45 protein-coding genes and 2 pseudogenes are annotated in these 57,671 nt (G+C 47.7%); 36 read left to right on the top strand and 11 right to left on the bottom strand.

Annotation, left to right across the window (positions count from 1 at the left end):
• The first annotated feature begins 318 nt into the window (after positions 1–318).
• The 5 genes from J2Z66_RS35595 to J2Z66_RS35575 all read left to right on the top strand — a co-directional run bounded on the left by J2Z66_RS35595 (position 319) and on the right by J2Z66_RS35575 (position 7,819).
• On the top strand, positions 319–1,977 hold the full coding sequence (locus J2Z66_RS35595) for an extracellular solute-binding protein (protein ID WP_245376095.1): 1,659 nt from the start codon (positions 319–321) through the stop codon (positions 1,975–1,977).
• 83 nt (positions 1,978–2,060) lie between these two features.
• On the top strand, positions 2,061–3,023 hold the full coding sequence (locus J2Z66_RS35590) for an ABC transporter permease (protein ID WP_209977608.1): 963 nt from the start codon (positions 2,061–2,063) through the stop codon (positions 3,021–3,023).
• Positions 3,017–3,889 carry a carbohydrate ABC transporter permease gene (locus tag J2Z66_RS35585; RefSeq protein WP_209977571.1) on the top strand — a complete coding sequence of 291 codons (873 nt, stop codon included), beginning with the start codon at positions 3,017–3,019 and terminating at the stop codon, positions 3,887–3,889. Before J2Z66_RS35590 ends, J2Z66_RS35585 begins: the two co-directional genes overlap by 7 nt.
• A gap of 27 nt (positions 3,890–3,916) precedes the next feature.
• Positions 3,917–6,166, top strand: a complete 2,250-nt coding sequence (locus J2Z66_RS43920; RefSeq protein WP_209977570.1) for a helix-turn-helix transcriptional regulator — start codon at positions 3,917–3,919, stop codon at positions 6,164–6,166.
• Positions 6,167–6,217: 51 nt separating this feature from the next.
• Entirely contained in the window at positions 6,218–7,819 is a 1,602-nt protein-coding gene (locus J2Z66_RS35575) for an amidohydrolase family protein (RefSeq protein ID WP_209977568.1), read from the top strand.
• A gap of 63 nt (positions 7,820–7,882) precedes the next feature.
• Here J2Z66_RS35575 and J2Z66_RS35570 read toward each other — a convergent pair whose 3' ends face one another.
• The gene (locus J2Z66_RS35570; RefSeq protein WP_209977566.1) at positions 7,883–8,257 is read right to left on the bottom strand and encodes an MmcQ/YjbR family DNA-binding protein; all 375 of its coding nucleotides are present in this window, start codon (positions 8,255–8,257) and stop codon (positions 7,883–7,885) included.
• A gap of 201 nt (positions 8,258–8,458) precedes the next feature.
• A complete protein-coding gene (locus J2Z66_RS35565) occupies positions 8,459–10,369 on the bottom strand; it encodes an FAD-dependent oxidoreductase (RefSeq protein ID WP_245376094.1) in 1,911 nt (636 codons plus the stop codon).
• Positions 10,370–10,733: 364 nt separating this feature from the next.
• Here J2Z66_RS35565 and J2Z66_RS35560 point away from each other — a divergent pair, with 364 nt between their 5' ends.
• From J2Z66_RS35560 to J2Z66_RS35510, 11 genes are all read left to right on the top strand, one after another.
• Positions 10,734–11,786: an ABC transporter substrate-binding protein gene (locus tag J2Z66_RS35560; RefSeq protein WP_209977563.1), complete on the top strand. Its 1,053-nt coding sequence runs from the start codon at positions 10,734–10,736 to the stop codon at positions 11,784–11,786.
• A 1,125-nt stretch (positions 11,787–12,911) separates the two neighbouring features.
• Positions 12,912–14,540, top strand: a complete 1,629-nt coding sequence (locus J2Z66_RS35555) for a helix-turn-helix domain-containing protein (RefSeq protein WP_245376096.1) — start codon at positions 12,912–12,914, stop codon at positions 14,538–14,540.
• Between the two features lie 299 nt (positions 14,541–14,839).
• Positions 14,840–16,744 (top strand): glycoside hydrolase family protein, encoded by a 1,905-nt coding sequence (locus tag J2Z66_RS35550; RefSeq protein WP_209977559.1) that lies wholly within the window; start codon positions 14,840–14,842, stop codon positions 16,742–16,744.
• A gap of 298 nt (positions 16,745–17,042) precedes the next feature.
• On the top strand, positions 17,043–17,567 hold the full coding sequence (locus J2Z66_RS35545; protein ID WP_209977557.1) for an RNA polymerase sigma factor: 525 nt from the start codon (positions 17,043–17,045) through the stop codon (positions 17,565–17,567).
• Complete coding sequence (locus tag J2Z66_RS35540; RefSeq protein WP_209977555.1) at positions 17,564–18,724, top strand: hypothetical protein; 1,161 nt, start codon at positions 17,564–17,566, stop codon at positions 18,722–18,724. The genes J2Z66_RS35545 and J2Z66_RS35540 overlap by 4 nt, the downstream gene beginning before the upstream one ends.
• Before the next feature lie 214 nt (positions 18,725–18,938).
• Positions 18,939–19,310 carry a GntR family transcriptional regulator gene (locus J2Z66_RS35535; protein ID WP_209977553.1) on the top strand — a complete coding sequence of 124 codons (372 nt, stop codon included), beginning with the start codon at positions 18,939–18,941 and terminating at the stop codon, positions 19,308–19,310.
• Positions 19,311–19,362: 52 nt separating this feature from the next.
• Positions 19,363–20,139, top strand: coding sequence for an ABC transporter permease (locus tag J2Z66_RS35530; RefSeq protein ID WP_209977551.1), 777 nt, complete (start codon positions 19,363–19,365; stop codon positions 20,137–20,139).
• Positions 20,140–20,165: 26 nt separating this feature from the next.
• A complete protein-coding gene (locus tag J2Z66_RS35525; protein ID WP_209977549.1) occupies positions 20,166–21,473 on the top strand; it encodes a hypothetical protein in 1,308 nt (435 codons plus the stop codon).
• A gap of 157 nt (positions 21,474–21,630) precedes the next feature.
• A complete protein-coding gene (locus J2Z66_RS35520) occupies positions 21,631–22,323 on the top strand; it encodes an ATP-binding cassette domain-containing protein (protein WP_209977547.1) in 693 nt (230 codons plus the stop codon).
• A gap of 128 nt (positions 22,324–22,451) precedes the next feature.
• Positions 22,452–22,856: an iron chaperone gene (locus J2Z66_RS35515; protein WP_209977545.1), complete on the top strand. Its 405-nt coding sequence runs from the start codon at positions 22,452–22,454 to the stop codon at positions 22,854–22,856.
• Between the two features lie 548 nt (positions 22,857–23,404).
• Positions 23,405–23,623: a hypothetical protein gene (locus tag J2Z66_RS35510; RefSeq protein WP_209977543.1), complete on the top strand. Its 219-nt coding sequence runs from the start codon at positions 23,405–23,407 to the stop codon at positions 23,621–23,623.
• A gap of 161 nt (positions 23,624–23,784) precedes the next feature.
• On the opposite strand, the gene J2Z66_RS35505 is transcribed toward J2Z66_RS35510, so the two are convergent.
• Positions 23,785–25,539, bottom strand: coding sequence for a sensor histidine kinase (locus J2Z66_RS35505; RefSeq protein ID WP_209977541.1), 1,755 nt, complete (start codon positions 25,537–25,539; stop codon positions 23,785–23,787).
• Complete coding sequence (locus tag J2Z66_RS35500; RefSeq protein ID WP_209977539.1) at positions 25,536–27,134, bottom strand: response regulator transcription factor; 1,599 nt, start codon at positions 27,132–27,134, stop codon at positions 25,536–25,538. Before J2Z66_RS35500 ends, J2Z66_RS35505 begins: the two co-directional genes overlap by 4 nt.
• Before the next feature lie 187 nt (positions 27,135–27,321).
• On the opposite strand from J2Z66_RS35500, the gene J2Z66_RS35495 reads away from it, so the two are divergent.
• The 7 genes and pseudogenes from J2Z66_RS35495 (at position 27,322) to J2Z66_RS35465 (ending at position 34,067) form a co-directional block, all read left to right on the top strand.
• Positions 27,322–28,221, top strand: coding sequence for an ABC transporter permease (locus tag J2Z66_RS35495; protein ID WP_245376093.1), 900 nt, complete (start codon positions 27,322–27,324; stop codon positions 28,219–28,221).
• Between the two features lie 11 nt (positions 28,222–28,232).
• On the top strand, positions 28,233–29,111 hold the full coding sequence (locus J2Z66_RS35490) for a carbohydrate ABC transporter permease (protein WP_209977535.1): 879 nt from the start codon (positions 28,233–28,235) through the stop codon (positions 29,109–29,111).
• A gap of 199 nt (positions 29,112–29,310) precedes the next feature.
• Positions 29,311–30,912 carry an extracellular solute-binding protein gene (locus J2Z66_RS35485; protein ID WP_209977533.1) on the top strand — a complete coding sequence of 534 codons (1,602 nt, stop codon included), beginning with the start codon at positions 29,311–29,313 and terminating at the stop codon, positions 30,910–30,912.
• A gap of 24 nt (positions 30,913–30,936) precedes the next feature.
• Positions 30,937–31,674, top strand: coding sequence for a phytanoyl-CoA dioxygenase family protein (locus J2Z66_RS35480; protein WP_209977530.1), 738 nt, complete (start codon positions 30,937–30,939; stop codon positions 31,672–31,674).
• A gap of 697 nt (positions 31,675–32,371) precedes the next feature.
• Positions 32,372–33,291: pseudogene (locus J2Z66_RS35475) on the top strand (DUF7638 domain-containing protein).
• A gap of 169 nt (positions 33,292–33,460) precedes the next feature.
• Positions 33,461–33,616, top strand: a pseudogene (locus J2Z66_RS43150) (DUF3934 family protein); the annotation flags it as partial.
• Between the two features lie 181 nt (positions 33,617–33,797).
• On the top strand, positions 33,798–34,067 hold the full coding sequence (locus J2Z66_RS35465; protein WP_209977528.1) for a NifU N-terminal domain-containing protein: 270 nt from the start codon (positions 33,798–33,800) through the stop codon (positions 34,065–34,067).
• Positions 34,068–34,728: 661 nt separating this feature from the next.
• Here J2Z66_RS35465 and J2Z66_RS35460 read toward each other — a convergent pair.
• Positions 34,729–37,734 carry an efflux RND transporter permease subunit gene (locus tag J2Z66_RS35460; protein WP_209977526.1) on the bottom strand — a complete coding sequence of 1,002 codons (3,006 nt, stop codon included), beginning with the start codon at positions 37,732–37,734 and terminating at the stop codon, positions 34,729–34,731.
• Positions 37,731–37,907, bottom strand: coding sequence for a hypothetical protein (locus J2Z66_RS35455; RefSeq protein WP_209977524.1), 177 nt, complete (start codon positions 37,905–37,907; stop codon positions 37,731–37,733). Before J2Z66_RS35455 ends, J2Z66_RS35460 begins: the two co-directional genes overlap by 4 nt.
• A gap of 160 nt (positions 37,908–38,067) precedes the next feature.
• On the opposite strand from J2Z66_RS35455, the gene J2Z66_RS35450 reads away from it, so the two are divergent.
• The gene (locus tag J2Z66_RS35450; RefSeq protein ID WP_209977522.1) at positions 38,068–38,802 is read left to right on the top strand and encodes a response regulator transcription factor; all 735 of its coding nucleotides are present in this window, start codon (positions 38,068–38,070) and stop codon (positions 38,800–38,802) included.
• A complete protein-coding gene (locus tag J2Z66_RS35445) occupies positions 38,799–40,538 on the top strand; it encodes a HAMP domain-containing sensor histidine kinase (RefSeq protein ID WP_209977520.1) in 1,740 nt (579 codons plus the stop codon). The genes J2Z66_RS35450 and J2Z66_RS35445 overlap by 4 nt, the downstream gene beginning before the upstream one ends.
• A 194-nt stretch (positions 40,539–40,732) precedes the next feature.
• On the opposite strand, the gene J2Z66_RS35440 is transcribed toward J2Z66_RS35445, so the two are convergent.
• From J2Z66_RS35440 to J2Z66_RS35420, 5 genes are all read right to left on the bottom strand, one after another.
• Positions 40,733–41,293, bottom strand: a complete 561-nt coding sequence (locus J2Z66_RS35440) for an RNA polymerase sigma factor (protein ID WP_209977517.1) — start codon at positions 41,291–41,293, stop codon at positions 40,733–40,735.
• Positions 41,286–42,626, bottom strand: coding sequence for an ABC transporter substrate-binding protein (locus tag J2Z66_RS35435; RefSeq protein WP_209977515.1), 1,341 nt, complete (start codon positions 42,624–42,626; stop codon positions 41,286–41,288). Before J2Z66_RS35435 ends, J2Z66_RS35440 begins: the two co-directional genes overlap by 8 nt.
• A 13-nt stretch (positions 42,627–42,639) precedes the next feature.
• Positions 42,640–43,782, bottom strand: coding sequence for an efflux RND transporter periplasmic adaptor subunit (locus J2Z66_RS35430; RefSeq protein ID WP_209977514.1), 1,143 nt, complete (start codon positions 43,780–43,782; stop codon positions 42,640–42,642).
• Between the two features lie 19 nt (positions 43,783–43,801).
• Positions 43,802–44,659: a carbohydrate ABC transporter permease gene (locus J2Z66_RS35425; protein ID WP_209977513.1), complete on the bottom strand. Its 858-nt coding sequence runs from the start codon at positions 44,657–44,659 to the stop codon at positions 43,802–43,804.
• Between the two features lie 88 nt (positions 44,660–44,747).
• Positions 44,748–45,614, bottom strand: a complete 867-nt coding sequence (locus J2Z66_RS35420) for a carbohydrate ABC transporter permease (protein WP_209977512.1) — start codon at positions 45,612–45,614, stop codon at positions 44,748–44,750.
• Between the two features lie 176 nt (positions 45,615–45,790).
• Between J2Z66_RS35420 and J2Z66_RS35415 the strand changes: the two genes are divergently transcribed.
• The 11 genes from J2Z66_RS35415 to J2Z66_RS35370 all read left to right on the top strand — a co-directional run bounded on the left by J2Z66_RS35415 (position 45,791) and on the right by J2Z66_RS35370 (position 57,126).
• On the top strand, positions 45,791–46,504 hold the full coding sequence (locus J2Z66_RS35415; protein ID WP_209977511.1) for a response regulator transcription factor: 714 nt from the start codon (positions 45,791–45,793) through the stop codon (positions 46,502–46,504).
• Between the two features lies 1 nt (position 46,505).
• The gene (locus J2Z66_RS35410; RefSeq protein WP_209977510.1) at positions 46,506–47,873 is read left to right on the top strand and encodes a sensor histidine kinase; all 1,368 of its coding nucleotides are present in this window, start codon (positions 46,506–46,508) and stop codon (positions 47,871–47,873) included.
• Positions 47,803–48,000 carry a DUF7986 domain-containing protein gene (locus J2Z66_RS44370; RefSeq protein ID WP_512699959.1) on the top strand — a complete coding sequence of 66 codons (198 nt, stop codon included), beginning with the start codon at positions 47,803–47,805 and terminating at the stop codon, positions 47,998–48,000. Before J2Z66_RS35410 ends, J2Z66_RS44370 begins: the two co-directional genes overlap by 71 nt.
• Positions 48,001–48,431: 431 nt before the next feature.
• On the top strand, positions 48,432–49,106 hold the full coding sequence (locus J2Z66_RS35405; RefSeq protein ID WP_209977509.1) for a GntR family transcriptional regulator: 675 nt from the start codon (positions 48,432–48,434) through the stop codon (positions 49,104–49,106).
• Between the two features lie 91 nt (positions 49,107–49,197).
• The gene (locus J2Z66_RS35400) at positions 49,198–50,220 is read left to right on the top strand and encodes a C-terminal binding protein (RefSeq protein WP_209977508.1); all 1,023 of its coding nucleotides are present in this window, start codon (positions 49,198–49,200) and stop codon (positions 50,218–50,220) included.
• Entirely contained in the window at positions 50,217–51,170 is a 954-nt protein-coding gene (locus J2Z66_RS35395) for a DUF5107 domain-containing protein (RefSeq protein WP_209977507.1), read from the top strand. Before J2Z66_RS35400 ends, J2Z66_RS35395 begins: the two co-directional genes overlap by 4 nt.
• A 421-nt stretch (positions 51,171–51,591) precedes the next feature.
• Positions 51,592–52,971 (top strand): MATE family efflux transporter, encoded by a 1,380-nt coding sequence (locus J2Z66_RS35390; RefSeq protein ID WP_245376092.1) that lies wholly within the window; start codon positions 51,592–51,594, stop codon positions 52,969–52,971.
• A gap of 46 nt (positions 52,972–53,017) precedes the next feature.
• Complete coding sequence (locus J2Z66_RS35385; protein WP_209977505.1) at positions 53,018–53,938, top strand: DUF6933 domain-containing protein; 921 nt, start codon at positions 53,018–53,020, stop codon at positions 53,936–53,938.
• A gap of 895 nt (positions 53,939–54,833) precedes the next feature.
• The gene (ybiA, locus tag J2Z66_RS35380; protein ID WP_209977504.1) at positions 54,834–55,502 is read left to right on the top strand and encodes a riboflavin biosynthesis intermediates N-glycosidase; all 669 of its coding nucleotides are present in this window, start codon (positions 54,834–54,836) and stop codon (positions 55,500–55,502) included.
• 47 nt (positions 55,503–55,549) lie between these two features.
• Complete coding sequence (locus tag J2Z66_RS35375; protein ID WP_209977503.1) at positions 55,550–56,275, top strand: NAD-dependent protein deacylase; 726 nt, start codon at positions 55,550–55,552, stop codon at positions 56,273–56,275.
• 107 nt (positions 56,276–56,382) lie between these two features.
• On the top strand, positions 56,383–57,126 hold the full coding sequence (locus J2Z66_RS35370) for a hypothetical protein (RefSeq protein ID WP_209977502.1): 744 nt from the start codon (positions 56,383–56,385) through the stop codon (positions 57,124–57,126).
• Positions 57,127–57,671 lie beyond the last annotated feature (545 nt).

The following is a 57,671-nucleotide window of genomic DNA, read 5'->3' as shown; positions in this document are numbered from 1 at the left end:
ATCCTTTCCGTTCAAGGGAACAAATCTTTAACAGCGGCTGGAGCCCACAGCCATTCCCTCCGTCATGCACCAACGCCATGAACACACATCAAAGGACGCCGCAAGGCGAATTTCTTATCTCCCCGGATTTAGCGATTTCCACCTGTTCAGCATTTTCCACATCGAAAAAAGTCGTGCCAGATCAAGGTTTTTAGCAGTTTCTGGGCGGATCTTAGGGATAATCACGAATCAAATGAAAACGTTTTATATACAGGGTAAAAGGCGCTGTGTAGTATGATATCCGTAAGACAACAATCCTATTGGGGAGGAAGAACGAACATGTTGAAAAGAAAGACGAGATGGAAAGGGCTGTGGTTGTGCTTGCTGGCCATCATGCTCTTGGCCGGTTGTTCTTCGAACAAAAACAGTGGTGATCAGGGGGAGGGAGCAGGAAATACGAATAGCCCGGCAGTAACGGACGGAAGCACAGGTAAAGCAGCAGACGGGCAGCAGGGCGATGCTGCACAATACGGGGATACCGGCGGATTGAAGCTGCCTCTGGTTGACAAGCCGACTACGATCACCTGGATGGTATCGAGTGAAGATGCCAATGTGAATGACAGAATGATCGTAAAAGAAATTGAAAAGCGCACAGGCATCAAGCTGGTCTTGCAAGGCTACCCGTTCTCTACTTATCAGGATAAGCTGAAGGTTATACTGGCTTCAGGCAAGCTGCCGGATATTATCAGTTCTCTGACGCTATCAGAAGCGAATAAGTTAGGCAGACAGAAAGCATTGGCAGCCATCAATGAGTATGCAGATCAATTGCCTAATTTCAGCAAGAAGTATATAGAAGAAAACAGCTGGGTTATGAAATCGTTTACAGATGACAGCAATAACTTGTACTCCTGGCCTGTTTATGGCGTTAATCGCGATGTGAACCACGGGTTTATGTACAGAAAGGATTTATTCGATCAGCATAATATCAAGCCATGGGAAAATACGGAGGAGTTTTACCAGGCGCTTAAGAAGTTAAAAGCAGCTTACCCTGATTCTTATCCGTATGCATCCAAAACCAAAGAAGTTATTTTCTCTGACTGGGCTTATGGTTGGGGGATAGGAGGAACGGGAGAGCCTTATTATCCAGCCGTTTACGATGAGGCGAATCAGAAATGGAAATTGGCCACGACTCAGCCGGAGTATAAAGAAATGCTTGATTTTATGAAAAAACTGTACCAGGAAGGATTATTGGATCCCGAGTTCCTCACGGATACGCCGGAGTCCTGGACAGCCAAGATGACAACCAATGACCGGTCATTTGTTACATTTGACTGGATTGGCAGACTGGATATGTTCTACAACCAGGTCAGCTCAGCCAATCCTTCGTATGATTTGCGTTATGGCAACCCGATTGGCCCCACTGGCCATATCCGCACTTTGCCTGACATTACGATTGGTGGTGTTAATGTGGCCAATAATGGAAACAAGGAAGCAGCCCTGAAATTGCTGGATTACTTGATTAGCCCTTCAGGTTCTGAACTGATCACGATTGGTGTGGAAGGAGAAACCTTCACATGGGGTGAGGACGGCAAGCCTGTATATCCGGGGTTGACGGATGTGCCTTTGGTGGATATTGATGTGCTCACGGAACGCTATGGCCTGTGGATTCCCAATATGTATTTGAATGTGGATAAGCGCAGCGTGTACTTCAATTACACGGAAAAGGAACAGGAAGCGCAGGACTTGATTAACAAAGGCAACAAATATGAAGCATCTGATCCCATCTTGAAAATTACGGATGCGGAATCCGCGACGATCTCTGAGCTTTACTCTTCACTGGATAAGTCAGCCAAAGAGTTCAGTGCCAAATATGTGCTGACAGATTCATATAGCGAGAAAGAATGGCAGGATTGGTTGAAAAATGCGGAAAGAATAGGGGCTTCAAAATATATCGATGTATATAACGCGGCTCAGCAAAGATTTAATGCTAGCAACTGATAGAAGATAAGAAGGGCTGCATCTGTGTGTCTTCACAGGTGCCGCTTCCGGATAGGTGGGGACAAATCGTGCATCATGCAAAAATGGAAGTGCAAAGCAATCAATCGGCGGGCAATCAATCTGGCGGTCTGAAAAAGCGGCTGACTTCAGTGTGGCATCATTTCAAGCGAGACCGGCAGCTTTTGCTGATTTTTATTCCATGTCTGGTTTTCTATGCAATATTCAGATACGGTCCCATATACGGAATGATTATTGCCTTTAAGGATTACCAGGTTTTTGTAGGTATTTTAAACAGTGAATGGGTGGGGCTTAAGCATTTTCGGACTTTTTTCTCCAGCCCAGATTTTTGGCTGTTGTTTAAAAATACATTTTTGCTCGGATTTTATACGCTGGTTTTCAGCTTTCCGATTCCGATTATTTTTGCCATTTTGCTGAATGAAGTCCGATTGCGATTGTTTAAGAAGTGGGTGCAGACGCTCAGTTACTTCCCCTCCTTTCTTTCTATAGTGATTGTCAGCAGCATGGTGATTGATATGTTGTCTCCGGGCAATGGAACGGTCAATCAGCTTATACAATATTTTGGATTTGGGAAAATTTATTTTCTTATTGATCCCGCCTGGTTTCGTACGATTTACGTCGTTTCTGATATTTGGAATCATATGGGGTATGAAGCGATTATATATTTAGCTGCGATTTCAGGCATCAATCCTACTTTATATGAAGCTGCCAAAGTGGACGGCTGCAAAAGGCATCATATGATAGGTTACATTACTTTACCAGGGATGCTTCCTACTATTTTGGTTCTCCTAATCCTGAAAGCCGGGTCCATGTTTCGCATTGGCTATGAGAAGGTGCTGCTGCTTTATAATCCGATGACCTACGATGTGGCGGATATTTTCTCTACATTTGTTTACAGAAAAGGATTGCTGGAGAGCAACTACAGCTTTGCAGCAGCCGTTGGCTTGTTCGAGGCCGTGATTGCTTTGGTAATGCTGCTGGCTGCCAATTTCATGAGTAAAAAGGCCGGGGGTAAGGGATTATGGTAGGATCAAGGGCAAGCCGGATATCGCTATTTTCGATCTTTAATTATATACTAATGGTAGTCATTGCCATGGTTACCGTTTATCCGATTGTGCATATTGTGGCGGTTTCGTTTAGCGATACTGTCTATATTGTGCAGAGCAAGATAACTATTTTCCCTCGGGGCTTCAATATTGAAGCTTATAAAGAGATTTTTTCCAGCGAAAAAGTGCCAAGAGCTTATTTAAATACGATTCTATATACAGGTACCGGAACCACGATCAATTTGCTGATGACGGCGATAGCGGCTTATCCGCTCTCCAGATCCGGTTTTTTCGGCAGAAAGTATTTTATGATTCTGATCGTGCTGACCATGTTTCTGAATGGCGGCATTATTCCGAACTACCTGATTGTTCAAAAGCTCGGCATGGTGGATTCGATCTGGGCCTTGATTATCCCTAATGCCATCTGGACGTTCGAATTGCTGATTTTGAAAAGCTTCTATGAGAATATGTCCGAATCCTTGCGGGAATCGGCTATCATGGATGGAGCGTCAGAGCTTCGTGTATTATTTAGTATTGTGATACCGCTTTCCAAACCGGCATTAGCCTCGATTGGCCTGTTTTATTTCATGGGTCATTGGAACAGCTTCTTCCTGCCGCTTATTTATTTGAATGATGTCAAGCTGTTCCCCCTGCAGCTGGTGCTGCGTGATATGCTGATATTCGATACGGCGAGAGAAGCCAACAATATGGGGGGAAGCAGTCGTCTGACGGCAGAAGCGATCAAGAATGCCACCATCTTTATTACGATGCTTCCTATTTGTATGCTGTATCCGCTGGCTCAAAGATATTTTGCCAAGGGGGTAATGCTTGGCTCAGAAAAAGGCTGATTGAGATAAAAAGGGGTGTAGTTATTGGTGCGAATAATCAGAATGCTGGCCAACCTGGGGGCTTGGAAGATTTTTTTTGCCCTGCTTCTTGTGATAGCCGTGATGTTTGCATCGAACTATATCGTATTTAGAAACTCAGTCGAAGAGATTTATGATCAAGTCAGCGATAATAATAATCTGGTTGTGGAGAGCGCGATCCAAAGATTCGATGACAGCTTCAGGGACCTGAATAATCTGATTTATTCCATCCATATGCTGCCCTATGAAACCTTGGATGCATTTGATGGGCAGAGGACGGATATGGTCAGTGCCTATATGATGCAGAAGCAGATCAACATGCTGGTTTCATCAGCATCCTTGGAGTATCTGGAAGAGGTGGTGGTTTTCTTTCAAGGTCATGATCTGGCTGTCACTTCAAGCGGTACGATTAGTTTGCAGGAGCTGTTCAAACAAAATTACAAGCATGATTTATATACAGTTGACTACTGGCGGGCTTATGCGGCAACCAGGCATTCACTCCAGGTTTTTCCAGAGGGGGTGTATGTCAAACAGACAAATCCCTACAGGCAGGAACTCAAAAAGCTGCTGGTCATACTAGGCAATAACAATATGTCCAATAAAAACGTCATGTTCTTTGTGAATTCAGAGCTGCTGCTGCAGCATGTATTGAAGACAATGGCTCAGGATGCTTCATTGATTATTTTGGATCAGAATCGAAAAGTTGTGATGAGTACGGAAGCGGAGTGGGATCTTGTCCAAACCTTGAAGGGATTCGGGCTGAATCAGGGAGAACAAACCACGCTGAAGAACAGAGGGGACGAATACAATTTGTATCAGTCTGAGTATAATGGTTTTTATTATATCAGCAAATTTCCCTTTCACTTCCAGAACATCGAATCGATTACCCGGATTAATCATTTAATTATGCTGCTGGCGATAGTCCTTGCTGTTATCTTGTCGATGGGGCTTAGCATTTATTTGTTCAGGCCTGTTCAAAAGCTGTACAGATTATTTGGCGGGAATCAGGATAAGGCTGCTGGCTATGGTTCCATTCATAGCGGTATTCGAATGATTCAAGCGGAGAACGAGACGTACAGAAGCAGTATAAGGGATATCCAGTTGGACATGCGCAAGAGGGTATGGATTGATGCGTTGGATCATCATTCAGATGCTGAAGCAGCCGAGCGTATGCTAGAACAATACCGGTATGAATTCTGGCATGGCCCGTTATTTGTAATGGTGTGTATTCGCATGCTTCCTCGTAACAAGAGTCAATCCCATACTTCGCTGCGAATAGAAGGACTTCTGCAGTTTCTACAGCGGGATTTAAACCAGAAGCTCGATAACATCGCGGTCCTGCATGCCAAGAATCTGGATTTTCTGGTGATGGTTCCAGTTTCCACAAAAGCTGAAAAACGAAAAATTGAGCAGGACATCGAAAGTTTTATCAAGGGGGCTGAGCAGGATGTGCTGCAGCAATATACCATGCTAGCTGCGATTAGCCAGCTGTATGTGCCAAGCATCCCGAATTACCGGTTAGCTTATCAGAATGTGATGGATAGCTTGCTGTACAGAAATGTTAATCAAGAGCAGCCTGTCATTGATTTTGAACATATTCGTTTTTCGGGCAAGGTGTTCTTCCCGCTTGATGACATTGACAGGATGTCCAACTGCCTGATCAGCGGCAATGTGGAAGAGACGATTCGCATTATCGATGATATCATGCTGGAGAATGTACGCCTGGGTATCAATTTCCTTCAATTGATTCATATTGCCAAATGTATATTTTATCAATTGATTCAGCATGTGGATGGAGATGGGAACAAAAAGCCGGACTTAGGATCACTGGAGCTGGCATTTAGCCGGGAGATTGAAGAAGCGCTTCATCATCAGGAGATTCGGCAGGCTCTTGTGCATGTAGTGGATGCTGTGGCAGAAGCGGCGGTCAAAGCCTCCAAGAGTAAACTGAATCCGGGCTTTATTTCGCAATATATAGAAGCCCATTATATGGATAATTTATATCAGGATCATATGGCTGACATTTTTCATACAACGCCCAAGTATTTTTCTAATTACTTTAAAAAGACGTTTCAGGTGAATTATGTGGACTATCTGAATAAGGTCAGAATTTCCCATGCCAAAAAGATCTTGAAAAATTCTAATATGCCTATCGCAGAAGTTGGGGAAAAGGTTGGTTATATGAACAACACTACCTTTGTAAGCACTTTCAAGAAATATTGCGGGATCTCACCCGGTGAGTTTCGCAAAAATGGGTGATTCAGGCCTGAAGATGGAAAGCAAAATCAATGTGGGAGGATAGGAAGAGAAATGACAAATATTCAATTACCGCTGCAGTTTTTCGATTGCAACGCCAGTGTGGGGAAGATCGCCTACAAGCACCGTTTGCAGCCCTGGAAGACGGAACAGATCTTATCGGTTATGGATCAGTGTGGAATCGCCGGAGCTTTGGTATATCACGGAATGGCGAAGGCACATTCCCCCATGTACGGAAATAGCGTGCTGGCTGATGAACTGGCCAAAAGTCCAAGGCTGTATGGATGCTGGGGGGCGATGCCGGATCACTTGGGAGACTTTATTTCGCCAGAGCAGCTTGCTGCCAATATGAGAGCTGAAGGCATTCATGCTGTGAAGCTGTTTCCCAAAGCCCATTACTATGATCCGGGCCAGCGAACAATCGGGCCATTGCTCGCCGAGCTGGAGCGCCAGCGGATTCCGCTTCTTGTGGATGCGTCGGAAATTTCCTTCGATCAGCTTGCAGATATACTGACTCATCATCCGGCTCTGACCTTGCTTTTGCAAGGTGCAAGCTGGAGTCAGGAAAGGCGTTTATTTCCAATAATGGATGCATATGATACATTGTGCGTGGAGTTCTCGGCTTTACAGAGTAATGCCATAATTGAGATGATGTATGAACGTTACGGGGCGGAGCGCTTGTTGTTTGGCAGCGGCATGCCGTTCAAAAGCCCGGGCGCAGCCAGATCGCTGATCGATTATGCCCAGATTCCAAATGAAGCGAAGCAGCTTATTGCCGGCGGCAACTTGTGCAGACTGCTTGGCGTGACACCTCCCGAAGCCGAACTGCCTGAGCAGGATGCGGTGGTGCTGGAAGCATCCCGAGGGCTTCCCTTATCTATCCCTGTGTATGATTCGCATACTCATCTTATTGAAGAGGGAGGCGGGACAGGAAGCGGGTTTCCTATGCTGCAGGGCACTATAGATCCGATGATAGCCATGTACCGCAAGCTTGGGATCCGCAAAATGTCGATTGCGCCGTGGGTAGGCATTAATGGCGGTGATTCGGAGGCCGGCAATGCAGTGGCCGAGCAGGCGGTCTTGAAGTATCCGGATGAAGTGGAGGCCTATGTGGTCATTGACCCCAATTATGTTGCCGATGTCGAAAGAGAGGCCCGCAAATGGCATGTAGACAAAGGATTCAAGGGGATGAAGCCCTACTACTTTTTGTCGCATATTCCTTATACAGATCCGGTTTATACCCCGTGGTGGCGGCTCGGGAATGAGAGAAGGCTTTATGCTCTGGTCGATCCGGCCGGGCAAAGCGATGCTGCCTATACGGCACAAATTGAAGAGCTGGCGCAGCGATACCCGGAAGTTAACCTATTTATGGATCATGCGGCACGCACCTTTGAAATTGCCGAGTTATACGCCGCAGTTGCACGTAAGTATGACAACGTCACCTTGCAGCTGACCTACACCTCCGTTACCTTGGGATCCATTGAATACCTGGTGAAGGAAGTCGGCGCTCATAAAGTGCTGTTCGGCACCGATTCTCCCATGAGAGACCCGCGTCCCCAGTTCGGCTGGCTGGCCTACGCGGATTTAACCATGGAGGAGAAGGAAGCTGTATTTGGCGGAAATATGAAACGAATATGGGATCGCTGTTTGGTTTAAGCTTCGAATTCGGTGTATCCCGGCTTTGAGGAGCAAGAGGTGCAAGTATTCTCGCCTGCATGTTCAACGACTATCTGTGCTTTCTTGCTCCCTAATGGCATCTTTCTCCGACTTTTTTAATTTGTTAAAAACCAGTTCGTAAGAATGATCAATCATTCTGAATAGTTCAATCTCTGAAACAGAGCCATCGAGGATTATTGTATTCCAATGACTTTTGTTTAAGTGGTAACCGGGAGTAATGGACGCGTGCTGCTGTCTTAAGTTTTCGGCTATAAAAGGATCACATTTCAAGCTGATATTCGGCTGATTGTTTCGTTCGGAAAGTAGAGCAAACATTTTTGAGGCTACTTTGATGACTAAGACATCATCACCGAATGGATATTGATCCGAGGATCCTTTTTTTGATAAAAGGTAACTGGTTAACGTGTTGATGTCCATGAATGTATTCCCCCTGAGAAGCTTCATACAATCCTTTTTGATTCTTTTTCATATTCCTATTTTACAGCCTGGACCATTTATTTCAAGCTAATTTGGGAAAGTGTGCATGGAAACAAATAAATCCGTCCTATCGAAGTCCCCTGGTTCAGGAGCATCAAACAGAACGGATTTATCCGTGAAAAGAAGTCTGCATTCAGTGCGCTAACGGCTAATATACGGATCAGCCGCAGCTCCAAATGTTTGGGCAAGGTCTTTCAGCATCATATGTGTTTCGCCAATCTTCAGTGCAGTTGGATCATCAATCCCGTTCACTGTCGCCTCGCTCAGAAATCCACCGCTCACAAGTGCTGACTGCGCCTCCGCTGGTGACACCTTCATACCTAATGCGGTCGCTATAGTCAGGCTGGCTTGCTCCAGCGTCAGCTTTTGCTTAGACCGCTCAGCTTCAGGGATTGCGGCAACCGCTGCAGATGGATCACCTGGCATAGCGGCCGGTTGGCCAAGCGCTGTCTTGGCGCCGCCGATCAAGTAGACCATTGCCTGCGGATTGCTTTCGCCTTCCAGATTGAAATTCTTGTTCGTGTATCCGCCTTTGGCTAATCCCATCAATAGGGCTACCTTAAGCCCGGTGTAGTGCTTGTGCTTCGATATTGCTATCGGTTCGATGGTAAAGGGCTTAATATCCATTCCTTGCTCGTTCAGCATATTCTGCAGCTTGGCGACCGCTTCCTTGGAAGCAGAAAGCTGTCTGAACGTTATGCCTTCGGTCTGCGACAATTTGGCCGCGGCCCCAGCCGCTTCGGCTGTCGCCATGCCTACTGGCACGGTGCGTGCGCTGCCATGCGGCAGCGTATCGAAGCTCGCCGCACGGCCGACTACGAGCAGTCCGTCCACTTTGAGCGGCACAATACTGCGCAAAGGCACGGCATACTGAATCGGTCCTGTAATGATATCTCCCCATTCATCGGGTTTAGTGCGCTGAATGTCTACCGCATAGGAGCCGAAAGCAATGCGATCCCATTGGTCCCGATTTTCCAGCACATCAATCATGCTTAGCCTGTATTCGCCTTGGATATGGCGCGTTTCACGGATGTACAGCTCTGGAGCTGTACCATCAAGCTCAACGCCGGCAAGCTCGGGGAAGTTGGCTTTTATATAGTCAACAACATGCGGCAGCTCTTCCTTGCCGATGCGGATGCCTTCTTCCCGGGAGGCCGGATCGGAACCATCGATGCCGAAAATTTGCAGCGCGTTGATCAATACTGAGTCATCGTTCAGTCTGCCGATGTTGAGCCCCCGCATCTTCGTCCTTTTTTCGTTGACCGGTTGATACGTCTGCAACTTATTGTATCCCCAAGCGCTCTGTTCATTGGAGCCGTGCTCATTTTTCCCATTGTCCTCTATTTTAATCGCCTTCCGGATGTTCTTCCATACATCGTCTGTCACATTACTAAGACGAAAAACGAGCGTCACGGCCATACGTGAATCCTTATTTCCGATATCTTCGCGACCAAGCGTGTAAGGGACCCCCGCAGCAGCGGCAATATCAGCATCCTGCGTAGCGTCAATTATTGATTTGGCCTTCACTTCCTGAACAGTCCCATCCTCCAATACCAGCTTCAGCCCGGTTATCGTCTTGCTGCCCGCACTGTCGCCGCCTTCCTGGAGTATCGGTTCCATCGATTTTACTTTCAGCAGCAGGTCAATATTTTTCTCCCCATCCACAAGACGCTTGAATGCGTTCGCCGCTGTATGGATATCAAATGAGTCGCCTTCGACTTGAGCAAACCATTCGGTGAAAATACCCTTATTCAGTGGCTTGCCCTTATTTGATGATTTGTCATTTTTATCGAGGTTCATGTCGAGGCTATTCAACCAGCCTACAGTGAAAAGTCCGCCTAGAATTTCCCGATTATTACCGTCAACGAGCAGTGTTTTCAACCCGTTGCGGGCTGCAGATACCGCTGCTGCTATGCCCTCAGGGTCCGTTCCGGCTACGATGACATCGTATTCGCTATTGATTTTCGACACGGTTTCTACTGGCTCCAGAGGCTTGTTCTCATGTGGTGCATGAACTATACTGTCATTTGGCTTCGCTTTGTTTTCGTACAACCTCCATGTGAACATGCAATCAATACAATCAATACGGCTAAAACGATGATAACTTTTGTACTTGCCCCATTTTTCTTTTCTCCCATTATTGCCAAAACTACACTCTCCCTATGAAAATTCGATAGACTAGCTGGGATTATTATACTATTTATGGAAAATGACTTCAAATATCTCCAGTTTAACTATCATTCAGCAAAACAAATCCATAGATTTGTGCATGAAGCATGGGGGTGATTTTGGTATGAAACAACAATGTTTTGGCAGAAATGCGCTATTTTAATCGGAATCATCTATTGTTCATGGGGATCAACTCTCGTATAATTGGGTACAAATGATAATCATTATCAAAATGGAGGGTTTTAAGATGCAAGCTCAGAGAAAAAAATATGTATTTTTGGGGATCGCACTGCTGCTAATCCTGACTATGGCCAGCGCTTGCGGGGATCGATCAAAGGATGAGTCGGGCAATAATGGCACAACCGGTACACCAACCGTGACGAGCGCAGATAAAACGGACACGAACAGTGCAACAGATGCCCCCGCAGCTACAGATGATGGCACTAAGGCAGCGACCCGGGTCGTGAGTACGGTCAATGGGGATGTTGAAATTCCAGCCGAGCCTAAGCGGATCGTCGCTCTATATTATCATCATATTCTGCTCGCTTTTGATATAAAGCCTGTCGGAGCCAATTTAACCTGGTGGGGCGGAAGCCCGTTTTTGAAGGACATGGAGGCGGATGGGATCGTTGATGTTGGCGGCCCTCCGTCATTGGAAGCGGTGGCGAAGCTGGAGCCGGATTTGATTATTATGAACAGCAATAATGCTGAGGACTATGAGCAGTTTGCCAAAATCGCCCCATCGGTGCTGATCCCTTATGATGCGAACCGGAGCACCTATGATGATGCAAAGCTGGTCGGGGAATTGATAGGAAAGCCGCAAGCGGCGGAGCAATTAATGGCGAGCTTCGAGGAAAAGGCCGCCGCAGCCCACGCCAAAATTGCCGGCACCATCGATGAGAATGCCAAGGTGGCCATTATTCGAATTGAGGGAAAGGGAAGCGAGTTTTCGATATTCGGATATAATTATGGCCGAGGCGGATGGTCTGTTTATCGGGGGCTTAACCTCAAGATGCCAGAGAAAATCGAGAAGGAGCTTGAGAGCAGCGGAACCCAGATCGTCCAAAAATTATCGTTGGAGCTGCTTCCGGAATATGTAGCCGATGCCGACTACATTCTGGTCTCAAACGAAGGTGAAGGTACGGATCTTGTATCCGGCAGTGCGGTATGGAAGACGATTCCAGCGGTCAAAAATAAGAAGGTTATGGAGCTGGACGGAAAGCAATATTTTTATTTCGACCCGATCTCGATTGAAGCACAGCTTGATTTAATTACAGAAATGCTGCTATCCCACAAATAAGTGAGGGTGAGCAGTACTGGAATAATGTTGGAGTAATAACTCTGGAGTAACTCTGGAAACCGCCGATACTGGCGGTTTTTTTGATGCACATACTGGAACAAGTCTTGTTAGAAGCCGGAGGTTGGGGAGCAAAATGGTGGGAAAGTAATGTGAAGAGTAATGGAAAAGTAATGGAAGAGTGATAGAAGAGTAATGGAAGATAGTGGAAGAGTAATGGGAGAGTAAAGGAAAAGTGAGGGGCATAGGTGGGAAATTTAGTCGTTGCGGACATGAGAGCCGTTATTTGTGGCAAATCCCCCTATTTAAGGATGCTTACGGACATGAGATCCGTTATTTCGATCAGAAGAAGCACCAAACCCACCAGCTAAGGCGAATAAGGGATCTGATGTCCGTAGCGATCCCAAAAGGACCTTAATTGACACAAATAGCGCATCTCATGTCCGTAAGCTACTTGGGATTGGCTCCGCTATGATCTGAACAACCTTGCCCAGTCCCTTCGCAGGTTTGAGATGAGCGTGGCATGTTCGTCAATTTGAGGCTGAGAGGAAGGTATGTGGGCGGAAGAACGAGAGTAGCAGTCTAGTAGCAGTACGTCCTTCTCCGCAATGAGTGTGTGCTCCATTTAAGACGATGTTTTTCATCGTTAAAGCAAGTGTTCCAGGTCAATCAGGTGCGTTAATGATGTTTTTCATCGTTAAAGCAGAGCGGATGGCCTCTTTGGGTGGTAAAAAGGAATTTTAACGATGTTTTTCATCATTAAAGCATGGTTGAGGAGAGGAAATGGTGGTTTTAGCGATGAAAAACATCGTTAAAGCATCAGCTCCTCTCAGCTGAGCGGGCTCTTCGTCTCCGGCGCCTGTGCCTGCCTTTAAAGATTTATTCCAACCCCCTCATCCATTCCATGGAAGGGAACAAATCTTTAACAGCGGCTGGAGCCCATAGCCATTCCCTCCGCAACGCTCCTACATCAAGAACACGCACCTCAAAGGACGTCGCAAGGCGATTTACTAGTAGGAGCCATTTTCTAATAATAGTTGAAACTAGCCTCTTCTATGAGATAAAATGAAAACAACGATAATTTGATAACGATTCTCATTTATTTACAAGAAGGGGCTGATCTTGCAAATGACTGGTGTAAGCTTGCCGTTCCGAACGTGCTTGTTCACGCTTTTGGAAGTTGAATATAAGCGTTACCCGGCTGGTTCCAGAACGGAAAAGCTGCTTGTTCAAGACTATACGCTGATTGGCATCATGCAAGGAACAGGCACTGGCCTGATCGACGGGAAACGTTCCCGGCTGACAAAAGGGGGATGCTTCCTGATTCCACCAGCCACAATGCTTGAAACGGAAAACGCTGGAGCTGAAGAGCTTGGACTGTATCGCTTGACTTTTCGGATGAAACGGGTAGAAGTTAGTGAATGCGAATCTGCCCAAGAGCTTGCTCCGCCAGAGCTGTTCCCACTTGCAGGTAAATTAAATATTCAGCCATTCGGACAATGGTCCACGATGCTGGGGGAATTGCATAAATACGAGTCTCAAGGTGAAGGGCTGGAGTCATTCAAGCAGCATATTCGTCTGCAGGAGCTGTTGTATTATTTGTGTGAGAGAAATTTAATTCAAGCTGAAAGCGATCCCCGCAGTGCGGTAAGTCAAACAATTGACGAAATGCATGCTGATCTTTCAAAGACTGTGAATATTAAAAATCTGGCAGAGCGGGCGAAAATCGGGACAAGGCAATATACGTATTTGTTCAAGGAACTGACAGGTCAAAGCCCGCTGGATTATGTCACCCAGCTGCGCATCAATCAAGCGAAGAAGCAATTGCTCGTGTCTAACGATCATTTGAATACAATCGCCCGCAATGCCGGTTTTCAGGATGTGTACTATTTTAGCCGCCGGTTTAAGCAAGTGGTTGGTCTTTCCCCTAAGCATTTCGTAAGCAAGCGCCGACGCGAGCTTCGGGTCGTTGCACTTTATTACAGCGGAATTTTGACAGCTATGGGCGTAAAGCCTGTGGGTGCCAATTTAACCTGGTGGGGAGGAAGCACATTTTTGAAGGAAATAGAAGCGGATATCGTGGATGTTGGTGCCACACCTTCCTTGGGGATGATTGCCGGGCTGGAGCCCGACTTGATTCTTATGAACAGCAACAACCTGGCTGAATACGACCAATTGTCGAAAATTGCTCCATCCGTTCTAATTCCGTATGACGGGAATCGAAGCATCTACGAGGACACGCGATTGGTGGGCGAGTTGATCAATAATCCCAGGGCTGCAGAACAGTTTATTGTCCGCTATGAGAAGAAAGCAGCTTTGTCCCGAGCCAAAATTGCCTCAGCCGGCATCGCAAATGAGAGCAAGACGGCAGCTATTATCCGTATTGAAGGAAATGGCAGCATGTTTTCAGTTTTTGGCGATAATTATGGACGCAGCGGCTGGGCTATTTATCGGGGATTTCAGTTCAAAGCTCCGCGTAAGGTGCAGCAAATCATCGAGAGCGGGGCTCAGGTCGAACAAAGACTGCCGATCCGGCTGCTTCCGGAGTATGCGGCTGCCGCTGATTTTTTATTTGTGATCAATGAAGGTGAGGGCGTTGAGCTCGTCTCGAGGAGCGTGGAGTGGAACCAGTTGCCGGCTGTCGTCCATGATCGGATTTTTGAGTTGAATAAGGAGATGTTTTCCTATGCTGATCCGGTCTCCATTGAGGCGCAGCTGGAATTGCTTACGGATTTGCTGTTGGAGCGAAGAACATAAGGACAGTTTGACTAAGATTGTTCAATTTAGGATTACAAAGTGATCCCCTTGGTAATGCGACAAAAGTACCTTTAGCTTAGAAACCACCCGGCTGATGATAAAATCAGTACCGGGTTTTTTTATGTTTTATTAAAACATTTTTGGTGGAAGCCTGAGGTGATAAAAAGATAAGATCATCGGTGACATACGATAAGATTGTCTGAGGACACTGCGGTGGTGGCGGAGTATAATGGCGGTGTGATAAAAACTTAGGCTAATGAGCAATAGAAGGGTTATTACTATAGAGAGGAATGTGAAATATGGATTATGCGCAGAAGAGATGGATGAATGCTTGGCTAAGACACCCGGTACTTGGAGATCCTTCCTTTGATTCGTTCGAGCGGGTAGGCGAGTGTGTGCACCGGTCGGAGAAGCCTTATGAATGGGCTGTGAACGGGTCGTTATTCCGGGATCCCAAGGATGGGGGGTGGTACTACTATGCTGGCCTCTATCCTTATGGGTATAAGTTGATTGAGGAATTCTCTGCACATTGTATCGTGTATAAATCTGCCGATGAAGGTGTGAACTGGGAGTGCCTTGGACCGGTATTCGAGAAAGGATTTGCTTTTGACCATCATGACGTGGCTTCTGATATTGTTCCTGATGCTGTTGTGACTTATGATGAGCAATCGGATACTTATTGGATGGCTTATGATTGGTGCACGAACAACTCAGATTGGTCGAATGCGTTTAATCCGTTAGGGACAGGCGCGGATTCCGGCGCTGCGCTCGCATGGGCCAAAACTCCGGCCGGCCCCTTTACTAGGCTCCCGGCTCCACACATTAGCAATGTTGAATTAGCCGGCGACATGGGCAGATTCAAACGGATATACGCCTCCACTTTGTTAAAGCGTAAAAACGACTGGATAACACTCGCCTTGTGCGATTCCAGCGAATATTTCTCCTGGGGGCTTGCTTGTATGACGGCCCCGTCACCAGAAGGTCCCTGGTCGAGACCGGTCATCGTGATGTCAGTCGACCGGCCTGAGTATTATCCGGCGCCTGTCGAGTTCTATCCATGCTTCGCTGTCGGGGATACGGTATACGCTCCTGCCACATCCGTTGCCGCATCAAGAAATTACCAGGCGGTCTTCTCAGCCAGCCTTGAAGAAGCCCACGAGCCAGAAGCTTGGAGCCTGCTCTTCGATGGGAATGCCTGGCACAGCCGTCCGAGGCTGGATGAAAAATACGGCATATGGGGGCAGACTTTCCATGGATTCGTCCATAACGGTATTTTCAATGTCATGTACCCATCCAAGAATGAGGATGATCACGGTACGCTGTTTGTTGCTTCACGCCCATGGGAGCAGCCCTTTAGCGATGGTTTTACCTTATCTGCGCATAAAGGGAAAGCAATATCGCCCGTGCTTGCCGGATATGTCCATTTTTCGCTGAAAGCGGATGTTGTATTGGAAGGAACCGTCGATTTTGCTTTTGACTACGGTGGCATTCTAGGTCCAAACGAAAGTAAAAGCGATGCAGTGCCGCATCAGCAGTCGATCTCCTCTTATTCAGCGCTGCGCCTTAGCGACGAGGGAAGCTTTAAGCTTATTACCGTCGATTTTAACGGTGTAGAATTTGTTCATGCAGCTGGATCTTATGACAAACCGGTCACTTCGATTGAGCTGCGAAGGGAAGGAAGCAATGTGATTGCTTTCCTTGGCGGCATCCAAGTGGCAGAAGCAGAAATTGCGGTTTCCGCCGCGAAGCCGCTGGCTCTTATTGCTCATGAATGGTCCAACCTGAACTGCAGCAAGTTCGAAGTAACGGGCCATGCGGGGCGTTATGAATTGTTTTACAACGGTTTTGATGCCTTGCTCGGTGCGGGGCAAAGGATCGGCGATTGGGAAGTTACGGCATCTGAGCTGTATCGATCGAATAAGGGGCTTGTTGGTCAAGGCAGGTGCAAGGCCAAGTGGAATGTGATTGGTGATGGATTTGATATTTATGCGCCAACCGCTCCTGAATTCGGAACGATAAAAGTATATGTGGATGGTGAGTTGTCGGGACACGCAAATTTATATGCACCGGAAGCAAGAGCATCAGCCGTAGTCCATACCGTGGGCGGCCTTACGCAAGGGCGGCATAGTGTTCAGATTGAAGCCGAGAGCGGGAAATTCGTATTGGATATCATTGCGGTACACGGTTCAGCCGAAATGGATTAGCGCTTTAAAAGAAGCTCAAATGTTTATTGTCATCACTATCCCATTCGGTCAGGAAACAAACACCTGCTGGTTGTCCGCTTGGGCGTTACCTTTTTGAAAAATAGTGGATGGTATGCTGCGCCCGAATTTCCGGGCGTTTTTTTTTTCTTTTTGCAAAGCCTGTTATGACTCACCTGTTATGCCTACCTGTTGTTGTTTCCAAAGCGATCTTTCCCTCATGATTTGCGTCAAACAGATGAACCAATTCCTCGGTTATGACAATATATAGATGAATGGCCATTCAGGAAGGAGAAATGATTTGGATATTGATGAGTTGATCGAGCTTGTAAAGCAGCATGGCAAGTCGATTTACGGTTTTTGCTATAAGCTGACGGGGAACAAAGAGAATACGGACGATTTGTATCAGGAAACTTTTCTTAAAGCCGTGGAACTGCGACTCAAGATGGACGCGTCCCGAAATCCCAAAGCTTTTCTCATATCGATTGCAATTAGGCTGCACAAAAATCATCGTCGTAAGCTTGCTTGGAGACAAAGAATTGCCCCCACAGCTGAACTTGACGAAGAGGCAAACAAGTCCGGTTCGTTCGCAAGCGAAGCAACGCCAGAAGACGCAGTGCTGTCGCTTGAACTTCGCACCATGATTCAAGACGCTGCTCACCTGCTGGACGACAAGCTGAAGCTTCCCCTTTACATGTATTATACAGCTGATATGACCGTTGAGGAGATTGCTTCGGCGCTGAGAATTCCACCGGGAACAGTGAAGAGCAGGCTGCATAAAGCCCGCAAGACAATGAGAAAAGTATTGGAGGTTGATTCCCCATGAAGGACGCGGATTGGGAACGATTGCTCAAACAATCTTTGGCTTCCGCAGCAGAGCCCGAAGAAAATTTGAATCAGAGTATAATACATCAATTAAAGGAGCGTAGTCAGATGAAGCCTACATATAGGAAAAGATTATCCGCAGGACTATTAGCCGCTGTATTGTTGCTAGTACTGTCCATATCAGCTTATGCGGCGACTCAGCTATTCAGCCCCAAGCAGGTCGCTGAGCATTTGGGAGATCAGCTGTTAGCGGATGCGTTTGAAAGTAAAGATGCTATTCAGATCAATCAATCAATGGTTTCTGGAGACTACCGTTTTACGCTGCATGGTCTCGTTTCGGGAGCAGGTCTTAGTGAATTTAGCCATTCTTCGGAGGACATATATCCTGACAGGGCATATGCAGTTGTATCTATAACCAGACAGGATGGCAAGCCGATGCCGAATACCGATGATCCTGAATATGGCAAGGATCCGTTCTTCATTTCGCCGTTGATCAAAGGCCAGAAGCCATGGCAAGTTAACATTGTCACGATGAACGGCGGATACAATGAGATCGTTATAGATGGTGTCTTGTACAGAATCATTGAATGCGACCAGGTGGAAATGTTTGCAGACAGAGGGGTGTATTTGGCGATCAGCAGCGGCACAACGTTTTATAGAAACGAGGCGTTTATATTTGACGAAAAGACGGGGGAAATCCGAGCTAGAGAAGACTATCCCGGCGCCTCGTTGCTGTTTGATCTCCCTCTCGACGCAGCAAAGGCCGACCATGCCAAGGCAGAAGCTTATTTGGAGGCACTGTTGAATCCATCGTCTTCACAAGATTCGAGAAGTAATGAAGACTCCAGTGATGCAGAGGATGAAGAATGGGTAAATTGGATTAACGATTTACGGGCCAAAATACGTAACGGCGAGACGATCGGTGAGACCCTTTCCGCATCCATAAAAGAAGTGACCTATGACGCTTCGGGAAATATCATTTATACTTATGGCGATCGGAGTCTAACGATGTCTCTCCACGACTTGTTCGAGGAGGGGCAAATTGGTTTTTCGGATAGACGACTCCCCATCAGCGGGGGGGACGATATCTACGAGGCGCTGCTATTTCACAGAGACGAAAATGGTGTGATTACTGGCAGAGTCGTTGTATTGGATTAATCTAATCGTTACTCAAATGGATTTCATGCCCTAAAAATAGCTGAAAAACCTCCATTCAGTTGCGCTCATTAGTGTATGGAGGTGCTCAGTTATTTTTGTGATATACAGTACGAAACTTAATTGACATCGCACCGCATTTAAGCAACTTAGGAGTTGACAATAAGTCTGTATTACCTACATAATACAATAGAGTCCTAAGGCAGGTGTATAAAGCATGTTGAATTTCTATGAGCTAAAGCTCAATCATAAGGATCCTGTTTATATACAACTGGCCTTGTATGTGAAACGGCAAATCCTGCTGCGCAGGGCGGAATCCGGCGATAAGCTGCCGTCCAGGCGGGAGATTGCGGCCCAGATGAGCATTAATCCGAATACGGTACAGAAAGCATTTAAGCTGATGGAAGATGAGGGCTTTGTGCGCACAAGCAGTACGCAGGGGAGCGTCATTTATGTCGATGATATGATTTTGCGGAGAATTGAAGAAGAATTGACCCGCGAGCTGGTGAAATCATTCGTCGACTCAGCCAAAGACATACATTTGTCATTCAAGACGGTTGTCGAGCTGATCAGTGAGCATTGGGAATAATTTTTTTTGGAGTAGTTGTACTATGTGCATAATACAATAGAGGTGATAAGAAATGATGAAAGGCTTATACCGTCTGATCAACATCGAGTTTGCCAAATGGTTAAGACTCATTATGATTCTATGTGCGGCCACGATGATAACGCCGTTAATTATGGTCCAAGATCAATTGAAGAATTACAGTGAATATACCGTGAACGAGCGTTATGAGGATCTTTATGCTTCATCAGGCAGTGTGATTCTGTTCCTGATTTTTCTGGTGATTGTGTGCGCATTTTTCCTGAAAACCGTGTATGCCGATTATTGGGGCGGTAAGAGCATCTATACGTATTTGACGCTTCCAGTGAAGCGGGAGGCGTTTTATTTCAGCAAGCTGATCGTATTTGCGATATGTCTGCTAATGCTGCTAGCTGCACAGCTGATCAGCATACGGATTGGCTATGCTCTTGCTGCAGCCAAGTACGGAAGCTATGGCGAAGGGCAATTCGTCATGCATAACGGCTTTTTTCTGGCGATGATTCGTTCGGAATTTTTTCGTCTGCTGCTGCCATTAAGCCTCAGCCGGCTATTATCGTCGCTCGCCGTGTTTACGACTATTGCAACAGGCTTCTATTACGGGGCTCTTTGCGAGCGCAGCCGGAAGTACTTTGGATTTGCGGCTATTGTCGCCGCCCTCTGGATTATGATTGCAGTGATTGGCTATCGCATGAACGAACAGATCCATTACAGCGATCTTAGTAGTCTATGGATGAGTAGTAGTGCACTTTTTGCGCTTAGCGGATTTTTTATTTGGCATAGCCTGCATATTTTAAGAAGAGGCGCAGTCGCGTAATATTCACAGGGAAGGAGGAGGAAGACATGCACATCATAAAGAAGCACTCAGCTCTTCTCGCGCTGGCAGCGGCTATAGCGGTAATACTGGTTCTGGCTGTTCGGACCTATGCGTTGAAGGATAATGTGGAATTCGAGCTCCATGACTGGTTCGGCAGCCGGGAAGCGATTCAAGATGTTGCGATTAAGGGGGAGCTGTTTGACGGCTATCATCGTACGCTGTTTCGGTTAGAAGAAGGGCGGGTCGATACCCGTACGGAAATTTTTGCCCAACCGCAGTGGAATAATAGTTTCAGCTATGTGCCTGGAGGTCCCAAACGGATGGGCGGAGGGATGGAATACAGCGTTGAGAACACGACCACCTCTTATACAATCACATCCAGGAAACAGAAGAGTTACTACTCGATCCCAATCGGTTCTTCCGAAGTCACGCCGCCCATTGTGTTTAGAAGCCCCGAAGGCCGGGATGGCATTATATTAGCGAATTCGCCAGAGTACGGCTTGGCCAAGATCGGGGAAAAAGTATACTTCACGGTTCCCGTATCCGCTTATTTCACGGGCTCAAGCGGTATTTATGAGCTTAAGTTCTATGAATGGGGATTTGGCAGCGCTGTGGATCAAGCCGAGTATGCGCCGCGCAAAATTGTAGACATCAATCTGGACGCGAATAGGCCCGAAGAACATGCGGGTGTGGAGGTTCTTGGTTTGGAGGCGGTAAGTGATCGTCTGGCACTGATTTCGGTGGAACATAACACGCTGTTCATCAGGAGCTATGATAGCCAGAGCGGACAACTGCTTGGGGAAGCCTCTGTGCCGGATGTCCATTTGCCTGCAAGGGGGGAAGAGGGCCAGCGGACTCCGGTCTCAATGGGCTATTATGAGGGATATGAGGCTTACCGCGATGATGAGCAAAATATACTTACGCTGAGCTTTAGGCGTACCTCTTCTGAAACAGAGCGGTTGCATACGACGATCCTAAGCCTTGATTTTTCTGATGGGGTGAAGATTGCTAGTACGGTAAATGCGGTTTTCGACGACGGAGAAGAAGATACCTTTAGCGGTATTTCGCACATGAGCTACCGCAATGGCAAGCTCTATGTGATTAAGACCTTCCGGGATCGGGAAACGGAGCCATCCCGTCTGTTTTACGAACTCGTGCGTCCTAAGCATATGTACATCTATGCCTACGAACACTCGGAGCTGATTTATAAAGGCGAGCTGGTTACCGAGCTGAATGAAGATAATATAAGGGCCCTTAACCTTCCACCAGCGCATGGCGGGTTCGGGTATGATCAACTGGATTACAGGCGCTTTGCGGATATCGCGGTGGAATAGATCCGGATGCGGACAATAGATCCCGGCAAGTGGACCTGGAGGAAAGACGGGGAAGATGGGGAAAACCGGAAAGACCCGGAAGGACCAGGAAAGACTGAGAAGGACTGAGAAGGACCGAGAAGGACCCGGATAGACAGGGAAGGAGGAACGGACAGCTATGATCGAGCTTAAATATGTGGATAAGCGTTATCCGGCCAGCAATGCCTTTCTATTCATTAACAGCTTGACGATTAATAAGGGCGAAATTGTAGGTGTGCTGGGGGAGAATGGCAGTGGTAAAACGACCTTGCTCAAGGCTATCATGGGTATAGGCGAGCTGCGGAATGGCGAGATTACAATCGATGGCCGGCCCGTCAAGGAGCAATACGAGCGAATGGCTTTTATTACGGAAGAGGGCAGCTTTTTGCCTGATCTGACACCTGTGAAATATGCACAATTTCTGGCGTCATTTTACCCCCGGTTCGACCAGGAGTATTTCAAGAAGCTGCTGAAGCTGTACGAGCTGCCATCTGATAGCAAAATCAAAACGTTCTCCAAAGGCCAAAAGATCAAGCTGGAGATCAGCGCCGGATTAGCCAAACAGGCAGACTATCTCTTGCTGGATGAGCCTTTCGCAGGCAAGGATATATTCTCGCGAAGCGACTCCCTGAAGCTGATGATGTCTGGTCTGAGTGGCACGGAGACGCTGCTTATCACAACTCATCTGATTGATGAGATCGAGAACATAATTGACCGCGCCATCATTCTCCATAAAGGGATCATCAGGGCCGATGTCTATATCGACGATCTGAGGGAAGAAGGCAAAAGCCTGGCCGAAGTGATGCATGAGGCTAGAAGCAAGCGTTCTTAGTATAAGCGGCTGCGGTTATCTACAAAGTGGAGGCTCATTTTGCAGGATGTTGGAAGGTTCAAAGGAAATAAGTCCGGCGATGTCGAATACGTCGATAACGTCAAATAGTCAAAAAGGAGGTTGAGTTTATGGACGGCAAACCTGTCACTTATGCATCCATTGATGCATATATTTTGGAATTTCCCCCTGAAGTTCAGGAAATCCTTCAAACATTAAGAACGGCTATTCAAAAGGCGGCGCCGGAGGCCAAGGAGAAGATCAGCTATCAAATGCCTACCTTTGAGCTGAGCGGAAATCTGGTTCATTTTGCCGCGTACAAAAATCATATCGGATTCTATCCGGGTGCAGGCGGAATTGAGGCCTTCAAGCAAGAATTGTCCGTGTATAAAGGGGCCAAGGGCTCGGTGCAATTTCCGCTCGGCAAGCCGCTCCCTTATGAATTAATAAGCAGGATTGTGGCGTTCAGAGTGGCTCAGAATATGGAGAAGGCAGTGCGTAAGAAGAAGGATGCAGAGAGCGGGAAGAAGGGGTAGGAGAGTCCAAACGAGTCCGAACGAGCCAAACGAATCAACCAAACAAATCAAACAATCAAACCAATCAAACCAATCAAACCAATCAATCAATCAAACAAATCAAACCAATCAAACAAACAAATCAACCAAACAAACAAACAAGCAAGCAAACAAATTAAACCAACGAACCAACCAAACCAACCAAACCAATTAAACAAGCAAACGAAGCAAACCAAACCAAACCAAACCAAACCAATCAAACAAGTACAAATCATATGTGGTGGAACATGGAGAGTAAGTTGCCTTTTGACCTTTTGCAAGGATAAAAAATCCAGAATGCTCATTGTCATCACTATCCCTTTCTGTCAGGAAGCAGATGCCTGCTGGCAGTCCGTTGGAGCGTGTGCTTTACTTTAACGATGTTTTTCATCGTTAAAAGAAGTGTTCCAGGTCAATCCGTCACGTTAGTGATGTTTTTCATCGTTAAAAGAGGCCAGATGGCCTCTCAGGGGGGTTAAAAGGAAGTTTAACGATGTTTTTCATCGTTAAAGCAGGGATGTGGAGCGGACTTGACGCTTTTAACGATGAAAATCATCGTTAAAGTAACAGATCCTCTCGGTTGTGCTCGCTGGCGGGGCCGTCGTTCAGTCCAGCGGCTTGGCCCGCGGGGAAATCCCCTACAATCCAGAGAAAAACCCTTGCTGGCAGTCCGTTTGAGCTTGGTGTTCGTGTTGATTCGAGCGATTGTAGCTGAAAGGAGGGATTGGCTGTGGGAGGAAGAGCGGTAGCGTCCGCATTTAAAGATTTGTTCTCACCTCAGCATCCATTCCATTCAAGGGAACAAATCTTTAACAGCGGCCGGAGCCCACAGCCCACAGCGATTCCCTTCGCAACGCACCAACGTCGCGAACACGGACCTCTAAGGACGCCCCAAAAAGGGCGTCTTTTTTCACGATGTTTCTTCCGAAGGGAAAACAATGTGCACCACGGCTCCCCTGCCGTCAGCTCCAGATAAGCGGATGCCATAAGAGGCACCGTATTTCAGGCGGATGCGCTCATGCACATTGGATAGCCCGACACCGAGCTTCTGCTTCTCGATCAACTGATCGATAGGGCTGTCGCACAGCTCCGGAGGCAGGCCAGGCCCGCTGTCCATCACTTCGAACGAAAGCACCCCGTTGTTCATACGGCAGGAGATCATAATGTTCGTTTTCTTGCCCTGCACCTTTCCGTGCTGCAGCGCATTTTCCACGATTGGCTGCAGGATCAGCTTCAGCATTGGCTTCCCCAGCAGTTCATAGGGGACATCGCAGATAAGTTCGAACGAATCCGGCTGGCGCAGCTGCTCCAACTGTACATATGCCTTGATATGATCGAGCTCCTTGGCGACGGTTGTTACTTCTTTCCCTTGATTCAGCGAGAGCCGCATAAAACCAGCCAAGCTGTTGATGATTTCCTGTGTTTCTTCACGTTCGGCGCCGGCAAATTTACGTATTTTCCATTTAATAGCATCGAGCGTATTGTACACCAGATGCGGGTTGATCTGGTTGGACAGCACCGTAAAGTGCAATTCCTTCTTCCGCTGCTCCGACAGCCGGATATCCTCCAGCAGCATGTTGATTCTTTTTACCATATGAGAATAACCTTCCATCAGATAACCGAATTCATCCCTGCGCGGTTTGCCCGTGTTCAGCTTGGCATATTGCCCCAATTGAAAATTTTTCATATAGGATACAAGGTGGATAATCGGAGTAGTCAGATGCCTGCCCATAAAATAAGCGACGATAACCGTCAGGGCGACCACGAAGGCGAGCAGCACGAAATAAAAGTTGCGGATGACCTCGACGGGCTTCAACAGGTCGGCCATCGGAATCATGCTGATCATATACCAATCATGAATCGGCAGCGGTCCGTAGGTCACTTTCTGCAAAACGTTGTTAATGGTAGCCGCCTGACTCCCGAATTGATTGCTCTTAATATCCCGGTACAAATCCTCTTCCAGCTTTTGCCCCTGCAGATGCTCGTTCGAGCTATCCGTTACAACGATTCCCTGGTTATCGACGATCAGCGTCTGCTGGCGTTCCCAACGCGAAGGAAGCTGGATTTTCTTCACAATGGACTGATTCGTAATCGATAGCGCCAGTATGGCTTTGGGCTCAAGGACGTTGAATTGCCTGAGCATATTGTAGCGCACCCATACCGAGTCGCCATTGGCGGGGTTATGCTCATTGCCGTTCCAGTGCACCTGATTTTTGTTGACGGCGCTTTTAACCGCATCTGAAACTTCAGGCGTTTCGTCCAGAATCATAGTCCGGTATATCGGGTAATCGCCCGGCTCCAGCGGAATAATCTTAGCCTCAAAAATGCCGTATTTGTTCACAAAATGCAGCAGGTAGGGAACTAGATCGTTAATCATTTCCAGCTCTTCCGGCGTACTAGGATCGGTTGCAGACAGAAATCGCTGGACTTCTCTGGCTCCGACGATTTCGATGGCTATATCATTCAAGCTTTGCCAATGCTGATTGAATTCCCGTAAATTTTGTTCCAGGATGTCCCGCATGAAGTTGTCCGTTGACAGATTGATCGTTTTGAGTGATTTGCTGTAAAAGAAATAGCTGCTAATGCATAGCGGTAAAATAATCAGCAGCAGCAGCACGGTGATCAGCCGGCCGTTAAAGGAGCGCAGCCAGGGGATATGTCTCATGGCAAAGTCCTCTCCAGCCCTTGTTTTCTGAATTCGGAAGGATTGCATCCGGCGAAGCGCTTGAATATTTTGGAGAAATGGGCAAAATCCTGATAGCCGAGAAGGCTAGCCACTTCGTTGACTTTGACGTCCTGCGCAAGCAGTGTCTTCGCTTCCTCGATCTTCAGCATCGTCACATAGTTCAGGAAGGTTCTGTCCATCTTCTGGCGAAACAGCCGGCTTAACCAAATTGGAGAAATATACACATGGCTCGCCACATCCTCCAGGGTGATTTTGTCACGGATATTCGCTTGGATATAATCGAGCGCTTTTTGCAGAATGCCACCGATGGAGGGAGCTGTCTGCCGGCATAGTGATACGAAATGCTCTGTCAGTATTTCCTTCAGGGCATCGATCGTTTCAATTTGCTCTATCGTTTGCCATAGTCTGAATGACTCCGTGGCGGAGAAAGTAAGTAAATTTGCTTGCTCCAGCAAGCGGTGTATGCTCAAAACCCATTCAAAGCAAGGGCGGGACACAGTGCCATCAGCACCTGCGGGAAAAGTGAGCATCAGCTTTGGCAAACCGGATAACGCTGCGCGTACATCCTTCGCATTGCCGTTACGCAAGCCGTTCAGAAAGGCGAATTCGTCGAATGTATCACCATCATCCTGCAGTACCCCTGGAGTGCTCTCATATACATGTACTTTATTGCCGCCAGTGAATTGTCTATTAGTGAGCGCTTTCAAAGATTGCTCTAAGAGCTGGGGAAGCAGGCTCCACTCAGTGCTCACGGAGCTGACGCCGGCCGATACGCTCGTCTTCGTGTAATAGCTGATGTCGGACAGCATATCTTCATTGATTGAAAGGATGTGCTCCATCAGCTCGTAATGATTATCGTTATGGCTGGATAAACCGATGATGACTACCCATGAAGATTTGTCGAACGGCCATACAAGCGCTTCTCCATACTTCCTGGTAATGTCCTTCAGCACATTATCGATCGTAAATGAAAGCAGCTCCTGCTCCTTCTTACTCGGAGCGACCCGGCTGTAATGGTCGGGCTCAATGACGCATACGATCAAGGGCAAATAGTCAAGCCATTCCAGCTTTAGCTGCTTGCATTTCTCTTTAAACAAAGCTTCGTTGTAATACGCTTTATTGGTGAGCAGGCTCTCCACGAATTTTCCCTGCAGGACGGGCAATACGTTCATCCACGCATCGTCATGCTCTTTTGTTTCCCGCTCCAGCTCATGAATCATCTTCATAACAGTAGTTGTAAGCTCCGCAGTTTTAACCGGTTTCAACAAATAATCCCAAGCCTTCAGCTGCATAGCCTTTCGCGCGTATTGGAAATCATCGTATCCGCTAATAAATACAACTTTGGCCTGTGACTCCTCCCGCTGCAGATTCTCCATAAATTCAAGACCATCTGTGCCTGGCATTCTGATGTCGGTAATAATTAATTCAGGATGGTGCTTCTTGTATATTTCGAGTGCCGCAGCCCCATTATCAGCCTGATATACGCTGTCAATGCCCATTTCCCGCCATGGGATGCTCTCGGCAATACCGTCCCGGATTTCCTTCTCGTCATCCACAATCAGCAATCGGTACATGCAGGTTCCCTCCCGAAAGTCTGTTTCTTTTTGATAGTTAAAATTATATCAGGATTTCGCCCGGCTGTAATGAGGCACGTAAAGATTGCCGTATAGTTCCGTAAAGATTGCCTAGAGCATGCTTTGCCCGTATCGGATTATAATGAACACAAGTTCACGGCGTTACAAGAAGAAAGGAGGTTTTATCATGACACTTGCCAAAAATTTACGTAAATATCGAGCCGTGTATTTGATGTTTTTACCAGTGGGGCTCTATGTCCTTATTTTCAATTACGTTCCTTATTATGGGCTGGTAATCGCCTTTCAGAAGTTTAGCCCGTTTCTTGGCATTAACAAGAGCCCGTGGGTCGGTATGGCGAATTTCGAGTTTCTGTTCCAATCCGGGGATTTTTTCCGGTTGTTGAAAAATACGCTGCTGATCAGCTTGTACAGACTTGTATTCGGATTTCCTGCTCCACTTATTTTCGCCTTGCTGCTGAATGAGGTCAAAAACATGCTGTTCAAGCGGCTGGCACAGACGATTACGTATTTGCCGCATTTTTTGTCCTGGATTATTTTCGGGGCACTGATGATCAGCTTCCTGTCCCCGGAAGGCGTCATTAATAAACTGCTCGCTGGATGGGGCTATCACCCTGTAGAATTTCTCATCGGGCCGGAATATTTCCGAACGATTCTCGTTGTCACAGGAACATTGAAGGAATTCGGCTGGGGGGCCATCATTTATCTGGCAGCTCTCTCCGGCGTTGATCCAACCTTGTACGAAGCGGCGAGAGTAGACGGTGCCAGCCGTTGGCGCCAGCTGTGGCACGTCACGCTTCCAGCGCTCGTACCGGTTACCATTCTGCTGTTCATTATGCAGCTGGCGTATATTCTTGACGCAGGCTTCGAGCAGGTGTATGTATTCATGAATCCGACGCAATACGCGGTGGGTGACATTATCGACACGTATGTATACCGGATTGGCCTGACTGGTTCTAATTTTAGCGTGGCAGCGGCAATGGGCTTGTTTAAAGGGGTTGTCGGACTCTTCTTGATCGTATCGACCAACAAGCTGGTCAAACGAATGGGGCATCAGCCCTTGTGGTAGGAGGAAGAAATTTGTCAAAATCATTGTTTAAAATGTCCATAGGACAGATGCTCGTGTATGTCATTGTCCTACTCTGCTGCATCGTGACGCTCGTTCCGATCCTCCATGTTTTTTCCATGTCGTTTAGCTCGGGAGAGGCCGTGCAGAAGTCAATCCTGTTTTTGTATCCCAAAGATTTCACTTTGCAAGCCTATCGTTATATTTTTGACAGCAGTATCTTTCCGAAAGCATTCGGGGTAACGGTTCTAGTTACGGTTGTAGGCACATTTCTCAATATGGTTATGACCATTCTTGGCGCCTATTCCTTATCGCGCAGGGCACCGGGGACCGGCTTGATGCTGCTGTTCATCGTCATTGCCATGATTCTGCCGGCTGGTATGATTCCTGTCTATTTGCTTGTGAAAAATCTCCATTTGCTTGATACGCTGTGGGCTTTGATTATTCCCGGTATGGTGGCCCCGTTCTATCTCATTCTGATGCGCAATTTCTTCTGGGGCATTCCCGATGCTCTGATAGAGTCGGCACAAATGGAGGGCAGCTCAGAATGGAGAACGATGGCGCAGATTATCGTGCCGCTGTCGGCACCTGTGCTCGCAACTATCGGTTTGTTCTATGCGGTGGGACATTGGAACGATTTCTTTAAAGGAATTTTCTACATCAACGATCGCAACCTGTGGCCGCTTCAAGTGCTGCTGCGCTCCATCGTAATGCAAAGCGATTACAGTTCAATGGGGGCTATGAGTGCAATGGCGGCTGGTAAAAGTAATCTTGTACCAGAGACGATTCAATCGGCGGCGATCGTGGTGGTGACGGCTCCAATCGTTATCCTGTATCCCTTCCTGCAAAAATATTTTGTTGGAGGCATCGTGCTCGGTGCAGTAAAGGGTTAAGCAAGCGTCCCATAAAAAAATTGAAATATTTTCCAATATCCCACATATGCAACATCTGATACATCTGCCAGAATAATCAAGACTTTGTAAAGGTGGTGATGCCACAAAAAAAGGGGATTTGCAGTTAAGTATTAGGCTACAATGAGTAGAGATTGTCCTGAAACGGATTTGATGACAAGTTGAGAGGGGAGCTTGAAACATGAAACATGCAACATCCCGTAAAACACTGACATTGCTGCTTGCGTTCGTATTGGTGCTTGGATTGCTTGCAGCCTGTGGTAAGAAAGAAGCGAATAAGGGTTCGACCCAGGAAGGGCAAGAGGGGAAGACCGAACAAACCGGCGAAGGCCAGAAAGAATCCCCCGTTGATATTAGCGTTATGCGTGTACAGTGGTCGGATGAAAAGCTGTTCTCTCCTGACAACGCTATGGTGAAGGAAATCAACAAGGCAGCTAATGTTAATTTGAAATACGAGGTCGTCGATTCGGCCGAATATGAGAATAAATTGAATTTGACTATGGCTGGCGGAGAGCTTCCCGATATTATGTATGTAAGTGACCTCTCCAAATTTGCTGAGTATGCACAGCAGGGTGCTTTCCTTGCGATAGATGAATATCTGGATAAATATCCTAAGGTTCGTGGCGCTTTTGCGGACGACGTATGGGAGGAAGTCCGCAACGCTTCGACCGACGGAAACATATACTTTCTCCCTTTGTACACCGGGTCTGCTCCTTTCGTAAACATTTACCGTCAGGACTGGCTGGAGAAGCTTGGTTTGCCGGAGCCGAAGACTGTCGAAGAGTTTGAGAACATGCTGATTCAATTCCGGGATAAGGATCTGGATGGCAACAGCAAGAAGGATACGATACCACTTGCGATGAGCGCTACTTCGGTACTATTCCAAGCAAGGGATCTGGCCCCCATGTTTGGGATTCCCTGGCTTGATGGCTGGATGCCAAATCCGGAAAAGTCTGATGAAATCATGCTGTCAGGGATGAATCCGAAGATGAAGGATTTCTTGAAGTTTATGCATAATCTACGTCAGGAAGGGCTGCTTGATTCCGAATTTATTGTGGGCAAAAAATCAGGCAGAGACAAATTCGTATCCGGCAATGTCGGTGCTCTTGTCGCACATGTCAACGAAACACCAGTTGTGATGGAAGGCTTGGCCAAAACCGATCCGAATGCGAAGATCAATATTACCGGCGCCCTAATCGGCGCAGACGGCCAGAAAGGCGGCATGAGCTTGAGCGGCCGGACGGTCGGAGGGTTCGTCATTAATGCTAAATCGAAGGATAAAATAGATAAAATTTTTCAATATTTGGAGTGGCAGGCGTCAACAGGCAAAGATATGATCGACTGGGGTATCGAAGGAAAAACCTATATCGTGGAGGATGGCGTCAAGAAAATTCTTCCGACCGAGCAAATCCCCAACGAGTACCAGGGACTTATCGTGTTAAAGCTTGTGTTTAACCAGGAGTATTCTGATGCTCATCATAACTGGCTGCGTAATTTTTCAACGAAAGAAGAGTTCGACGCTTTTATGGTCAAAGTGAATGATGTGGTCGACAATGGACTGTGGGACGAGGCTTCCAAGTATCGCCTAACAACCGAAGACAGCAAGAAATATAGCGCCTCGCTTGGACCGATGGTAGAGGAGTTCGCCACCAAAGCGATCATCGAGCAAAACTTCGATATCGACAAAGAATGGGATAAGCTGAAGGACAAATGGTATAACAGCGGTGGCAAGGCCGTTACGGATTCGTTCAACGCTCTTTGGCAAAACAAGAAACAGAAATAATATTCTATCAAGAGGTGTCCTACTATGTATTTATCAAAAGATGATGTTCAACGTTATAATCAGGATGGTTTTCTACTTGTTCCCGATTTGTTCTCGGCTGGTGAAGTGCAGCGTATGATCCAGGAAATAAGAGGCGGAGAAAGGATAGCTTCCGCTGAAATCAATACAAGCGATAGTCTTGGTATGAAAGTGAAGCTGACTTATTGGGAAAACCTGATCGGGGACATATGGTCAGCGGCATCGACGTGCCCACGTGTGGTCAATAATGTACGTATTTTGTTGGGTGAAGAGGCAGCCTTTTTTCATGGCAAAGTGATGCTGAAGGAAGCACATACCGGGGGAGCCTGGGAATGGCACCAAGATTACGGCTATTGGTACGATCAGGGCTTTATGTATCCCCGCATGCTCAGTGTCTTCGTCGCTCTGGATGCAGCTACACAGTTGAATGGCTGTTTGCGGGTGCTGAAAGGTTCGCATAAGCTGGGCAGACTGAGTCATGGAGCGGTCGGAGGGCAGACGGGGGCTGATCCTGCGCGGGTTGCGGCAGCCGAGGAGCTGCACGAAACGGTGCATTGCGAGATGACTCCCGGGTCTGTACTGTTCTTCGACAGCAACTTGCTGCACTGCTCTTCCGCTAACGATTCGGACTTCCATCGCCATTCATTTATTATGTGTTACAGCGCTTGGGATAACCCGCAGCAGACGGAGAACGGCTTCGTCCGCCGTGAGCCTTGCCCGGTTGGCGCAGACGATTCGATATAGCGCAGATATTACAGCGTTATTACAGGGTATAACGCGATGCCGTCCCGCATTGTAAAACAGGAAAAGCCCCGCAGAGCTCTAAGTCTCTGCGGGGTTTTTGCCTGTGTGCTTTGCTTGGTCGGAATAAGCTGAGAGGGAAGGATGTGGGCGGAAGAACGATAGTAGCAGTCCACTAGCAAGCGACTAGCAAGTGACAAGCAAGTGACAAGCAAGTAGCAAGCAAGCAAGCAAGCAAGCAAGCAAGCAGCCCGTTTCCCCCGAATGGAGCGTATGCTTCATCACTTAACGATGTTTTTCATCGTTAAAACAAGTGTTCCAGGGAAATCAGTCACTTTAGTGATGATTTTCATCGTTAAAAGAGGACGGATGGCCTCGCTTGGGGGTTAAAAGGAAGTTTAACGATGTTTTTCATCGTTAAAGTAAGGTTGTGGAGACGACCGGCGTTTTTAGCGATGAAAAACATCGTTAAATCATCGTTAAATCCGTGCAGCAGCAGCTTTTCATTCATTTTTAAAGGAGGAATTTGGAGAATTCCATAGAAAAGTTGAAGTGGTCCATAAGAATAAATATATGGATAAGAATATGGGTGTAAATTGGTGTGTTACTTGGTATCACTTAGTAATATTTCGTATTATTTTATTCTATATGCAGCTTCCGCGGTTCAATAAAATACTAATATAATAGAATGGATGATTTTATGCATAAAATAAGCAGACAAAAAACGATTGAAGGCACCCGGATTCCAGGCATTATTAGGAACGGACAGTACTTTTTTATAAACCTTGATGTGTATGAAGACGGAATGATTAACTGCTGGGAGCTTGTTGATTTGGTTGGGCTGAAGGAAAAGCTGAGGGAAGAGTGGCTTGTTCCAAGTATTCCTGACGGAGAAGCCATATCCATTCACGGGCTGGGGATGTATACAATCGAAGCGGCAAACTGGAAATATGACGAGCATACTTATTATGAGTACATAGAAAAAACCATTAAACGTCTTAATCCAAAGCTGGAAAACATATATACCCTATCTGCAGAAGAGAAGGAGCTGGCTAAAAATAGAAGAATAACTTTTTCACCTAAAGCGAAGGATTTTTACGTTAAAAATGAACTCTTTTATGAAACTATCGATGGAGATGGCTTGGCGGTATTTATGCAGCATGAAGGCCTTAATTATCTGGTGAACCTAGTAGTTTATAAGGACGGGCGCGTTACGTGCTATCATTCGGAATTTGAGTTGAACTTTGCATTAGACGAGCTTCAAGAATACTTTAGGAAGGGAACTTTTTTTACTGGATTTAGTAGTCCTACTGAAGTTATTCTAGATAATTTCGCTGAAGTGCTGCTGTCCGAAGTTGTTTACTCTGAAGATATTGGCGAGAAATACAAAGAACTGGTTGATGCACACTGCAAATTGAATGGTCAAAAACATCACTTGAAGCATGCAGAGAAGCCTATTATGAATATCTTGAGGAGCCTACGAGCTACACTAGAGAAAAGCTAAAAGAACGATATGAGCTTGTACCGGAGCATGAACGGGCGTATCTGGGGGATATGGACAGTAGGGATTCAGATTATGTAAGAATTCTATACAATCCGGAGAAGAAGAGAGAGGTTTAGGGATCTTATAAGTGCTGTGATGACTAAATAATGAGCTTTATTCTGTACATATGGCAGGCAATAGTGTATATTTCACATACTTGGTTAAATAATCGAGCCTGATGGTAACACTAACAAAGACAAGTATATGAACATACAAATTATGGCGGATTATAGCGGAGTGATTGATTTGAGTAAAGCTAAGGGCAAGGGCGGAACAGGTAAAGGAACGGATAAAAAGGGCTGGAACCGATGGCAAGCTAGCGCCAACAGGGCGAAGAACTCCCCTAAGCCTTATACGAGCAAGGGGACTAAAAATGCCGAGGGTGCAAAAGCTGCCAGCAGTAGCGCTAGCAGTAAAGCTAGTAATAACGTCAGTAATAACGCCAGTAGTATCGGTGGTAGTAAGAGCAGCAGTAATAAAGTTAATAACAAAGGGGACAAAACCCAATAGGGTGTCCTGCGGGCTGAAAGAGATTGGATCCATAAAAAATTAGATTATACTTTATTAAAGGAGTGGTTAGCACATGGCAATAGAAATTAATTTTCAGAATACACCAAATCCGAATGCGATCAAGATCAACACGAATCAAATCATATTTGAAGGTCCAAGAAGTACATCCTTGAAAAGCGGTGATGAAACGGATCATCCACTGGCTCTAGCTCTGCTCCAAATAGAAGGTGTTGATAACATTTTCGGGATCAAAGATTTTGTTACAGTCAGCAAGGTAGCGGATGTGGAATGGGACGCAATTATACCCAAAGTGGAAGAGGCCTTTAAAGCAGTTTACAATTGAGTGAGCCGATAATGTATGGATAAACGTGATAAACGTGATAAACGTGATAGACAAGATAAACAAAAGTCTTTTGAAAGATGCGTTACAAAATATATGATATTAACATCGATCATCAGCTTCCCTCATCGGGAAGTTTTTTTGTTCCAGAAAATATACGTTTTGGGGATGTCTGGAGTGGAAAACTCTCAATTATACAGTGCAGCTTTACAGTGGTAAAGTGATGGCATGACCCTTCACTCTCCAAGAGAATCAGAAAGGAAGCTCAGATTTTCCCTATCGCCACTATCCCTTCCCCTCAGGAAAGCGATTTTTGCTCTCAGGAAAGTAATTTTTGCTGTCGTCTGTTATCCGTTTGGGCATGGCACGTCCGATCTACAAGTCGCCATCCTACGTTTTCGCGTATACTCAAATCCAAGACACTATGCTAGCTAGATACTAGAAACTAGAAACTAGCTACAAGCTACAAGATATTTGCAGCCTTCGCGGCAAGCGATACACGTAATATCAGCGACACAGGAGCGCAAAACCTTCTCCTTCATGTAGAGGTTCACGGTGGGCAGACATACCTGGACTCCTAAAGTTACTACAACAAAAAAAGCTGCTAGGCTAATAACCTCGCAGCTTTTTTGTATTAAAATATTTTATCAAAGATCATTCCTTTTCAAGCCGAGGCCGCTTGCCGGGCGGTTGTACGCTGGCGGCGGGACTTGCGGAAGAACAGAAGCTCGTAGATGCAAGGCACGATCACGAGCGTGAGCAGCGTGGCGACGATGAGACCGCCGATGACAACGACGGCTAGGCTCTGCGAGACGATGCTGCCGCTTTCCGGCGCTCCGAACACGAGCGGCAGCATGGCGCCGACGGTGGCGATCGCCGTCATCAGAATCGGACGCATGCGCGTTCCCGCTGCCTCCAGAAGCGCTTCGCGAATCGTCATTGTCTCTTCGTTCTGCTTCACGCGGTCGATCAGCACGATCGCGTTGGTGACGACGATGCCGATGAGCATGACGACTCCAAAGATGGCGGTGAAACCCGGTGTCACGCCGGTCACGATCAAGCCGAGCACCGCTCCGATCGGCACGAACAAGATCGAAGCGAGAATGGCGATCGGGGCCCGCAGCGTCTTGAACGTGATGACCAGGATCAAGTAGACGATACCTATAGAGACGAGCATCATGACGAACAGGCTGGAGAAGTCGGAAGACTGGTCGGCGGAAGCGCCGCCCACGTAAATTTTGACGTCTTTCGGCAGGTTCACGTCTTTCATTGCTAGCGATATTTCGCCGCCGACGACGGACAACTGGCTCGGCTCGACCGTCGCCGTTACGCGAATGTAGCTTTTCCCGTCCTTATGGTAGAACTTCGTCGGCTTCTCTTCCTTGACCCACTTCGCTACGCTGGACACCGGCTTCGGACCGTCGTCGGTCAGAACGGTCAGGCCGTTCAGGTCGCGCTCGGACTTCGGAGCAAGCACTGGCTGAACGGAGACGGTCAGCATGCTGCCTTCGGACTGCACCGTGCCGATCGGTACCGGATTGATCATGCCTTGAAGCTGGGGTGCTATGTCTCCGGCTTTGGCTTCGGTCGGGTTCACTTGCAGCGTGTACACCGTCTTCTTCTGCTCCTGGTTCGTTTCGACCTTGAGCACGTGCTGGATCGGCTTGATCGTGGAGACGATTTCGCCAGCCGTCTCCGCCAGCAGGGCGGGATCGTCTCCGGATACGTCGACGAACACGTTCGTGCCGCCCCCGATTCCCAACAGTGAACCGGCGCTGGCGTTCAGCTCCGCTCCCGGATAGTTCGAGCGTTCCGCCTTAATGGCCTCGATCATCTGGTCGGCGTTCGCGCCTTTCTTCATCTGAATCATGTACGACACGAGCGACGGCGATTGGAAGCTTCCGTACTTGGCGGCGTCGGCGCTGTTACCCATGCTCATGCTGACCCATTCCTGACCTTCCTGATTCATGAGGAACGCTTCGAGTTTTTTGCCGTTTTCGAACACTTGGTCCGTCGGGGTATCCAACTTGTATTCGAGCGTCACGTTCAGATTCGTGGCGTCGGAAGAATCGATCGCGCCCTTCGGCAAGTTGAAGTATACGCCCACTGAGCCGATCAGCAGCGCGAACGCGATTACGAGCGAAACCCACTTGTGCCGCAAATTCCAATGCAGGAACGAGGTAAACCGCTTGGACGGCTTGTGCTCCTTGATCGACAAGTTGCGAAGTACCCCGGCGCTCATGAGCGGAATAACGGTCAGCGCTACGATCAGGGACGACAGCAGCGAGTAGGCGACGGTCAAGGCGAACGGCAGCAGTAACGACTGCAGCGAGCCCTGCAAGAGTCCCATCGGCAGGAACACGGCGACCGTCGTCAGCGTCGAAGCGGTGATCGCCCCCGAAACTTCCCTAGTAGCGTCGATGACGACCGAGGCGGAGAACGGTTCCTTCTGCAGCCGGCGGAAAATGTTCTCGATGACAACGATGCTGTCGTCCACGAGCCGTCCGACCGCGACGGCGACGCCGCCCAACGTCAAAATGTTGAGGGTGATGTTCGAGAGATCAAGCAGGAACAGCGTCAATGCCAGCGACAGCGGGATTGACACGATCGTGACGAGCGTCGCCCGGACGTTGCGCATGAACAGGAGGATGACGATCGTGGCGAACAAGGCGCCCATGAGCACTTCCTGCATCATGCTGTTGACAGAATGGACGACCTGTTCGGACGTGCTCATCATCAGCTTCAACTCAGCATCCTTGTTTTCCTCGTTCAACTCCTGGATCGTCTTCTCCACGCCTTTGCCCACGTTTACCGCATTGGCGCTGGCCGCTTTGGATACGACGATCATCAGCGAGTCCTTGCCGTCGAGCCGGCTAATGCTTTCCTTGTCGTCAAGCAGCCTGACGTCGGCCACGTCGCCCAGGGCGACTCCGCCTGCGACCGGCAGCTTCTTCAGCGTCTCGATGTCCTGAAGGGAGGACGCGACGTTCAAGTTCACGACCTGCCCGTCCAGCGACGTCTGGCCGACGGAAGACGAGGCGCTGCGGCCCTGCAGCACACCGTAAAGCGCCTGAAGCGGGAGTCCTTTGGCCGCCAGCTTCTCCGTGTCCGGAAACACGCCGACGCCAGGCAGCGACTTGCCGGACAGCTGAACCTCGCCGGCTCCGTCAATCGAACGGAAGGCGTCGACCGCCTGCTGTTCCAGCTTCGCCATCTGCGCTTCACTTGTCCCGTCGGCGAACGTGAGCGAGACGAACGAGATCGGAAGCATCGAAGTATCGAACTGAATGACGTACGGAGGCGACATGCGCTCCGGCAGTTGCACTGCGTTCACCGCCCGCTCGACATCCGTTTTTGCTTGCTTCATATTCGTTTTTGAACCGAAGTTCAGGTTGACCTGGGAGAAGCCGTCTCCCGAAGTCGAGAACGTATTGGTTTTGCCCTTAATGGCCGCCAATGCTTGCTCCAGCGGGTTCGTCACCAGGCTCTCCATCGTGGCGGCGTCGTACCCCGGACCGGCCACGCTGACCGTTACCTGCGGGGTTTCCATCTCCGGCATAAATTCCATGGGAAGCTTAAAATAGCTAAAGATTCCGAGGCCAAGCACCATCACCACCAGAATCGATATGGCCGCTTTGTTGCGGAATACTCCCTGTAAAAACCAATTCATCTTATATCATTCCCCTTCCGCTCTTGTTTTTCATCTCTCTTTTTATCTAACTTTTCATCTAACTTTCCAACTAACTTTCCATCTAATTGTTCATTGCTGATCATTCGAATGCGTAATATATCATCCATTGCATTTATAATCGTGAACCTTTGACTAGGGACGAATCTTCTCATAACCCACTCCTCCTGGATGTTCGAATAGGATGCTCATTTCCTATGCTACCAGCCGCATTGAAACGGAGCCTAAACGAATCGATGAACAGCAGCTTAATTTTGTTCCCGCCGTTTAGGTTCTGTTAAAGTGAGTATGCTACTATGGAAAAGGGTGAAAACGATGACAAGTCTATCCGATATTAAAATCGCAATCGTCGACGACGAGCCTTCGATTGTCACGATGCTGCAAATGGTGCTGCGCAGGGAAGGGTTTCATCAGTTGTACGCTGCTTCCACCTGTGCAGAAGCACTCGACTTAGCGGTGCGCATAGTCCCCGATATCATTCTACTCGATATTATGCTTCCAGACGGCAGCGGACTAGAGCTCTGCTCCAAGCTCCGCGAATACGGAAATCCGCATATTTTCTTTCTAACGGCAAAGGCTTCCGATCTTGATGTGCTAAAAGGCTTCGCCATGGGCGGGGACGATTATATTACGAAGCCATTCAATCCTCTGGAGGTGGCAGCAAGAATTCAGGCGCGCATACGCCGTTTGGAGACGGAAGCTCTCACAGCTAGTCCGGTAAAGCGGCCCAATCAGGGGGTTTACCGCTTCGGCCGCTTCATCGTCAACGAGGCGGAGGGGGAGCTGATCGTCGAGGGGCAGCCAGTTCCTTGCGCCGCGCAGGTTTTCCAGCTGCTGCTGCACTTCTGTAAGTTTCCCGGGATCGTATTTTCCAAAACACAGCTCTATGACAAGGTTTGGGGGATCAACGGGCAGGGTGATGACTCAACCGTGATGGTGCATATCCGGCGCATACGAGAGCGGATCGAGATCGATCCCGGCAATCCGAAGCTGCTGGTTACCGTACGCGGGCTCGGCTATAAGCTGGTGAAGGAGTCGCAGGAACGATGAGGATACAACAGCGAATGTCCTTCCATTTCACGTATCAATTGATCTTTTATGCTCTTTTTATTCTGGCCATCACTCTAGTTGCCTGCATCATGTTCTTCCAGAACATGACGAATAATGAGATACGCCGAAACTTTCCGGTTGGAGCTTTGCAACTAATCGCTCAAGAAGCTTATACCAAGGACGGGACGCTTCAGATCTCCCCCGAGTGGGAGAAGCTCATCGGGGAGAAAGGGATGTGGCTGCAGGTTGTGAGTGCCGAAGGAGAGGTGATTTACTCCGTCAATACAACTCCGCATCATGCGCTGTCGGCCTCTTACTCCATTGCTGAGATGCTCGATATTCAAGAAACACGGACACTTGGGATGTATGCCGTTCATACTCATCTGAATTTTGCTTTCAACGAGCCGCTTCTGTACATGCTAGGCTACCAAAATTCTGACCTTGATCAGCTCGTGGCCTGGTTCCAAGCTTACGGGCAGCAGGGGATGGTGCGGAGCGAAGCGGTTCCCCACTTGGAACAGCAGCTGCGCGAAACCGGCAGCTATCTGCAGGTGATCGCTCCCAGCGGAGATACCTTACAAGGCATCGGTGCTGAAACATACGTGCAGCGGGCGTATCGTCCACTGGATATCTTGGCCATTCAGCAATCACCCAGCAATTATGACACGAATATTGTTGCCCATCGGGACAAACCTAGCGGGATGACCTGGATCCTCTACACACCCAATGCAGAAGGAGGTCCTCTGAAGCATCCTGTGCTGGATACGGCAACGCGTGGACTCATGTGGTTTGCAGGTCTAATCCTGTTCTTGGCAGTTCCAGTCTCTATCTGGCATGGCTACCGCTACGGTCAGCCGCTGATTCTGTTCGCAGGCTGGTTCGAACGCATGCGCATGGGGCAATACAACGAAGTGCTTACCGCCAAGGACAAGCGCAAGGTATTCCGCCGCAACGGCACGATGCGAATCCGTTACAGGCTCTATAAGGAAGTGATTGAATCCTTCTATCAGATGGCCCATCAACTGGCTCAAACCGAGAAGGAGCGGGAGAAATTGGAGAAGGCGCAAGCGGAGTGGATGTCAGGGATTTCCCACGATCTGCGAACGCCTCTGGCCACGATTCAAGGTTATGGGTATATGCTGGAGAGCTTGCCGGAGCAATGGAGCCAAGAGGAGGTGCGGATCATGGGAGCGACGATCCGGGAAAAAGGGGATTATATGTTGGAGTTGATCTCTGACTTCTCATTGATTCATCAGCTCAAGCAGGGCGATTCGATCATGGAGCTTCGCGAGACGGACCTGGTTGAACTGGTACGCTGCTCCGTGCTGAAGTATGTCAACGACGCCACGATGTCTGAGTACCAGTTTCATTACGTCGGGGAGGAGCAACCTCTGCTGGTACAGGCCGATGAAACCTGGCTGCAGCGGCTGATGGACAATCTGTTGTCCAATGCCGTAAAGCATAACCCGCCGGGCGTAGTCGTCACCGTCTCTATCGGCAGGGTGAACAACAAGGCATGCATACGAGTAATTGATAATGGTAAGGGGATGGACGAGGAAACGCTGCATCATTTGTTCAATCGCTACTACAGGGGAACGAATACTGAAGAATCGACGGATGGCTCCGGGCTCGGGATGAGCATTGCCAAAACCATCGTGGAGGCTCACGGTGGAGAAATCCAGGTGCATTCCAAAGTGTGGCAAGGTACGAAAATTGAGATCTTGTTGCCCTGTTGAGCGTTTGGCTGGGAATAATGCTTCCCTATGCAAACGCTCAGCTGAGCAAATTAGGATTGAAGCATGTGATTACTTGGGTTTAGAGAACAAGCCAGCGGAAAGCCTCGAAGTATGCGTACGCAGCTGCCGGACCGCTTTTGCCGGACCGCTTGTCTCTACGAGTCCGGCAGCCTTTCCAATCTTCCTCAATTGGCTTATTTTTGCCGCAAAATAAAATGTGCTGGCACTCCCACATTGGTTTCCATTTGCAAAGCAGCGCCGCGCAACTTCTGTTTGGCCCGATGGATTCTTGACTTCACGGCGCCAATTGATGTCTGCTGACAATCAGCGAGCTGTTCATACGTCAAGCCATATTCGTAGACGAGCAGCAGCGACTGGCGGTAGATAGGCTCTAGGGAAGAGAGCAACCCACTAAGGAACTCCTGGTCGACAATTGTCCGTTCAACGTCAGTTTCGCTCCTGTCGGCGTCCCGCAACGCACGATAGCTGCTCAATTCCCGGCACCTCTTGCGATACATGTCAATCGCCACATTGCGGGAAACCACCTTGAGCCATGCTTCTTTTTGGTCATGCTGCTTCAACGAGTCGAAGTGTCGATACGCCTTCAAGAATGTTTCTTGAACCACGTCATGTGCAAGCTCACGGTCCTTGGTGATAGAAAAGGCAGAATAGTAAACTTGCTTGAAATATCGGGCATACAAAATTTGGAACGATTCGACTTTCGATCTACCCTGCTGCTCTTTTCCGTTATTCATTTAAATACGTCTTCACCCGGTTCTGGATAAGCTTACTGACTTCTTCCGCAGATTTCTGCCCGCTCATGAAGCTGTTGAACTCCTCCATAGCGATCATCAGCACCTTCATATCGCTGAATCTTCGAAAACCTGCCTCCGAAATCTGCTTCTCTACCTCTTCAATCCGTTTTTTCACCGTTTCGCCATCCGGCAGCATCTCTTTTGGCATCATCGTTTCCAGCGTTCCATTCTCAATCTTTTGCAAAGTATCCTGTAATCTTTTATTGGTGATGTCTTTATTCATCGGTATTCCCATGAGATTCGGAGAAGCTTGCATTTTATCGGAAAGCAGAAACTTGATGAATTCCCATGCTTCCTGCTGAACTTCGGATTTGCTGTTGATGCCCAAACTGTAAGCGGCCTTGAACGGTGCACCATTCTTTTCTCCGCTCGCGCTTGGCTTCTGGTAATAATCCATACCCTTCTGAACCGTCAGTGCCTGTTCGGGACTGTAAATGTCCGCCGATTGAAATGCTGCTTGGTAGCTGTCGAACGACATTCCATCGCTGAGCAGACCCTCGTCATACATCGACTTGATTTCATTCATCATATTACGGAATAAATCCGAGTCGAAGTTCGGCTTGCCCTGCCCGACGAGCTGGGTGTAATTGTCTTCGACATAATCGAAGAGCAGCGATGTTGGATCCATGTTAATAAATTTTTCGGCATCACCTTGCTGCTTCAATTTTTTGGCAACTTCCTTAAATTGGATCCAGCTCCAAGGTTCATTACTATCGACTGAAATATTCGCCTTCTTCAGCAGCCCGGTATTTCCCTGAAACATGGCTACCGAAAAGGAGAGCGGAATGGCATATAGGCCATCCCCGTCTTGGGATGCTTTCAAAATATTGGTGTATAGCGCGCTTTGATCGATCGAGCTGTCTTTGGACAATAGATCCTTCAAGTTGACCAGCAGTTTTTTGGCGACGAATTTGTCTTGGGGCAACTCGCTCATCAGAATAAGGTCGGACCCCTTGCCGGAAATGACCTGCGTCGTCACCGATTGCACGTACTTTTCCACGTCTGCCAGCGAGATGGCCTCCATGTTCATGCCGCCATCTCCGCTTGACTCCGATGCTTTGTATTCCTTCACTTCGATATGAATATTCTGATGCTGTTCCTCAAATGTCCGCGCAGCGGATTCCAAGAAACGATCTTTCCTCATAACAGATATCACGACAGTTTTCTTACCGCCCTCCGTCTCGCCCTTGGGAGCGGCGTCTCCCCCGTTGCCAGAACAGGCGGATAACAGCAGAACGATGGTCAGTGTAACAAGTAACCCTAATTTTTTCATATGAATCATCCTCTCAATTTAATCGAACCCGATTGCCTTCCTGTAGAGGTTCGCTCGACTCCGTAATAATTTCTTCTTCGAGGTAAACACCCCCAAGCACGACGATCTCCTCGTCGTTGCCCTCGCCTGTCTTCACGTAAGCTTTCTGGACCGTATACGTGTTGCCAAGTGAGCTTCGATTCTCGCGGACAACAAATACGTAGCTTCCGGTTCCGTCTTTTTTGAGCCACTTTTTGCTGATGACAAACCCTTGCTCTTTGAATGGCTTCTGCAAGCTAATGCTGGCTGACTCCCCACCTTGGAGGCCGTCCGCCAACACGTTGACGACGATCGCTTTTTGAGACTTGGCGTCTCCGTCCGGATTGCCGTTATCAACGCCCGGCTTGCCTGCGGACCCGCCTCCGCTTCCCGGGGAAGCGTCCTTGATTTCGGCGACTGCTCCTTCGATCTGCCGCGGCTTATCCCCACTCACGTTAACTGATACTTTCTCGCCCTTGCTCATCAGATCGGCGAAAGCTTTATCCAAGGTGAAGGAGAATTGGAACCCCTCCCCGTCTTCCACAAGCGTCAATACCGGCTGCCCTTGGGAAACGCTCACGCCTTCCCGGGCTTGAAGATTCGCCACTTTGCCGTCCGCTGGTGCTGTCAACGTGCGTTTTCGTGCCAGATCTTTGCGCAGTGCTTCGATTCTCCGCGTCGCTATGCCCCGGTCCAGCTCATCCACTTCCAAGTCGCGTTTCGCTTTGCGAATCACCTCCTCGTCCCCAGTTCGCTGGGCAGCCACGAACTGTTCTTGCAGCACCTCCCGGTTCAAATTCCTTTTCTTCAGCTCATCTTCCGCATCCAGAAGCTGCTGCTGCGCCTCCGTTACGTCGAACGTAACGAGCACCTGACCTTTCTTGACTTGTTCGTCATTGCTGACATGCACCGTAGCAACCTTCCAGCCGCTATCGCTGTTTAACTCGCTTTGCCGGCGTGGCGTAATCAGACCGCTGCCTTCGATTCGATGGGTCAACGTTTTTATCTCGGGCTTCGCTGTCGCCACTTTGGGCAGCAATGCGGTTTGTAGCGTTTGGCTGAACAATGTCAACCCCGCCAATACGAGGAGGAACCCAACCAATGCAGCGCCGGCAATCCGTTGTTTTCGCATTACCATGTTGCCAATCTCCTTTCGCTCAGCCTTTCACGCCGGAAAGCTGGATTCCTTCGATAAAATAACGTTCGGCACTTAAAAACAGGAGCACCATGGGCATCATATACACAACTGAAATGGCAAACGAGACGCCGAGCGCATCTTCCTGGATACGGGAGAGGAAGACAGAAAGCGGCTGCATCGCGGCGTCCTGCAGAAAAATAAGCGGCTGCTCGACCATATTCCAATAGTCCACGAACAGGAGCACGACGAGTGCGGCGATGCCCGGCTTCACCATAGGCAGCGCAACCGATACGAATATGCGCAAGTATCCTGCCCCGTCTATTTTGGCCGCTTCGATAAAAGCCGAATGGATGTGGAGCATGAATTGCCGCAGCAGAAACACGCCGAAGGCGCCAAACACGCCGGGCAATATGATGGAGCTGGGATGGTTCAGGAGGCCCAGCCGATCGGCCATCAAATAATTGGGCACTAGCGTCACCTGGAACGGCATCAGCATCGTCATCAAATAAATGAAGAACAATCCATCTCTTCCTGGAAAGTTGAGCTTTCCGAACGCGAAAGCGGCGAGCGTTGCCACCGACGCTTGTCCGACGATGATGGGAGCCACCAGCTTTACGGAATTCCAGAACAGGTACAGAAACTTCGGCGTCACGACCAATACTTTGTCATATTGCTGGAACGATACCCAGTCGGGAATCCATTTCAGGTTGACAAATACATTCGTGTCGATTTTGCCCAGCATGCCATAATTCGCCAGAATTTCCCGTTCTGTCATAAAGGAACTGACGACGTTCAAGACGACGGGCATCAGCAGCAGGACGGCGATGGCGATCAGCAACAACGAGCGCAGCAGCGGTGCGACCCATTTCTTCATCATGTCATTCACCTCTTTCTTTCCGGGGCCCCCGCAAAGTACCTGAATACGCTTCGAAGCAAAAGCCTCACTTTGTGGGGTTATCTTGCACTTACTCCATATAAGAGCGGAAAATTCGCTCTGTGCGGAACAGGACGAATACGAGAACCATAATGCAAAGCGCCATCAACACCGCCGCGGACGAAACTTTCTGGATATCGAGGGACAGAAACATATTGTTCATGTAATGCTGCATCATATAGATGCGGTCGTGCGGGTAAGCGCCGGCTACGAGATACGTTTCTCTGAACACCTTGAACGAATTCAGCACGGACATGAGCACGACCAGAAACGTCGTTGGCGTCAAATATGTCAGTGTAATTCCGAACAGCTTGCGAACGGAGCCTGCCCCTTCCAAATCGGCAATTTCATAATATTGATCCGGAATGTTCTGCAAGCCGGCCAGGAACAGAATGACGTTGTATCCGATGTTCTTCCATACATAGACCAGCACGATTACAAAGCCGGCCCAATCGGATTTCATCCAGTCGTGGCGGCCAAAGCCGAAATGCTCCAAACCAGCGTTTAATACGCCGTTCCAATCGAACAAGATTTGCCAGACCAGCACGATCGAAGCGACCGGTACAACAAGTGGCAGTACATAAGCGGTACGAAGCCAGTTCCGGAAGAATACCCGCTGATTCAAGAGCAGGGCCAGCAAGAGCGATACGGTGACGAGGATCGGAACGCTAGTCGCTGTGAACAGGAACGTGTTGGACGCCGCTTTCTGAAACGAGGAACTGAGCAGCAGTTCCTTGTAATTGGATAGTGTGAAGCTTCCTCCAAGCCGATCCTGGAACGAGTTCAGGATACTCTGGCCGAACGGGATGAGATAGAAGATAGAAAAGCCGGCCAGGCTCGGAGCTAGAAAACCGAGGGCGACCAGAAACTCCCTGCGGGCCAGACGATGCAATTTCATGAAGAAACCTCCAATCGGGAGCCTGTAAACGATCTGTGTGAAACAGGTTTACGTCTATTAGTGTACATGCCAATCCGGGGAGTAAATTTGAAAACGGTGTGGAAAAAGTGTGGAATTGGGCTGCTGCCGGGGCTTTTATGGTAAAATGGTTCTCGAAAACGTTAGGAGGTTGCCCCATGAAGTCCTATCAAATCGCCGTAGTCGATGACGATGCCCAGATCCGGGAAATCGTAGAGGCTTATTTGCATAAAGAAGGATATCGTACGATTACTTTATCGACGGCTGAAGCCGCGTGGGAGCTGTGGAAGAGTGATCCGCCCGATATGTGGATTCTAGACATCATGCTTCCGGGGATGAGCGGCTTCGAGCTGTGCAAGCAAATCCGTAAAGAAGCGGAGGTTCCGATCGTCATGATCTCGGCGCGCGATGAAGAAGTCGATCGCATCCTCGGGCTCGAGCTCGGCGGCGACGATTACTTGACAAAGCCGTTCAGTCCGAGAGAATTGGTCGCGCGCGTGAACCGCTTGTTCCACCGGCTCAGCTCGATTCGCCAAGCCCAGGAGATCCCTGTCCCTTCGCAGACCGGACATACGGCGATCGACGTTGGCGAACTGCGGCTCGTCCTGGAGGAACGGCGCATTTTCTGGCGTGGGGAAGAAGTCGAAATGACGCTGAAGGAATTTAAATTGCTGCAGACTTTGTCCGAGCAGCCGAATCGGGCGTTCACTCGGGACGAGCTGTTGACGCTGATTTGGGGAGGCGATTATTACGGCAGCGACCGGGCGATCGACGATCTGGTGAAGCGGCTGCGTAGAAAAATGAAGGAGCTTCCGGTAGATACCGTATGGGGGCATGGTTATCGGCTGCGGACAGAAAGGACGGGGCAATAAAATGAGAATGATTTATCGGCTACATCTTTCATTTGCCTTGCTGCTGCTATGTATTCTGGCGATTACCGCCGCTTTGATATATCCGCTGCTGCTCGACACGTTGGTCGACAGCCAGCGGAAAGAGCTGCGGGATCAAGCCAGCTTGCTCATGAATATAAGTTCAGTCTCACCGATGATGCCGCTGCAAAATATGGATGCGGAGACATTTGTCAAGTCGGCACCTCTTGCCGGGAACACGGACGCGGTACTGTTCGTGCCCGGGGAGAATATGGTCTATAGTACTCTGCCCAGCGAAGCGGCAGAAGAGCTGATGGAATTATCGAAGCTGGACATCCCAGAATCAGGAGGAATCTGGATAGGAAAAGACGATCAATATATCGTCGAAACGTTAACGGCAAATCAAGGCAGTGAACTAGAGAGGCGGGATATCACGGCGGTGCTGGCGACTCCCCTGAGCAAGATCAAAGCGATGCAGCTCGCCTTGTTTGAACGGCTGATCATCATCCTGTCCGTCGGCGGGATCGTCGCTTTCCTGCTGAGCATGCTCATCACAAGAAGACTCGTCAAGCCTCTCTGGGATCTGAAGAAGGAACTAAATAAGGTGGAAACACGCCGTTTCTCTGAAGTCCGGTTGGTCGAATCGGGAGGCGAGATCGGAGAAGTAGCGAAGGCTGTCTACGATCTCGCTGGCGAATTGGATAAATATCAGCGCACGCAGAAGCAATTTTTCCAGAACGCCTCGCACGAGTTGAAGACGCCGCTTATGTCCATCCAGGGATACGCCGAGGGCATCAAGGACGGTATCTTTACGGGGGAGCAAGCCAATAAAGGTCTAAATGTCATCGTCAAGGAATGCGAACGATTGAAAAAAATCGTCACGGAAATGATTCTTCTCGCCAAGCTGGAAAGCGAAGAGGGCATATTCCATATGGATCATGTCCCGATACAGGAATTAATCAAGGAGACGCTTGAACGAATCAATCCGCTGCTCGTCAATAATGGCTTGCGGGTCGAGATGAACGGATTCGATAGTGACCAAGCGTGTTCGATCTATGCCGACCGTGAGAAAGTACTGCAAGCGCTAATCAACATCCTGGGCAACGCAGCCCGATATGCCAAAGAAACGATTCGCATCCAAACTTCTGCTGACAATGAAGGAATCAACATCGAAATCTCCGACGACGGAGAGGGGATCCCCGAACCGTTATTATCCCAGCTTTTCCAGCGGTTTGCGAAAGGAAAGAACGGAGAGACGGGGCTAGGCCTGGCGATTTCCCGCGCCATCGTCGAGCGGTGCCATGGCCGTATTTCGGCCCATAACGAGCCTGGTGGCGGGGCGGCGTTCGTTATGCGTTTCCCACCCCTTTAGCATCACTTCCGGAATAGGGTTTGTTTTCCCCGCAGATTATAAAGATTATTTACTGGCCAGAAGTCGAAAAATGCTTAAAAAAGTGAAAACACGTCATCTTTTGACAGATAGATTTATTGTATTCTAGATGAAGACCCCAAAAAGAGCGTGTACTCCACTTAGCGATGTTTTTCATCGTTAAAGTAAGGATGTGGAGCGGAGCCAGTGCTTTTAACGATGAAAAACATCGTTAAAGTAGCAGATCCTTCTCAGCTGTGCGCGTTCTTCAGTCCCAGCGGCTTTGGCACGCGGGGAAATCTCCTCCGATCCAGAGAAGAGCCCTTGCTGGCAGTCCGTTTGAGCTAGGTGTTCGTACGTTTTGTGCGATTGTAGCTGAAAGAGGGAGGGGCTGTGGGTGGAAGAGCGGCAACGTCCGCCGTTAAAGATTTGTTGGTCACTATCATTTAATCTGTATCATGTAGATTTTTACTCTGAAATAAGATAAGATAAAACTGTTAACAGTTTTTGTCGGTAGTCTTGTTTACGGTTTATCTCTTTGATTGGTGGTGGGAACAAGAGTTGGATAAGATTCAAAATAATAATTTGAGCGAGATCGTCGTTAAAAAGCTGAGAAAAATGATTTTGCTAGGCCAATTGGGGCCGAGTCTGCACCTCAAGGAGCCGGATCTTGCCGAACAATTCGGCGTAAGCAGAGGTCCGATACGGGATGCCTTGCAAATTTTGATTCGCGAAGGGTTCGTACAGAGAATGGCGAACCGCCGGGTGGTTGTCCGCGGGTTCACCTCGGAGGATATATCGGACCTCTACGATATGCGCTTGTTGCTGGAATCACACGCGATTGCCATCTGGCAGCAACGTGGCTGCCAGACCCATATGCTGGAATCACTGCAGGATGCTATTTGGCCCATGGAAAATAACTTTAACTTTATTAGCTCCGAGGAGTTCTCTGCACTGGATATGGCTTACCATGAAGCGCTCGTCAGTTTGTCCGAGAATAAATCGCTGCTGCATTCCTGGTTAGGACTGAAAGATATTTTAAGTTCCTTTCTGGAAGTGACCAACCAAGGAAAGGATCGAAGTTCTTCCATTGTAGACGTTCACCGGAAAATGGCACAAGCCTTGCAGGAAAAAAAGATTGATGTATTCATCCAGCTCTTGGAGGAACATTTCAAAGAAGCCAAAACGATTATGCTGGAACAGGTGAACAGAATTCGCCAGGCAGTCTCCAAGTAAGGAGGCTTTCTTTTTATACATACTGTTAACAGTTGTACGAAATTCCGGATAGTAAAAATACACTATAAATTATTAACATGGAGTGATGGAATTGAGAGCTTACGCACTTACCCACGATTTTCCTAATTTAAATATAGAAAGAAGCTTGCTGTCAGCTTTAGGTGTTTCCCTGATTGAGATTAACAGCTTAGAATCCGAAGAGTGGATTGAACAAGTCAAGGATGGGGTTGCTCTGTTCGTGCAATACTCGAAAGTGGATTCGCAGATGATTGAGCAGTTGGATCATTGCCGCATTATTCTTCGATACGGAATAGGTTTCGACAACGTGGACCTGCAAGCTGCGGGAAAGAAAGGGATCTATGTTTGTAACGTCCCACGTTATTGCGGAGAAGAGGTGGCGGAACATACCCTGTGTCTGCTGCTCGCTGCCGCTCGCAGGCTTATTCCGATGGCAAACGATGTTCAGGCTGGGGAGTGGCGTTTCCTGCAGCACCGACCCATAGTTTCCTTGGCGGGCAAAACATTGGGGTTAGCTGGTTGTGGCTATATTGCACAATTGGTTGCAGCAAGGGCGAGAGCGTTCGGAATGAACATCATCGGTTACGATCCCTACATGTCTGCCAGTCAGGCTCTGCATTTGAATATTCATTTGGTTTCTTTAGAGGAGCTGTGGGAAAGATCGGATATGATCTCTCTGCATGTTCCCTCAACGCCAGAGACCTATCATCTGATTAACGCTGATAGTCTTGCCCGAATGAAGCCGGATGTAATTATAGTGAATACGGCAAGGGGTTCATTAGTAGATGCCCAGGCTGTTCGCCACGCGTTGGATGCCGATACGATTGGTGGAATAGCTCTGGATGTATTGGAAGAAGAACCTCCTAAAGGCGATCATCCGTTGGTTCATGCTGCTGGCGCTATCGTGACACCTCACTGTGCTTATTACTCTGAGGAGTCTCTTCCCCGATTGCAGCAGATGGCTGGTGAGGAAGTCGTTCGCGTATTGAGCGGCAATAGACCGCAATCACCGGTTAACTTGAAATGGATAAATAGCAGGTTCATGGAGGAGGGTTCAAGTCCAGAATCTAGCGGAACTATAGGAGGATCAGAATGATCATCACTAGGGAGTGGGAAGGGTTAGAAGCTATCCAATGGGAGAATGAAGTCCTCAAGCTAATTATACTTCCCGATTTAGGAAGCAAAATAGCGTCGATCTATGACAAGCGTACCGGAAGGGAATGGATGGATCAGCCTCCAGCAAGAATATTTCAATTGCCTGTTCCGGGTAGCGAATGGGGGGCCTGGGACCGCTGTGGTTGGGATGAGTTATTCCCCTCCATTGATGAATGCTTCTATCCTGCACAACCGTGGTCAGGGAAGAAGGTTACTGATCATGGGGAATTATGGAGCAAAAGCTGGGATTACAGCATAGTGGATGAGATGACAGTGGAATGGGAGACGAAAGGAGAGACGCTGCCCTACCTATTAAATAAAAAGATGCAGTTGATAGGCAGCCGTATAGTGTTCGAATATAGATTAGCAAATTTGGGAGAGCATCCATTGCCCTATATATGGGCGCCGCATCCGATCGTTGCAGCTGGACCACTTATGCGAATTGAGCTGCCGGAATCGGTAGAGCGGGTTGTCGTCGCCTTTTCTGCGGAAGAGCGGTTGGGAGCAAGGGGGACTGAGCATTGTTGGCCAGCAACGATCGATAGCAATGGAAGTCCGCGGCGCTTGAACCAAATACCGGAACGGAATAGCGGCATTGCCGAAAAGCTCTATGCAGCTGCGCCGCTTGACGAAGGATTCTGCCGTATTATAGATGAAACTAGTGGTGACTCTTTTAAACTGATATTCGATCCCGCACAGCTCCCTTATCTGGGCATCTGGATTAACGGGGGCGGTTGGGGCAATGAATATCACGTGGCATTGGAGCCAGCTGCAGGATATTTGGACAATCTTAATGAAGCTTACAGGGCAGAGCAATGCACGATTGTCCCTGAATATGGTACAAATAGCTGGACCTTAACATTGGAAGTTGGTGCAGGCGGGTCTAAGTAAATGCTTGAGCAGATGCTTAAGCAGGATAGAATGGGTTAAATTTTTGTCAAAATGGGTTGTCCCAAAAGGTCAAGTAGACCTGAGGACAGCCCATTTTATATAAGTAGCGGTATAGGGGAACATTCTGTAAAAAAGCTGATTTGAAAGGAATTCTCAAATAAATGTAGAACACTTCCTATATGACATTTATGACATATCAATTATGCCAATTCAATAGAGGGGGTTTCGGTGTAAGGCTTCATGTGTGTCCAAACAATTCCTGCTGTCGAAACATGGCAAATCCTCGCGAAGTATGAGATGATCTAAGTACATGTCAAATAATGTTCACAAATTGCAATAGGCGCCGAAAGCTCTGAATATCAGTGATACCTCTTGACAGAATTCAGCTAAAGAAGTGATGATGGCAGTGAGAAGAATACCAATGAATATAAAACAAAAAACAGTTTTTTTGATGAACAAATATTTTACAGGGGAATCGATCGATTACAAACAAATTATCGCTATTATTGTTCCGATATTTGTGGATCAAGCTTTTATTATTTTGATGAGTTTGCTGAATACTGCATTGATAAGCTCCTCTGGAGTTGCAGCTATCAGTGCGGTGAGTATGGTAGATTCGCTGAATCTTTTCTTGATTAATGTGTTTGTCGCTGTGGCGACAGGTGGTACAGTCATTGTAGCGCAGTATAAAGGTAGTGGAAATCAAGAGATGGTATCCAAAGCTGCTTCGCAGGCCATATCTGCAGTGGCGGTATTGTCGGTACTGATCAGTGCGTTCGTTATCTTTTTCCATACCCCTACTTTAAACTTGCTATTTGGAGATGCTGAAGCTGAAGTATTCCACAATGCGAAGATTTTCCTGATTGGCAGTTGTATCTCTTACCCTTTTATTGCGATCTATCAAGCAGTGACTGGTGTGTTGAGAGGTGTTGGGGAGACGAAAGCATGCCTGGGCTTATCCTTAATTATGAATTTAACTTACTTAGGTTTAAATATAGTGTTAATCACGGTTTTTGATATGGGTGTCATAGGGCTGGTTATATCTATGATTCTGGCAAGAATATTGGGAATGCTAATCTCGATCATCTATTTGTTAAAGTATAATCAAACGCTGCGTTTCAAAATAAGAGATGCATTGACGCTCAATATTTCGATTCTAAGAAAAATAATGTTCATCGGAATTCCGTTTGCTGCAGAACAGATGTTTTTCAATGGAGGCAAGCTATTAACGCAGACATTTATTGTACAATTAGGGACTTTGGCGATCACGGTGAATGCGATCAGCGGCTCCATCTCGATGTTATTTCAAATCGGCGGCACTGCACTCAGCATAGCTGTTGTAACGGTTGTCGGTCAGTGTGTCGGACGAAGGAACATTCAGGATGCAAGGAAGTTTATTAAATCTTTTATGGGACTTTCCACGGTGATCTTCGTGCTTGTGTCGATCATCATCATGCCATTCTTCCCGTTAATTGTGAAAATGTTCTCTCCACCGGAAGAAATTATTCCTACAATATTCGCACTTACTTTATTAATTGTGATTGCTCAACCTTTTTTGTGGTCATTAAGCTTTGTTATGCCATCGGCACTACGCGCGGCGGGAGATTCCAAATTCACTTCAATCACTTCCTTGCTGACTATGTGGTTATTGCGGGTGATCCTAGGCTATATTTTAGGAATTACTCTCCAATTCGGTATTATGGGTGTATGGCTGGCAATGGTTGCTGAATGGGGCGTGCGCGGATTGATCTTTGGATGGCGATTCAAAGGGGATAAATGGTATAGACACAAGCTGATTTAGGATTTGAAAATTTAAAATTTGAAAACTGAAAGGGAAAGGATCAACAATGATTGTTTTGCAGCTCACTAAAAAACTGGCAGCGGAGCTTAAAGCTCCCCTAGCTGATAAGCCGGATGCATTCAGACCTTTATATGGCTGGCATGCTCATTATTTTGTGTCTAAACGGCGCAAATGCGTATTGCTTATGAATAACGAAACCAGTTATAACTTTATGATTTTTGGGCTGGTACAGAAGGATTTTAAACGTTTTAATGCATTAGTAGCAGAACATTTATCCAAAAATCTGCTTGCAGATGGAATGGACCAGGTACAGATTGATCAATATTTACAAAGTTTCGGAGACATCCACTACTCACCAACGAGTGATAGAAGTATCCTGAGCCAGATTAATGAAGTCATCATGTACGCACAGCATAGAATGGAAGATATGACAGAGGTCGATGAGTCAGGGATTTACCAAATCAATCGGTTTCTGAACAGATATGTATTTTTGAAGCTGTCGAAGTACTCCAGAGAAATCATGAAGGACGCGTTAGATGGATTGAGTCTGGAAAAGAGTACAGCAGGGAATCAAGAGAGTATGGTAACGGATGAAAAGAACGTAGAGGACATCGGAAAGAACGAAAAGAACGTAGAGGACATAGGAAAGAACAAGAAGAACGTAGAGAATATAGAAAAGAACGAGAAGAACGAGAAGAACGAAAGGAAAGAAAAGAGCTCGAAAGAAAAGAAAAATGCAGGTAAACAAGAAGGAAATACCGGGGCCATCTCTATGGCTGCAATGAAGAAATGGCTCGCGATACCTGAAAATACACGGCGGGAGTATACCAAAAATGCCTGGTGCTGGAAATGCTCGGATGAAGCAACTATAAAGGATTACTCCGTAGAATTGGACAAGCATGGTATTATTCTTGAGGGAAAATGCGCTAGCTGTGATAGTGAAATATCCAGGTATATTGAGAATTGAGTGGAAACAAATAGGAATTAACGGGAATGAACAGGAATGAATAGGGTTAAATAGGCTGTACAAGTGATGAGCTTGTGCAGTCTTTTATTTATGGTTTTACTAGAGCTCAGATTACCCTATCACCACTATCCCTTTCCCTCAGAAAAGCAACTTCTGCTGGCAGTCTGTTTGAGCATGATGCGTTTGGTACTTTGTACTGTGGGGGGATGAGAGTTAGTAGCAGTCCGCCCTCCGCCGAAATGAGCGTGCTCCACTTAACGATGCTTTTCATCGTTAAAACAAGTGTTCGATCTCAAGCCGTCACGTTAACGATGTTTTTCATCGTTAAAAGAGGACGCTGCCCATCAAAAGGGAGGTTAAAAGGGATTTTAACGATGTTTTTCATCATTAAAGCAAGGATGTGGAGAGGAAAACTGATGTTTTAACGATGAAAAACATCGTTAAAGTCGTTAAAGTCGTTAAAGTAGCAGATCCTCTCAGTTGCGCGGGCTCTTCGTCTCCAGCTCCTGCACCCGCGGACCTTTACGGACCTCAGATCCGTTATTTTAGCGATTCAAGGAGTTTTTGCGGTGCTTACGGACATGAAAGCCTTTATTGATGCTCAAACCACTCCCAAATCATGAATTTAGGGCAAATAGCGGAACGTATGTCCGTAACCCTCGCGAAAAAGTGATAAATGGTAAAATAGCGGATCTCATGTCCGTAAACGTAAGCTCTACCGTTGGATTCGTCGTAAATTTCGTAGCAAGCGAAAACCCACCGCGTAATAGGTTGTCAATACGTCAATCCCAATATGTGGTACGATATCTAGTAAGAGGTTGTAAGAGATTGAAAGAGGCAGTTTCCAAAGAAGTAAAAGCGCAAGTGAGGTAGATAATATAAGAGGAGGCAGCAAATGGACCAAGAACAAGAGCTTCATATGAATTCAGAGCAAAAGGTTATTAAGTTCTATGAAACGAACAAGCCATATGGTTGTTTTTCTAATTTTGCCAAGTATCCCATAGAAATTCAGGATAAAGTTTGGCCGACATCTGAGCATTATTTTCAGGCGATGAAGTTTGCAGGGACAGAGCATGAGGAACAGCTGCGGCTAGCTCCCACACCGATGGAAGCGGCAAAAATGGGGCGAGACCGGACAAGACCCCTGCGGGAAGATTGGGAGAATGTCAAAGTCGGCATCATGCAGGAAGCGGTCATGTCAAAAATTGAGCAGCATCAAACAGTGAGAGATATACTTTTATCAACTGGCGATTGCTTACTAATTGAACATACAAAGAACGACGCCTTCTGGGGCGACAATGGGGATGGGACTGGAGCAAATAAACTAGGACTCATTTTGATGCAAATTAGAAATGATTTGGAAGGTTACTCGCCAGTGTTCTTTTTGCCGCAATGGATCGTCTATTCTGAGCATCATCCTTATAGTATGTTTTGGCGAATGAGTGCAGGAGAAAACTATGTGATGCATTTAGCAGAGTGGTACTATGGATTGAGTAAGGAAGCCAAACGGGAATATGATGCTTATTATATACCTCCTGACGAATGGAAGCTGGATGAAGAGTAATTAGCATTCATGCATGCCTGAAGACTTGATGAAAGGATTGGTGAACAATGAATTTTGCAGAGCTCAAACAAATGGTCGCTACCAGCTCCAATATTGTTTTTTTCGGGGGAGCGGGTGTCTCGACGGAAAGTAATATTCCGGACTTCAGATCTGCCGCGGGGCTGTATCAGGCGAAAAATGAATCGGCTTATACACCGGAAGAGGTTCTGAGCCATAGTTTTTTCATGAAGCATACGGAAGATTTCTACGATTTCTATAAAAGTAAAATGATTTACAAAGACGCAGTACCGAATCAAGCACATTTGGCTTTATCGTCTCTGGAACGGGATGGAAGATTAAAAGCAGTCATCACTCAAAATATCGATGGCTTGCATCAGATGGCCGGGAACCGCAATGTTATGGAGCTGCATGGTTCTGTTCATCGGAACTACTGTATGAAATGTAATAAATTTTTTGATCTTTCTTATATTTTGAACATAAAGAATCTGGTTCCGAGATGTGATGTGTGTGATAGTGTCGTGAAACCGGATGTTGTCCTTTACGAGGAGGGTCTGGACATGGAATTATTATTTCGGGCCAGAGAATGTATAGCGAATGCGGACATATTAATCGTCGGGGGGACTTCGCTCACGGTTAATCCAGCGGCAGGTCTTGTTAGGGAATACGCGGGCGGTAAGCTGATCTTGATTAATAAAATGCCTACACCGTTTGATGCGAGGGCGGATTTTCTGATTAATGACAGTATAGGCAAGGTGCTTGGCGCGCTGGTGTAAGTCTGAGATTATTTTATTTTTGAACATATTTGAACATATGGTTGACATATTGAGCCTCTATACTGAAGTTGTTGAAAGCAAATTCATGATATAGAGGAGCTAATAAAATGAGAAAAACAATGGTAAGCATAGGACTCGTTAGCGCACTATCTTTGGCAATTGTTGGAATGGTCACCGTATTTCCCTATGTTTATGCAGGGGCTTCAGAAGTGAATCGGTCCCAGCATGGCGGTATGGAAACATCAGCACCATGTGTAAAGCGGGATCCTGCTCGATCCCAAGCGAAACAGGCTGCAGTTCCTCCCGCAAGTGCAGGTAAATCTGTTAGCACCATAAACAGCAGCAGTTCTGAAAAATCCCCGTTTTCAGTCGTGATATCAGGTGGGTTTGATACTGATCCGCAGGATAAAGGCAGGCCGGTTGTGCTCATTGCTGCTGCTCTCGAGGTTCCCACGGAGATTTTTAGAGAAGCGTTTCGGGGAGTCACTCCCGCAGGCCTGGAAAGAGGGCCAACTGCCGAAGAAGCTCAAACCAATAAAGCAGCCCTTCTGAAAGTCCTAGTTCCCTATGGGGTTACAAATGAACGCTTGGATGAGGTGTCCAACTATTACCGCTATAACGGAAGCAAGGGAGAGGTATGGTCAAGCACGCAGGCCACAGCAACTGCAACGGTTACAAATGGCGTAGTGACGGGTGTAACCATTACGAACCCCGGAGCAGGGTATACTTCAAATCCAACCGTAACTATAACGGGACCGGGCGGAAAGATTACTGCGACAGCAGTATTGTCCTACTCCAATGACTTTAAAACAAATGGAAGTATTTCTGCTATAAAAATATTCGAATCATGAAATTTGTAAAGAACTCCAAGTTTTCGTTGTCCTCACTAGCCCTTTCAGTCAGGAAAAAGACGCCTGCCGGCTATCCGTTTGAGAACGGCGTGTACTGCGCCTTGTAACTGAAAGGGAATGGTGTGTGGGAGGAAGAGCGATAGCATCCGCATTTAAAGAGTTGGTCCAACCTCTCTCATCCCCAATGCTGTCAGGTATAAGAGGGGTAGCGGACGCGAATGGGAAGCCAGTAACTGTAACGGACACCAACGCTCCTTAGCGCCCCCCCAAAAGCCCAGCTGGAATTCTAACGGACATTAGCGCCTCTTACAGCCCAAACGGAGCGTATTTTTCCCTTGTTGAGCGGGCTAAGAGTCGCTGATGTCTAAGCTTGCCCCACAGTTGTTCCAGATTTTGGATATCGAAAACAAAGCTACTCAACGAAGAAGCATGGCGTTATGATTATGATGTGAGTAACTCTATTAAGGTGAGGCAGTGATAACCCATGACCATGCAAACCCATACGCCTTCTTTGGCTGAACCGGACTTTTCCTTTTTCAAGCGGA

Origin of the sequence: Paenibacillus eucommiae, assembly GCF_017874215.1 — a bacterium.
GTDB classification, from domain to species: domain Bacteria; phylum Bacillota; class Bacilli; order Paenibacillales; family NBRC-103111; genus Paenibacillus_AI; species Paenibacillus_AI eucommiae.
The sequence above is the reverse complement of the archived record's forward strand: the minus strand, read 5'-3'. Positions and strand labels throughout refer to the sequence as shown.

Coding starts and splice junctions, on each gene's coding strand:
- J2Z66_RS35595 (WP_245376095.1), top strand. CDS start 319: ATGTTGAAAAGAAAGACGAGATGGAAAGGGCTGTGGTTGTGCTTGCTG.
- J2Z66_RS35590 (WP_209977608.1), top strand. CDS start 2,061: ATGGAAGTGCAAAGCAATCAATCGGCGGGCAATCAATCTGGCGGTCTG.
- J2Z66_RS35585 (WP_209977571.1), top strand. CDS start 3,017: ATGGTAGGATCAAGGGCAAGCCGGATATCGCTATTTTCGATCTTTAAT.
- J2Z66_RS35575 (WP_209977568.1), top strand. CDS start 6,218: ATGACAAATATTCAATTACCGCTGCAGTTTTTCGATTGCAACGCCAGT.
- J2Z66_RS35570 (WP_209977566.1), bottom strand. CDS start 8,257: ATGGACATCAACACGTTAACCAGTTACCTTTTATCAAAAAAAGGATCC.
- J2Z66_RS35560 (WP_209977563.1), top strand. CDS start 10,734: ATGCAAGCTCAGAGAAAAAAATATGTATTTTTGGGGATCGCACTGCTG.
- J2Z66_RS35555 (WP_245376096.1), top strand. CDS start 12,912: ATGACTGGTGTAAGCTTGCCGTTCCGAACGTGCTTGTTCACGCTTTTG.
- J2Z66_RS35550 (WP_209977559.1), top strand. CDS start 14,840: ATGGATTATGCGCAGAAGAGATGGATGAATGCTTGGCTAAGACACCCG.
- J2Z66_RS35540 (WP_209977555.1), top strand. CDS start 17,564: ATGAAGGACGCGGATTGGGAACGATTGCTCAAACAATCTTTGGCTTCC.
- J2Z66_RS35535 (WP_209977553.1), top strand. CDS start 18,939: ATGTTGAATTTCTATGAGCTAAAGCTCAATCATAAGGATCCTGTTTAT.
- J2Z66_RS35530 (WP_209977551.1), top strand. CDS start 19,363: ATGATGAAAGGCTTATACCGTCTGATCAACATCGAGTTTGCCAAATGG.
- J2Z66_RS35525 (WP_209977549.1), top strand. CDS start 20,166: ATGCACATCATAAAGAAGCACTCAGCTCTTCTCGCGCTGGCAGCGGCT.
- J2Z66_RS35520 (WP_209977547.1), top strand. CDS start 21,631: ATGATCGAGCTTAAATATGTGGATAAGCGTTATCCGGCCAGCAATGCC.
- J2Z66_RS35515 (WP_209977545.1), top strand. CDS start 22,452: ATGGACGGCAAACCTGTCACTTATGCATCCATTGATGCATATATTTTG.
- J2Z66_RS35505 (WP_209977541.1), bottom strand. CDS start 25,539: ATGAGACATATCCCCTGGCTGCGCTCCTTTAACGGCCGGCTGATCACC.
- J2Z66_RS35500 (WP_209977539.1), bottom strand. CDS start 27,134: ATGTACCGATTGCTGATTGTGGATGACGAGAAGGAAATCCGGGACGGT.
- J2Z66_RS35495 (WP_245376093.1), top strand. CDS start 27,322: ATGACACTTGCCAAAAATTTACGTAAATATCGAGCCGTGTATTTGATG.
- J2Z66_RS35485 (WP_209977533.1), top strand. CDS start 29,311: ATGAAACATGCAACATCCCGTAAAACACTGACATTGCTGCTTGCGTTC.
- J2Z66_RS35480 (WP_209977530.1), top strand. CDS start 30,937: ATGTATTTATCAAAAGATGATGTTCAACGTTATAATCAGGATGGTTTT.
- J2Z66_RS35465 (WP_209977528.1), top strand. CDS start 33,798: ATGGCAATAGAAATTAATTTTCAGAATACACCAAATCCGAATGCGATC.
- J2Z66_RS35460 (WP_209977526.1), bottom strand. CDS start 37,734: ATGAATTGGTTTTTACAGGGAGTATTCCGCAACAAAGCGGCCATATCG.
- J2Z66_RS35455 (WP_209977524.1), bottom strand. CDS start 37,907: ATGAGAAGATTCGTCCCTAGTCAAAGGTTCACGATTATAAATGCAATG.
- J2Z66_RS35450 (WP_209977522.1), top strand. CDS start 38,068: ATGACAAGTCTATCCGATATTAAAATCGCAATCGTCGACGACGAGCCT.
- J2Z66_RS35445 (WP_209977520.1), top strand. CDS start 38,799: ATGAGGATACAACAGCGAATGTCCTTCCATTTCACGTATCAATTGATC.
- J2Z66_RS35440 (WP_209977517.1), bottom strand. CDS start 41,293: ATGAATAACGGAAAAGAGCAGCAGGGTAGATCGAAAGTCGAATCGTTC.
- J2Z66_RS35435 (WP_209977515.1), bottom strand. CDS start 42,626: ATGAAAAAATTAGGGTTACTTGTTACACTGACCATCGTTCTGCTGTTA.
- J2Z66_RS35430 (WP_209977514.1), bottom strand. CDS start 43,782: ATGGTAATGCGAAAACAACGGATTGCCGGCGCTGCATTGGTTGGGTTC.
- J2Z66_RS35425 (WP_209977513.1), bottom strand. CDS start 44,659: ATGATGAAGAAATGGGTCGCACCGCTGCTGCGCTCGTTGTTGCTGATC.
- J2Z66_RS35420 (WP_209977512.1), bottom strand. CDS start 45,614: ATGAAATTGCATCGTCTGGCCCGCAGGGAGTTTCTGGTCGCCCTCGGT.
- J2Z66_RS35415 (WP_209977511.1), top strand. CDS start 45,791: ATGAAGTCCTATCAAATCGCCGTAGTCGATGACGATGCCCAGATCCGG.
- J2Z66_RS35410 (WP_209977510.1), top strand. CDS start 46,506: ATGAGAATGATTTATCGGCTACATCTTTCATTTGCCTTGCTGCTGCTA.
- J2Z66_RS44370 (WP_512699959.1), top strand. CDS start 47,803: ATGGCCGTATTTCGGCCCATAACGAGCCTGGTGGCGGGGCGGCGTTCG.
- J2Z66_RS35395 (WP_209977507.1), top strand. CDS start 50,217: ATGATCATCACTAGGGAGTGGGAAGGGTTAGAAGCTATCCAATGGGAG.
- J2Z66_RS35390 (WP_245376092.1), top strand. CDS start 51,592: ATGAATATAAAACAAAAAACAGTTTTTTTGATGAACAAATATTTTACA.
- J2Z66_RS35385 (WP_209977505.1), top strand. CDS start 53,018: ATGATTGTTTTGCAGCTCACTAAAAAACTGGCAGCGGAGCTTAAAGCT.
- ybiA (WP_209977504.1), top strand. CDS start 54,834: ATGGACCAAGAACAAGAGCTTCATATGAATTCAGAGCAAAAGGTTATT.
- J2Z66_RS35375 (WP_209977503.1), top strand. CDS start 55,550: ATGAATTTTGCAGAGCTCAAACAAATGGTCGCTACCAGCTCCAATATT.
- J2Z66_RS35370 (WP_209977502.1), top strand. CDS start 56,383: ATGAGAAAAACAATGGTAAGCATAGGACTCGTTAGCGCACTATCTTTG.